We start from the raw sequence: 54,993 nt of genomic DNA on the forward strand, positions 1-54,993 counted from the left end.
GACCGAAAGAGCGCCGGCGCCGTACCGTCGCCGCTGCGCCGAAGAACTGCCGCCGACGGCGGCGTGCGGCTTGTCGAGAACGAAGGCATCGGCACAGGAGAACGGTCAAGAGCGGCCCGGCGCACCAGGGGCGTAGCGCTGGTCGGCAGGAGTCATCGGCGAATCGGTCCCGCCTCGTAAATGCGGCATCAGGGCGCATGAAGGCGTTTGCGAGGCGGGTGTGCCCCGTGGAAGCGCTTCGACGCGTGTTCACGCAACGCCGGCCGGCCGCCGCGCTTCGGCTCGGCCCGCTAAAATTGGCCAAGGCCTCCACATCATCGACGGGACCGCTCCGCTGCCCGCGCCGTCAGGCCAGACAGTCGCGAGAGCAGCCGCAACGGCTAGCGGTTCAGGGCTTTGCTCTGATGTTCCCACCGCGCCGTGTCCGGCGCGACCTGCCGAAACTGCCACTGGGGCGGAAGGCCCGGGCTGTGGCAGCTTCTGGCCTTGGCATCGGCCCGTAGTCTGGGGGCGGGCTGCCGCCGCTGCTCGCCAGGGCTCTTGCAGCCGGTGCGGAACTGTGGCGGCAGCGCCTCTTCGGCCCTTTCGCTGCTATCTGGAGGATGCCTCAGAAGGATGGCAGCGGGACGCCTCCATAAGGGGTGCGGCTCTCGAACGGCTCGCGAAGTCGGATCGGCATAGTTTTTCCAAGTTGGTCCGGCGCCGCGGATCCGCCTTCGGTTCGGCCGGCTTAGCTTGGCCGAGGCCTCCTCGTTATCGACGAGACCGTCCGGTGCCCACTCCGTCAGGCCAGGCGCCGCGCGAGCAGCCGCAACGGCTAGCGGTTCAGGGCTTTGCTCTGACGTTCCTACCGGGCCGTGTCGCCGCGACCTGCCGAAACTGCCACTGGGGCGGAAGGGCCCGGGGCTGTGGCAGCTTTCGGCCTTCGCATCGTCCCGTTGTCTGGAGGCGGGCTGCCGCCGCTGCTCGCCAGGGACTTATGCAGCCGGTGCGGAGCTGTGGCGACAGCGCCTCTCCGGGCCGTTCGCTGCTATCTGGGGGGTGCCTCAGAAGGATGGCAGCGGAACGCCTCGATCAGCGAATGCAGCTCGATGGCTTGCAAGACTGGGTCGGCGTAACTTTCAGGCGGATCTGGCGCCGCGGATCCGCCTTCGGTTCGGCCGGCTTAGCTTGGCCGAGGCTTCCACATCATCGACGGGACCGCTCCGGTGCTCACTTCGTCACGCCAGGCGCGGCGCGAGCGGCCGCAACGGCCACCGGTTCAGTGTTCGCTCCGACTTCCCACCGCGCCGTGTCCGCTTCGACCGCCACTGGTACGGAAGGGACTAGGGCTGCGGCAGCTTCTGGCTTTGGCATTGTCCATTGTCGAGAGACGGGCTGCCGCCGCTGCCCGCCAAGGCCCTGCAGCCGGTGCGGAACTGTGGCGACAGCCTCTCCGGCCCGTTGGCTGCTATCTGCACGGTGCCGGTGCCGCTGTGCGCGTGGTCCTCAGGCCTTCGTCGGCGCAGGGGTGAGGCGGCGGACGTGCAGCCCCTTGGCGGCGAGGGCGTCCTGAAGCGATCCGGGGCCGACGAGGTGGCCGGTGCCGACTGCCATGAAGACACGGCCCGGTCGCTCCATGCGCCGCGTGACCCAGTCTGCCCAGGCGGCGTTGCGGTCGGCGAGCACGCGCTGTTGCACGGCGTCCGAGGTCTGGCGCAGGTCGTGGGCGATGATCGCGGCGAGCGTGTCGGTATCGCCGCGGCTCCACGCCTCGGCCGTGCGGCGCATGAGATCGGCGGCGGCATCCTGGCCGTCGAGGACGCGCGTCAGCATCGCGATCTGCTCGGCCTCCGGCAGCTGGTCGAACATCGCGATCTGGTCGCGCTGCGTTTCGAGGCCCTCGATCGGCTTGCCCGCACGCCGTGCGGACGCGGTGAGCACGGCCTCCACGCCCGCTTCCCGGCTGTACCCGGTCCGGCGGAGCGGCAGGATCGAGAGCGAAGTCGCGGCCAGCCACGGGTCCATGCGGTCGAACGCCCCTTCCGGATAGCCGGCTGCGCGCGTCGCGGCGGCCAGCTTCTCCGCATAGCCGGGGGGCAGGCGCTGCGGGAGCGGAGGCGCATCGGCCGGGGGTGCCACGCGGCGGAGTGCCGCCTGCACCTCTCCCTCGGGCGGGGCGACCAGTTCGAGCACCAGCGTGTCGCTTTCCTCGAACGCGCGGCGTACCGGCCCCTGGAACCAAGCGAGGTCCGGGCGCAGCTCGTGCACCGATCCGAACAAATAGACGATGGTGTCGGCATCCCGCACCGCCCACAGCGCCGGCTGCGGCGGCGGCCCTGCCGGGCGCGCGGCAGGGCCGGCGAAGAACAGGACAAAGGCGGCCAGGAGCAGGCGGACGAGCGGCATGCCGGTGTTCTTAGAGGCTGGCGGGTGCGAGCAGAAGCGGGCCGATGTGCCGACCGCAGCATTGTCGCCGACGCGGTGCGAATTTCGCGCGGTTTGTGCTTAATCGACCGAAGGCCCCGGGGTCGTCGGCCTCGGGCTGCGCCAATCCAGCTTTTCCGGAAGAGGAAGCTCATGCACGGATGGTGAAGTCGGGCGGGAAGCGAACCGCAGCTTTTGGGCGGCAACGACGCGTAGCGGACATCCATCCGTTGCGGAACATAGAAGGCTCGGCCAAGAGCCGGCTGCTATCAATCGGGAGCGCTAGCATTGACGGTTCGCCAAGCCACCATTGCCGATCTGGACACTCTCGTTCCGTTGTTTGATGCGTACCGCCAGTTTTACGGACAGCCTTCAAATCCCGCTGCTGCACGAACATTCTTGAAGGACCGATTGGAGCACCAGCAGTCCGTGATCCTGCTTGCACGCGAGGACGGGCGCGACGTCGGCTTTGCGCAGCTTTATCCGAGCTTCTCGTCTGTCAGATTATCTCGAACCTTCATCCTCAATGACCTGTTTGTCACACCCGACGCGCGTGCGTCTGGCTTTGGCAGGATCCTGCTCGATGCTGCCTGCACCTATGGCCGGCAGATTGGCGCGGCACGGTTGTCGCTCTCAACCGCGGCCGACAACGCGAACGCTCAATCCTTATATGAGCGCGCTGGCTGGACGCGGGATACCGAATTCTATGCTTACGACTTCGCGCTGACCTGACGGCGGTTCATGTCTATGCGCCAAGGGCGGAATCGGGTTCATCGTCGATGCTCAATCCGCACTTCGGACAGGGATCTATCACCCACGGGGAGAAGACCGCGCCGCGCTGGTTGATGAGTCGTGGTGACATGGTCGCCGCCTGATGGAGCCACCCGGGCGCGGTCAGCGGGAAACCGCTGGAACGGGGGTTTGCGCCTCGCAGCCCTCGTTCCCCAGCCCGGTAGCTGGGCGACGGTATCGCCACCTGCCGACGCTCCCGGAGAGGCTCGATGCTTGACCCCTTTCAGGCCATGGGTCAAAGCGCCGCGGTGTCCGAGCCACTCAGCTTCCAGCGCATGATCCTCACGCTCCATGACTATTGGAGCGATCGGGGCTGTCTCATCCTCCAGCCGTACGACATGGAGATGGGCGCCGGCACCTTCCACACCGCCACGACGCTGCGCGCGCTGGGGCCGGAGCCGTGGAACGCCGCGTTCGTCCAGCCGTGCCGCCGCCCGACCGACGGGCGCTATGGCGAGAACCCGAACCGGCTCCAGCATTATTACCAGTATCAGGTGATCCTGAAGCCGAGCCCGGCGGATTTGCAGGAGCTGTACCTGGGCTCGCTGGCCGCAATCGGCATCGACTTCACCCGCCACGACATCCGCTTCGTGGAGGACGATTGGGAGTCGCCGACGCTGGGCGCCTGGGGCCTGGGCTGGGAAGTCTGGTGCGACGGGATGGAAGTCACCCAGTTCACCTATTTCCAGCAGATGGGCGGGTTCGACTGCAAGCCGGTCGCGGGCGAGCTGACCTACGGCCTGGAGCGGCTGGCCATGTACATCCAGAACAAGGATTCGGTGTACGACCTGGCGTTCAACGACGCGGGCGTCACCTATGGCGACGTGTTCCACGAGAACGAGGTCCAGATGTCGACCTGGAACTTCGAGGTCGCCGACACCGACACGCTGTTCGACCAGTTCCGCAAGGCCGCGGCCGAGTGCGAGCGCTGCCTTGCCGCGGGCCTGCCGATCCCGGCCTATGAACAGGCGATCAAGGCCAGCCACACGTTCAACCTGCTGCAGGCGCGCGGCGTGATCTCGGTCGCGGAGCGCCAGGCCTATATCGGCCGTGTCCGGGACCTGGCGAAGGGTGCATGTGCCAAGTGGATCGAGAAGAAGACGCCCGAATGGCAGGCGCGCTTTCCGGGGTGGACGGCATGATGCATGACGGGAAGATCCTCTCCTGGAAGGAGAGGGGGACCAGCGCAGCTGGTGGAGAGGTACTTTCCACCCGCGATGCGGTCGCCTGCGGCCGATACCCCTCCACCATGCTTTGCATGGTCCCCCTCCCCTTGCAGGGGAGGAACTGAAATGTCTGACTTTCTTCTCGAACTCCGCTCGGAGGAAATCCCGGCGCGCATGCAGGAGCGGGCGCGCGAGGACCTGGCCAAGCTGTTCGCCGCCGAACTCGGCAGGGCAGGGCTGAAGGCGGCGGAAATCGTCACCTATGCGAGCCCGCGCCGGCTGGCGCTGATCGCGCGCGGGCTGCCGCTCGCGACCGAGGCGGTGCGCGAGGAAGTGAAGGGTCCGCGCGCCTCCGCGCCGCCGCAGGCGCTGGAGGGCTTCCTGCGCAAGACGGGCCTTGTCCGCGAGGACTTGGTGGAGCGCGACGGCGTGTTGTTCGCGGTGACCGACAAGCCCGGCCGCGCGACCGCCGAAGTGCTGGCCGAGGCGGTTCCGGCGGTCGTTCGCGCCTTTCCGTGGCCCAAGGCGATGCGCTGGGGCGCGCCCTCGGTATCGACCGAGAGCCCGCGCTGGGTGCGTCCGCTGCAGGGCATCGTCGCACTGCTCGACGACACGGTGGTGCCGTTCGAGGTATTCGGCGTCACCTCCGGCGCGGCGACGCTCGGCCATCGCTTCCACCATCCCGGTGCCATCACCATCGGATCGGCGCACGACTATGTCGAAAAGCTGCGCGCCTGCCACGTCATCGTCGACGGAGCGGAGCGCCGCGCGAGCATCGCGGTGGGCGCCAAGCTCGCCGCGCAGGGCGCGGGGCTGACCCTGGTCGAGGACGAGGGGCTGCTGTTCGAGAACGCCGGCCTCACCGAATTCCCGATGCCGCTGCTCGGCCGCTTCGACGCAAGCTACCTGTCGGTGCCGCCCGAGGTGATCCAGCTCACCGCGCGCGTGAACCAGAAGTATTTCGTCTGCCGCGACGCCGAGGGCAAGCTCGCGAGCGCGTTCGTCTGCACCGCCAACATCGATCCCGAGGATGGCGGCGACAAGATCGTCGAGGGCAACCGCAAGGTGCTGGCTGCACGGCTGTCGGACGCCAAGTTCTTTTATGAGACGGACCTGAAGACGCGGCTGGAGGACCTGTCCCCCAAGCTGGAAAAGATCGTCTTTCACGAAAAGCTCGGCACGGTCGCCGACAAGGTCGATCGGGTGGCGAAGCTCGCCCGCTGGCTGGTGCAGCAGGGCATCGTCGGTGCGAGCGAGGCGCCTGCAAAGGTCGAACTGCCGCTCGATCCGTCGTCTTCGCCGATCGACGCGCGCGACATCGCCGCGGGCACGGTGAGCGCGGATCGCGCGCGGCTGGCCGACTTGGCCGAACGCGCGGCGCGGCTCGCCAAGGCGGATCTCGTCACGGGCATGGTCGGCGAATTCCCGGAGCTGCAGGGCCTGATGGGCGGCTATTACGCCGCCGCGCAGGGCGAGCCGGCGGAAGTCGCCGAGGCGATCCGCGACCATTACAAGCCGGTCGGGCAGGGCGACGACGTGCCGACCGCGCCGGTGACGGTGGCAGTGGCGCTGGCGGACAAGCTCGACAGCATCACGCAATTCTTTGGCGTGGACCTGAAGCCAAGCGGCTCCAAGGATCCGTTCGCGCTGCGGCGCTCGGCGCTTGGCGTCATCGCCCTGCTGCTCGACAACGAGCTGCGGCTGCCTCTGTCGCAGGTCGCAGGCGAGGACGTGCTCGACTTCTTCGCCGATCGCCTCAAGGTGCAGCAGCGCGAGGCAGGCGTCCGCCACGACCTGATCGACGCGGTGTTTGCGCTGGGCGGTGAGGACGATCTCGTCCGGCTGCTGGCGCGGGTGCATGCGTTGCAGGGGTTCGTGACGACTGAGGACGGCACCAACCTGCTCGCCGGCTACAAGCGTGCGGCCAACATCCTGAAGAAGGAAGGCTACACCACCCCCGACCACCCGCGTACCCCAGCGGAGGCCGGGGCCCAGGCCCGCACTCTCCCGGATCACGCCGCGCGTGCGTCCCTGGACCCCGGCCTTCGCCGGGGTGCGGAAGAAGAAGGGACGGCGGAAGCCCCTGCGGCCGCGCTGGGCCAGCGCCGCAGCGTTGCCGCCAATGCGCCGGACGCGACCGACGCCTCGGTTCCGACCGGCAGCACCGGCACGCCCGGCAACCTGCGCCACCAGGACGAGGAGGCCAACCAGGCGGTCGACCGGCAGGGCACGACCGAGCACGACGGCACGGCGCACCCCTTTGCCGGCGGCCAGCCCGACGGCATTCCCCAGACCGGCGAGGAAGACCCGCTGGTCGAGGTGGAGCAGGGCGAATTCACCGGCTCCGTCGCGGCGTTTGCGCGCAGCGAGCGTGCGCAGTCGCTCTCCTACGAGCCCGAGCCGGCCGAGGACGCGCTGATGGCGGCCCTCGACGTCGCCGAGCCGCGCGCGGCCAAGGCGATCGCCGACGAGGATTTCGAGGGCGCGATGGCAGCGCTCGCGTCGCTGCGTGCGCCGATCGATGCCTTCTTCGACAAGGTGACCGTCAACGACGCCGATCCCGCCAAGCGCACGGCACGGCTCGCGTTGCTGGCGCGGGTTCGGGCGGCGGTGCATCGCGTGGCCGATTTCTCCCGAATCGAAGGATAGCGGACAGCCCGATGCGCTGATGCTATCCTTCGCCCGAAGGTCTGGTTTGTGATCCTCCTCCCCAGGGAACGCACTCCAACCCACGCAAGGAACCACGATGACGCAGTATGTGTACCGTTTTGGCGGCGGAGTTTCGGACGGGGGCTCCGGCGACAAGACGCTGCTCGGCGGCAAGGGCGCCAACCTCGCGGAAATGGCGTCGATCGGCCTGCCGGTGCCGCCGGGGTTCACCATCTCCACTCAGATGTGCACGCGCTATTATGAGGAGGGGCAGAGCTTCCCCGATTCCCTGCGCCAGGAAGTGGCCGAGGGGATCGCGCACATCGAGGGCGTGACCGGCAAGCGCTTCGGCGACGCCGCCGATCCGCTGCTGGTGTCGGTGCGCTCGGGCGCGCGCGTGTCGATGCCGGGCATGATGGACACGGTGCTGAACCTGGGCCTCAACGACCAGACGGTCGAGGGGCTGGCGACGGCGTCGGGCGACGCGCGCTTCGCGTGGGACAGCTATCGCCGCTTCATCCAGATGTATTCGGACGTCGTCCTGGAGCTCGATCACGGCCGCTTCGAGGAAGCGCTGGAGATCGCCAAGGAGGACAATGGCTACAACCTCGACACCGAGCTGACGGCCGAGGACTGGCAGAAGCTGGTCGCCGAATACAAGGCGCTGGTCGAGGAACTGTGGGGCAAGCCGTTCCCGCAGGACGTGCACGACCAGCTGTGGGGCGCGATCGGCGCGGTGTTCGGATCGTGGCAGGCGGAGCGCGCCAAGGTCTATCGCCGGCTGAACAACATCCCGGGTGACTGGGGCACCGCCGTCAACGTGCAGGCGATGGTGTTCGGCAACATGGGCGACACCTCGGCCACCGGGGTCGCCTTCACGCGCAACCCGGCGACCGGCGAAAACGCCTATTACGGCGAGTTCCTGATCAACGCGCAGGGCGAGGACGTGGTCGCAGGCATCCGCACGCCGCAGTATCTCACCAAGGCGGCACGCGAAGGCGCGGGCGCCAAGCCGCTGTCGATGGAAGAGGCGATGCCGGACGCCTATGGCGAGCTGGCGGCGGTGTTCGACCGGCTGGAGCGGCATTACCGCGACATGCAGGACATCGAGTTCACGGTGCAGCAGGGCAAGCTCTGGATGCTCCAGACGCGCTCGGGCAAGCGCACCGCCAAGGCCGCGCTCAAGATCGCGGTCGACATGGCCGAAGAGGCGCTGATCACCCGCGAGGAAGCCGTCGCGCGCGTCGATCCGGCGGCACTCGACCAGCTGCTCCACCCGACGCTCGATCCGGATGCGCCGCGCGACGTGCTGACCAAGGGCCTGCCGGCATCGCCGGGCGCCGCATCGGGCGTGGCCGTGTTCGACAGCGACACCGCCGAGCGCCGTTCCGCCACGGGCGAGCCGGTGATCCTGGTGCGCGTCGAGACCAGCCCCGAGGACATCCACGGCATGCATGCGGCCAAGGGCATCCTGACGGCGCGCGGCGGCATGACCAGCCACGCGGCGGTGGTCGCCCGTGGCATGGGCCGCCCGTGCGTGTCGGGTGCCGGGTCGCTTGCCATCGACAGCCGTGCGCGCGTGATGCGGATCGGCACGCGGGAGATCCGTGAGGGCGACACGCTCACCATCGACGGCTCGACCGGCGAGGTGATGGCGGGTTCGGTGCCGACCGTGCAGCCCGAGCTTGCCGGCGACTTCGGCACGCTGATGGAATGGGCCGACTGCGTCCGCCGCCTGAAGGTGCGTGCCAATGCCGAGACGCCGCTCGACTGCCGCACCGCGCGCGACTTCGGCGCCGAGGGCATCGGCCTTTGCCGCACCGAGCACATGTTCTTCGAGGGCAGCCGCATCACGGCCGTGCGCCAGATGATCCTGGCGGAGGACGAGAAGGGTCGCCGCGCGGCACTCGACAAGCTGCTGCCGGAGCAGCGCCGCGACTTCATCGAGATCTTTGAGGTGATGGCGGGGCTGCCCTGCACCATCCGCCTGCTCGATCCCCCGTTGCACGAGTTCCTGCCGCACCAGGAGGCGGAGTTCGCCGAAGTGGCATCGGCCGCGGGCGTGGGCGTCGAGCAGCTCAAGCGCCGGGCTGCAGAACTCCACGAGTTCAATCCGATGCTCGGCCATCGCGGCTGCCGGCTGGGCGTGACCTACCCTGAAATCTACGAGATGCAGGCGCGCGCCATCTTTGAGGCGGCGTGCGAGGTTGCGGAGAAATCGGGCGAGGCGCCGATCCCGGAGGTGATGATCCCGCTGGTCGGCACGCGCAAGGAACTGGAGCTGATGAAGGCGGTGGTCGACAAGGCGGCTGAGGCCGTGTTTGCCGAGAAGGGCCGCACAATCGAGTATCTGGTCGGTACCATGATCGAGCTGCCGCGCGCCGCGCTCAAGGCGGGCGAGATCGCCGAGGTGGGCGAGTTCTTCTCCTTCGGTACCAACGACCTGACGCAGACGACGCTGGGCGTCAGCCGCGACGATGCCGCGCGCTTCCTGGGCGTCTATGTCGACAAGGGCATCTATGCGCGCGATCCGTTCGTGAGCCTGGACGTGGAAGGCGTGGGCGAGCTGATCGAGATCGCGGCGGAGCGCGGGCGCAAGACGCGGCCCGACATCAAGCTCGGCATCTGCGGCGAGCATGGCGGCGATCCGGCCTCGATCGCCTTCTGCGAAAAGGCCGGGCTCGATTACGTCTCGGCGTCGCCGTACCGCGTGCCGATCGCGCGGCTGGCGGCGGCACAAGCCGCGCTGAAGGCCCAGGCATGAGCATGCGCCGCCCGGGCGAGGGGCAGAAGCTGACGCGGGATGGGTTCGACCGGATCGGGCCCTTCCACCCCTATGTCGTCTGGGCGGCGATCCTGCTGTTCGACCTGCTGGTGGTGCTGGCGATCCTGGCGGCACTCACCATGGCCGGCGACCGGATCGAGGACCAGCTCTGGCCCGGCGGCACGGAGTGGGTGACGATCTAGGACGGCACCCGGTCGCCTTCTTCAACTGTACCCCGGCGTAGGCGGGGGCCCAGCTTCGATGGGATCGGGTTGAATCGCCAACGCCTGCTTTCCCAACTGGGCCCCGGCCTTCGCCGGGGTACCGTTGTGTGTAGAGGCGAGATTACCGCCCCCATCGCTGCCAAGCGATTGTCGGGAGGACGTTCTTACCCCCAGCGGCGGACGTGTTCGTCGTCGCGGCCCTCGCGGATCATCGCTGCCTGCTCGCGCCAGCCTTCGCGGGCGATGGTGCCGGGGGCGAGGCGGAGCTGGACTTCGAGGGTCTGCTCGTCCTCGGCGGTCATCGTCTCGATGCCCTTGAAGGTCTTGATGCCGCGGTCGTTGAGCTCGCGTTCACGGACTTCGTCGATGCCGCGGATGCGCGACAGATTGTCGCGACCCCAGCCGAACCAGCCGCCCAGACCCTCGTGATGGCGATGCGAGTCATGCGTGTGCGACGTCGCCGCAGCGGCCGCAGTGGTGGCCGCGACCGGAACCGCGGTGCCGGCAACGGTGCCGGTGGTGCCCACGGGTGCGGCACGCAGCGCACGATCGCGCTCGGCCTCCAGCTCGCGGATGCGGGTATCGCGCGCCTTCAGCTCGGCCACCGTCTCATCCCGGTAGCGGCGGTGCTCGATCTCCTCGGCATGGTGCCGCTCGCGCCACTTGCGGCCTCCCGAACTGGAGGCGAGGCCGAACAGCCAGCCTGCGACCAGACAGAGCACGAGGACGAGATATTGAGTCGGCGTGTGGAACAGCATGGCGGCCTCCGGATCGATTCGGAGCGTCAACGACGCGGGCGAGCCCTGCGTTCCTTGGGGATGCCTACTGCGGGCTCAACGCGTCGGAGATCGAGCAGGCGGCGGGACCCAGGATCACCACGAACAGCGTCGGCAGGATGAACAGGATCAGCGGCACCGTCATGATCGCCGGCAGCCGCGCGGCCTTCTCCTCGGCACGCATCATGCGCTCGTTGCGAAACTCGGCGGACAGCACGCGCAGGGCCGAGGCGAGGGGCGTGCCGTATTTCTCCGTCTGGATCATGGTGGTGGCGACGCTGCGGATCGCATCCAGGTCGATGCGCTGGGTCAGGTTCTCGAATGCCTGGCGCCGCTCGGTCAGGAAGCCGAGCTCGATCGCGGTGAGCGAGAACTCCTCGCCGAGCTCGGGATAGGCGCGTCCGAGCTCACGCGCGACCCGGCCGAAGGCGGCATCGACGGTCAGGCCCGCCTCTGCGCAGATCACCAGCAGGTCGAGCGCGTCGGGAAGGCCCTTGCGGATGGCGTCCGAGCGCTTGGTGATGCGGTTCTTGAGGTAGATGTCGGGGGCCTTGTAGCTCGCGACCAGCGCGACCGCGACGACCAGATAGGATTTGAGCGGCCCCCAGGTGGCGAAGGTGTCGGTGCCATACACGACGAACGCCACGGGGCCGCCGATGAGGATCGGCAGGACCAGCCGCCCGAAGATCACCGCCACCGCCCATTCGCGCGAACGGATGCCGGCCTGGAGCAGCTTGGTCTGGGCGGCCTTGAGCTGTTCGTCCTGCAGCACCTTCAGGGACGACAGGGTGGCGCGCATCCAGTCGGTCGTCTCGTTCTTCTTGACGAGTTGTGCCCGGCGCCGGGACACCGGCGCGACGATGCCGGCCTTGAGCTGCTCGCGCCGCTCGTGGAGCGCCTTGACGCGCTTGGACATGGGATCGCGTACGGACAAGGCGGCATAGATCGCGATCAGCACGGCGAACGCGGCGACGCCGGCGAGCAGCGTCGCCACCATCAATACGTCCACGCCCATGATAGTCGGACCTTCGGGGTTGCTCAGCATCGCGTCAGATCTCGAAACTGACCATCTTGGCCATGATGAAGCCGCCGATCGCCATCCAGATGAAGCCGCCGACACCGATGACCATCAGCCGCTGGTCCACGAAGAACTTGGCGAGATAGTCGCTGTTGACGAACCAGATGAGGCCGAACACCACGAAGGGCAGCGAGCCGACGATATAGGCGGATGCCTTGGATTCGGACGACATCGCCTTGATCTTGAGCTTCATCTGCGATCGCTTGCGCAGCACGTCGGCAAGGTTGCTCAGCGTTTCCGACAGGTTGCCGCCGGTCTCGCGCTGGATGGCGATGGTGATCAGGAAGAACTGGAACTCCGGGGTGCCGATGCGATCGGCCGTTTCCTGAAGCGCCGCGTCCAGGGTGCGGCCGATGCGCATGCGGTCCGATACGGCGCGGAACTCCTCGCCCACAGGACCGGGCACTTCCTGGCCGACGACGCCCATGGTCTCGGTAATCGGCAGGCCCGAGCGCAGGCCGCGGACCAGCAGCTCGATCGCGTCGGGGAACTTGGCGGTGAACTTGTTGATCCGGCGATTGATCGCCATGCCGACCACCTTGTGTGGAATGCCTGCCCCCAGAAACAGGCCCACGAACAGACTGAGCAGCAACGGCATGCCCCGGCTCCACAGCAGGATCGTCGCCGCGATGGCAATGCCGAGCGTCGCCATGCCGTACTGGCCGACGGTCCAGCTCTTGCCCGTCATCGACAGCCGCTTCTGGAGCTGGGCAGGGTTGGGCAGCAGACGCCCCGCGGCCACGTCCATGCGCGTGGCGCGCGCAGTCGTGATCCGGCGGATCTGTGCTTCCATGCTCGTGCCGGAGGCTGCCGCCTGGTGCCGCTCGCGGACCGCGGCAAGCCGGCGCGCGCGGGCCTTTCCCGCGGACGGGCCCATGAAGGCGAACGCCAGCAGCAGCAGAACCAGCGCCGATCCCAGGATCATCAGCAGGAACGGCATCGGGTTCATGCCCGCCGTCCCCTGATCTGCCTCGTGCCCCGCATCCGGCCGCGCCTATCGCTTCGCCGGCTTCGCAGCGAAGCGTGAACGGAACTGCCCCAGGCGGCCGAGCAGCGACGGTGCCCCCGCGCCCGGTGCGGCCGGGCGACCCGCGCCGCCCTCGCCGAGTGCGTCCGCGACCGCCACGACCTGCGCTGCCAGATCGACCAGCGGCGCGATCGTCTTGGACCCCTTGCCCACGTCTGCCATCGGCTTGCCGAGCTTCGCGGCCTGGGCTGCGAGCTTCTGGTCGAACGGCAGCTGATAATCGACCGGGCGCTCGATCGAATTCTCGAAGTCCTTGCGGCTGATCTCCAGCTGCTGCGCCGGGTGCACCCGGTTCGCGACCACGAAGACCGTTGCCTCCGGCGCGTTGCTCTTGAGCCAGGAGAGGATGCGGATCGCGTCGCGCGCGGCGGCGAGCGTATATTCGGTCACCACCACGACCACCGGCATCTCCTGCGCCAGTTGCGGATGGTTGACCAGGATCGAGCGCGGCAGATCGACCACCGTGCATTCATAGGCGCTGCGCATCTCCTCACGCAGGCGGCGGAAGACGCTGCCGTCGGTCAGCACGGGGCTGCTGATCGGCGCTTCGGCAGAGAGGACGGCCAGCCGGTCCGAGGCGCGCACCATCGCGCGCTCGATGAACAGCCCGTCGATGCGGCTTGGATTGTCGATCGCATCGGTGAGGCCGCGCCCGGGCTCCAGATCGAGCGCGAGCGCATCGGTGCCGAAGTGCACGTCGAGGTCGAGGAGGGCGGTGCTGCGCCCGGCGCGCTCGCTCACCAGCCAGGCGATCGAGGTCGCGATCGTCGAGGCGCCCGCCCCGCCGCGCGTGCCGATCACCGCGACGGCACAATGGGGGCGCTGCACCGCGGCTGCGGCCGCCTCGCTCGCCTTGGGGGCGGCCAGCGTCGCCTGCGCCTGGGTAAAGGCGTCGCGCACCGCGTCCGGATTGAGCGGCTTCAGCAGATAGTCCTGGATGCCGCTGGCGATCAGGTCCCGGTAGAGCCGGACGTCGTTGACCTGGCCGGTCGCGATTACCGCCGTACCCGGCTCGCACACCTCCGCCAGCGCGTTGATGTCGTTGATCGGATCGCTGGATTCCGAAAGGTCGACGAACAGCACGGTCGGGCTGGAGGCGACGGAGAGCGCCTGCACGGCACTGCGCAAATTGCCGCGCTGCACCCTGTCGGCCGACCAGCCGAAGGAATGGACGATCGGGCGCAGCGTGTCGGCAGAGGCTTCGTCGGTGACGAAGCCGGCGAAGGGATCGCGATTGGCGGGACGGCTGGCCATCAGTTGCCCGCCGATCCGGTGGTGCCGGCGCCAATGCTGCCGCCAAGGCCTCCGCCGGCGCCGCCGGTCGTGTTGCCGCCGCCGGTGCCCTGGTTGCTCGAGCCGCCTGCGCCGCTGGGTGCGGCACCGCGATAGGCCTGGATCGCACGCGTGGCGTTGACCGGATCCGTGATGCCGGTGCCCGACTGGCCGTGGATCAGATCCTCGGGTTGCGCGACCATGGCAGCGAGATTGGAGTTCACGGCGCACCCGTGATTGGGACTGGTGTGCGAATCGAGGGTGAAGGCATTTGCGGGATCGGCCCGCGGGCAGGTCGGCACGCTGGCGGACGCGCGGGTCAGGACGACGCGCACCGTGCCTGCCGGAACCCCGCCTGGCGCTGGCGAGGCGGTGTCGGCAAGCAGCAGGCCGTAGCGTGCGGCCTCGGCCGCCACCTGCGCGCGGGCACCGGTGGCGCCGGCGGGATCCTCGACGGCGATCCGATCGCCATAGCCGGGCTTCAGCGCGGCCATCCAGCCGGCCAGCCGCCCAGCCTCTCCCTCGCTCAGGCCATAAGGAGTGGTCGCCAGTTCGACCGCATAGTCGCTGCGCGTGACGACCGGCTGGTTTACGGATTCCAGGCCGCGGTGGGCGTTGGGATCGCAGGCGGCGAGGAGGAGGGCGGGGGCGCAGAGCGCCAGGGCCGCGAGACGCGAGTACATGTTCTTCTCCATCGGCGGCGTCATTGGTTGCTGAAGCCCGGCGCGGCGGGCCGCTTCTTGCGCTTGCCCGAGCGCTCCTCGGCGAGCACCGGCAGGCCGGGACCGGCCGGCAGCGGCGCGCCGACTACCGGCGCGCCGACCACGGGCGAGGGCGCCATGGTGGGCACCGGCCGCGGCCCGCCGGAGGTCGAGCTGGTGGCATTGCCGAGCAGCACGCGATCCGCGTCGTCGGGCGCGCGATAGGCATCGGTGGGTAGCACGATGCGGTCCGCGTCGATCGGCTTCACCAGATAGGGCGTGATCACGATCACCAGCTCCGTCTCGTTGCGCTGGAACGCGTTGGAACGGAACAGCGACCCGATGATCGGCAGGTTGGCGAGGAACGGCGCCTGGTTCACCGAATTGTCGTGGGTGTTCGACAGCAGCCCGGCGATCATGAAGCTCTGGCCGGAGCCGAGTTCCACCGTCGTCTCCGCACGGCGCGTGGTGAGCGCGGGGATCGTGATGTCGTTGAGCTCCACCGAACCGGTGCTGGTGATCTGCGACACCTCCGGGCGGACGCGCAGGGAGATGCGGCCATCCGTGAGGACCGTCGGCGTATAGGCGAGGCTGACGCCATATTGCTTGTATTCGACCGAGATGCTCCCGAGCCCACCCTGGCTGATCGGGATGGGGATCTCGCCGCCTGCCAGGAAGGTGCCCGTCTCGCCCGAGACCGCGGTCAGGTTGGGGTTGGCGAGCGTCGTCACCTGGCCATTGCGTTCCCCCAGGTCGAGCGAGGCGAGCAGATCGAGCCCCAGCAGCCGACCGGCAGCGCCGATCGTGGTCCCGATCTCGGGAACGCCGGGAGCGGTGAAGCCGGTCCCTCCGGAGGGCAGGGTCTCGATGGTGCCCTGGCGACCCTGGCCGATGTTGAACAGGAACCCGCCCGTGCTGTCGCGCGAGGTCAGGTTGACGCCGATGTTCTTGACGTAGCTGCGGCTGACCTCGGCGATGCGGACCTGCAAGTTCACCTGCAACGGCGTGGCCGTCTTCAACCGGCTGAGCACGCGCGTGTTCTCGCCTACGAATGCCTGCGCGAGGGACTGCGCCTCTGCCACGTCCTCGGGAGAGCGGACGGTGCCGGTCAGCAGCACCATGTTGTTCATGGGCGTGGCGACGATCTGCGCCTCGGGCATGGCGAGCGCGAGCATCTCACCGAGCGTCGTGATGTTGTTCCCCACGCGGACGGTCGCCGCATAGACGGTCGCCCCGCTGCGGGAGACGGCGTGGACGGTGGTCTCGCCCGGGGACTTGCCGAACACATAGAGCTGCCGGGCCGAGCGGACCTGCACGTCGGCGATGCGATCGTCGGCGACGAACACGTCCGTCATGCCCGCAGGCAGGTTGATCAGCTGGCCCCGGCCGGAGTTCATCTGAACCACCGGCGGCGAGGGTGCGGCCGTCTGTGCGGCGAGCGGGGCGGGCGCGCCCATTCCGGTCGCCAGGGCGGCGATCAGTGCGAGCGGCGTGCCCAGCAGCCTTGCCTGGATACGCATGTCAGTTCCTCCCCCCGACCGGGACAACGGAAACCGCGCTGCCACGCGCGATGCGGACGCTCGGCCCGGTGACGGCCATGGCGCTGCCGGCGGCACCCGGCATGGTCGGGAAGACCGCCGGTGGCGCCCGGTCCGTGTTCTGGGGCTTGCCGGGCACCGAGCTGCGCTGGAAGCGCGAGACGTCCGCGCCGGTCGACACGGTGCTGCCACCCTCGACCGGACGCGCGGCGAGGCGCGCGAGGGCGGCCCGTTCCGCGTTGGGATCGTCGCTGTCGGGAAGACCGGCGTCTTCGCCGCTTGCGATCGCTTCCTCGAGTTCGGTGCCGCTGTCGGCCAGCGAGCGGAGCGAAAGGGAGATCTGGCCCACCGCCTGGGCCACGGAGATCTTCTCGGCGATGCGCGGGGTCGCCTCCAGCGTCACGGTCGAGAAGGTGTTGACGACCGTGTTCCCCTTTTCATCGACCTGCTTGTCGGTCCGTTGGTCGGTGGCGAGCACGCGCAGGTTGCGCAGCATCGTCTCCGACGCCTTCAACGGCGGGCCGTCGCCGCCACCCTCGATGTTCTGGGTCAGGATCAGGTCGACGCGGTCGCCCGGGAAGACGAAGCCTCCGACCGCTCCCTGCGCGGAGACCGGCACCGTCACCGCCCGCATGCCCGGGCCAAGCGCCGCCGCCAGGAAGCCGCGGTCGCCCGGCTTCACCAGCGCGCCCTGCGTAATCGGCTGGCCGGCGGGAATCGGATAGCGGACCACCGTTCCGACCAGCTTCGTCGCGTCGGGCGACCCTTCGGTGTAATAGGCGTCGGTGACGAGGTCCTGCGGCCACGGCTGAAAGGCGAGCGCGCCGGCATCGATGATCGTGCCCACCGGGAGCGCGCGCTTGGCGACCAGCACCTTGGGGCCTGCGACCACCGTCGGTTCGCCCGCTGCGGTGGCGGTCGGGGTCGATGCGCCCTGCATCAGGCTGCGCGCCATGAAGGCCGTGATGGCCGCCACGAACAAGGCGCCTACCAGCAGCAGGACTTTACGAGAATCCATGACGTCGAGACCTTTCCGTCCCTGGGCAGCGATGTTGCGGCATTAGGCAGTCACCGGAACTGGTTAAGAATGGGTTCGCGGATCACGAGGAGCGCCGCCATCGCGATCGCAACCCCATAGGGTATCTCAGGAAGTTGTTTCTTTTTTCTCAACAGCTTGTCGGCGACCATCAGCAGGGTGAGGGCGCCACCCAGAAGCGACATCAGCACCAGCATCCACAGCAGCGGCTGCGGCGGCAGCCATAGCGCCAGCGCGCCGATCAGCTTCACGTCGCCGCCACCCATCTGCCCGAGCCAGAAAGCCCCGACGAACAGGCCGAAGACCGCCACCGCCACCGCCAGCTGGATCGCGACGCCCGGCCACAGGCTGAGCCCGCTCGCCATCCACCACCCTGGTGCGAGCAGCGCGATCAGCGCGTTCTTCCAGTTCGCGATCTCGCGCGTGCGGACGTCCTCGATGCCTGCGGACAGCAGAAGGACCACCAGCGCGAGCAGCAGAAACGAGGCAAGGGACAGCGGCATCGTCCAAGGGCCTAGACGCAGCCGCTTACGAAACCGTAACCGGGGGCATGGCTGCCCACGCCCTGTATCGCCGCGCGATTCCCGCCGCGGCGCGGATTACCCGATGGCATGCACCCGACGGGTGGGTGCATCGCCGGTTCGACTGGCCGGCGGCAGAGGGTGCCCGCCAGCGCGGCGCCATGCTGTTCCAGGTCGGGCGCGGCGACATATTCGAGAAATATCTGGAGAGCTTCGCCCACTGGCGTGCGTGCGGTTGGTCGATCACGAGCTTCGACTGGCGCGGGCAGGCGGGCTCCGGCCGGCTGACCGACGATCCCCACTGCGGCCACATCGATTCGTTCGACACCTATGTCGACGACCTCGCGGCCTTTGCCGCCGCCTGGCGGAAGGAGCGGGCGGGGCCGCACGTGATGGTCGGCCATTCGATGGGCGGGCACCTGGTGCTGCGCGCGCTGGCAGAGGGCCGGGTGACGGCGGATGCCGCAGTGCTGGTCGCGCCGATGCTGGGATTGAAGGCACCGTTCGGCCCGCGTTTCGGTGAGCGCGCGGCGCGGCTGCTGGCCGGGCTCGGCCGCAGCAGCCGCCGGGCGTGGCGTGCCAACGAGCGACCCTTCACCCGCGCCGCGCGCCAGACGCTGCTCACCTCCGACCGGGCGCGCTATGAGGACGAGCTTTGGTGGATGGAGGCGAACCCCGCCCACCGCACCGGGCCGCCGAGTTGGGCCTGGGTGCTGGAGGCGTTCCGGTCGACCCGCACGTTGAACGCGAGCCCTGCGCTCGCCACGCTGGACGTACCGGTCCAGCTGCTGGTGGCGGAGGGGGATGCGCTGGTCGATCCCAAGGCGGCGCTGGCGGTGGCGGCGCGGCTCAAGCGGGGAACCCTGGTCCGGTTCGGACCGGAGGCCCGCCACGAACTGCTGCGCGAGAGCGATGCGATCCGCGATCGCGCGATCGGCGAGATCGACCGCTTCCTGGCCGAAGTTCTGGTACCGGCGTGACTCGCCGGATCGCCATCGTGGGCGCAGGCATGGCCGGCGCCAGCCTTGCCGCGAGCATCGCCGGTAGCGACTCGGTCGTGCTGCTGGAGGCGGAGGCGCATCCGGGCTTCCACGCCACGGGCCGCTCGGCGGCCTTCTGGTCGGAGACCTATGGCGGCCCGGGGGTGCAGCCGCTCACCAGCGCGTCGGGGCCGTTCCTCCACCAGCCCCCGCCGGAGTTCGGCGGCGAGCCGTTCCTGGCCGAGCGGGGCGAACTGATGATCGCGCCCGCAACAGAGCCGGCGGCACTGGACGCGTTCGAAGCGCGGTTCGCCGGATCGGGAATCGCGATGTTGCGCGAGGACGCGGCGGGGCGGGTGCCGGGCCTGAGAGGCGAATGGCAGGGCCTGTGGATGCCGAGCTGCGCGGACATCGACGTAGCGCGATTGCACGGGGCGTTTCTGGCCCGCGCGCGCCGGCTTGGCGCCACCCTGCGCTGCGACGCGATGCTGGTGGAGGCGCGGCGCGAGGCGGGAAGCTGGCGGCTTCGGCTGGGCGACGGCGGGATGGTGGAGGCCGACGTGCTCGTCGACGCGGCCGGCGCCTGGGCGGACCGGGTGGCGGCGCTCGCGGGTGCGCGGCCGGTCGGCATCCAGCCCTATCGCCGCACCATGGTGCAGCTGCGCGTCGATCCGCCCGCGCCGCAGTCGCTGCCGGTGGTGATGGACGCGGCGGGTGGTTTCTACTTCAAGCCCGAGCCTGGCGGGCGGGTGTGGCTGACGCCGCATGACGAGACGCCGGCCGAGCCGGGCGACGTTGCGGCGGAGGAGATCGACGTGGCGCTCGCGATCGATCGCATGCAGCGCGTCGTCGACTGGCGGGTCGAGGCGGTCGAGCGGCGCTGGGCCGGCTTGCGCAGCTTCGCGCCGGATCGGCTGCCGGTCTATGGCTGGGACCCGCGGGTCGAGGGATTGTTCTGGTGCGCCGGGCAGGGGGGCTTCGGCATCCAGACCGCGCCCGCGGGCGCCGCCCTGTGCGCGGCGCTGATGGGACGGGGGACCGTGCCGTCGGGCGTGGACGCCGCTCTCTACCGCCCGGAACGCTTCGGCTGACGCCTCAGGCCGCGGCGCTCCGGCTGCCCACCGCCATCGCCGCGTCACTCGCGAGCTTGTCGGCGCGCTCGTTCTCCGGATGGCCGGCGTGGCCCTTCACCCAGACCCACTTGATCTGGTGCGGCTTGGCGGCGGCGAGCAGCGCCTGCCAGAGTTCGGCGTTCTTCACGGGCTTGCGATCGGCGGTCTTCCAGCCGTTCTTCTGCCAGCCGTGGATCCACTTGGTGAGCCCGTCCATCACGTAGCGGCTGTCGGTCGACAGCGTCACCTGGCACGGCCGCTTGAGGGCGTTCAACCCCTCGATCGCGGCCATCAGTTCCATGCGGTTGTTGGTGGTATGCGCCTCGCCGCCCGACATCTCACGCTCGTGCTCGCCGGAGCGGATCACCACGCCCCAGCCGCCGCGGCCGGGATTGCCCTTGCACGCGCCGTCGGTGAAGATTTCGACGGGGGTCAGTTCGGTCATGCAAACGCGTTCCTGTTGTTCTCGTACCAATCGAGCCGCCGCAGATAGGCGAGCGGGTCCTTGCGCGTCACCAGCGCATCGGCGGGGGTGTTGATCCAGTCCCATGCGCGCGTCAGCAGGAAGCGGATGCACGCCCCCTCCGCCAGCACGGGCAGCGCCGCACGTTCCTCGGCCGAGAGGCCGAAGCCGGCGTCATAGCCTTCCAGCAAGGCGCGTCCGACGGCGGGGTCGAGCGGCGTGCCGGTGCCATCGAAGCTCCACGCGGAGTGCATCACGGCCAGGTCGTAGGCGCGCACGTCGGTGCAGGCGAAGTAGAAGTCGATGAGGCCGGTGACTTCGTCGCCCAGCATCAGCACATTGTCGGGGAACAGGTCGGCGTGGATGGCGCCGACCGGCAGCTGGCGCGGCCAGGCGGCGAGGATGCGGTCGAGTGCGCTGTCCACCCGATCCCGCAGGCCGGCCTGGATGCTGTCGAGCCCGGACGCGCATTGCTCGAACAGCTGCGGCCAGGCCTCGACACCCATGGAGTTGGGGCGGACCGGTGCGAACTCGGTGAGCGCCGCGTGCATTCTGGCCATCGCCGCACCCCCGGCGCGGGCCTGCGCCGGCGTTGGCTGGCTGAGCGATACGCCGGACAGGAACTCGATCAGGCAGGCGGGGCGGCCTTCCAGCGTCTGGATCACCGTGCCGGTGCGGTCGGGCAGCGCCCGCGGCACCGGATTGCCGGCTTCGGCCAGCCGGTCGATCATCGCGAAGAAAAAGGGCAGGTCGCCCGCATCCACGCGCTTCTCGTAGAGCGTCAGGATGAAGCGGCCGCGGGTGGTGTCGACCAGATAGTTGGAGTTCTCGACCCCTTCGGCGATCCCCTTGGCCGAGACAAGCGCGCCCACGTCATAGCGGGCGAGGAAGGCGCCGAGCGCCTCCGCCGAAACCTGCGTATAGACGGCCACCGGTCAGGCGGCGGCGGCTTCGAGGCCGCGGGGCAGCTTGAAGGTAAGGGTCTCGCGGGTCATCTCGACCTCGCGCTCGTGGATCTCGAAGCGCTCGGCGAGGCGGTCGACCACCTCGCGCACCAGCATCTCCGGAGCAGACGCCCCGGCGGTGAGGCCGAGCGAGCCGACACCCTCCAGCCAGGCGAAGTCGATCTCGCTGCCGCGCTGGATCAGATGGGCGGGCGTGCCCTCGCGCTCGGCGACCTCGACCAGCCGCAGCGAGTTGGAGGAGTTGGGGGCGCCGATCACCAGCACCAGGTCCACGGACGACGCGATCGCCTTCACCGCGGCCTGGCGGTTGGAGGTCGCGTAGCAGATGTCGTCCGCCTTGGGCGCGACGATCGCGGGGAAGCGGCGCTGCAGCGTCGCCATGATGTCGGCAGTGTCGTCGACCGACAGCGTGGTCTGGGTGAGGAAGGCGAGGTTGTTCGGGTCGATCGGCATCACCGCCTCGGCATCCGCCACCGTCTCGATCAGCGTCATCTGGCCCTGCGGCACCTGGCCGAAGGTGCCGATCACTTCCGGGTGGCCGGCGTGGCCCACGAACAGGATGTGGTGGCCGGTGGTCACCAGCCGCTCGGCCTGGCGGTGTACCTTCGAGACCAGCGGGCAGGTGGCGTCGAGATATTCGAGGCCGCGATCTTCCGCCTCGGCCGGCACCGACTTGGGCACGCCATGGGCGGAGAACACCACCGGCACGCCGGCGGGCACCTCGTCCAGTTCCTCGACGAATACCGCGCCCTTGGCGCGCAGGCTGTCGACCACGAACTTGTTGTGGACGATTTCGTGCCGGACGTAGACGGGCGCGCCGTGCTTCTCGATCGCGAGCTCGACGATGCGGATCGCGCGGTCGACCCCGGCGCAGAAACCGCGGGGCGCCGCGATCAGCAGCTCGAGGACGGGCTTGGCAGCGGGCGGCGTGGCGGGATCGGTCATCACCCCCGCGCATCTACGCGATTGCTTGCGCGCTTGAAAGGCGCTTCCTATGCTGGCGGCGGTCCGGGTCGGCGCTGCATGCGACGGCCCGTTCGTCGTGAAAGGTGTACTCCCCTGTGATCGTCCGAACGCTCGCTGTTTCCGCTGTCGCGCTCCTCGCCCTCGCGGGGTGCAGCCGTAAAGGCGAGATCGACGTGACCCGTGGCGTCGGCATCACCACGGTCCGCTCCGCCTGTCCGGCGGCGGGCGTGCCCGCCGGCACCGGCGACATCACCCTGTTCGATCCGGCCGGCACCCAGCTGGCGAGCGCGATCGACGTGACTGCGACGATCACCAACGTGCGCGCCACCTGCAACGAGACGGGCGAGGACATCGTCTCCACCGTCACCTTCGACATTCAGGCGCGCCGCACCCGCACCGACGGCGCTCGACAGGTCGACCTGCCGTACTTCCTGACGGTGGTGCGCGGCGGATCGCAGGTGGTGGCCAAGCGCATCAACCATGCCGTGCTCGACTTCGCCCCCGGCGAGGCGCGCGCCCAGGCGACCGGCAGCGCGACCGCGGTCGTGCAGCGTTCGGCGGCGACGCTCCCGGACGAGATCCGCCAGCAGATCACCCGCCCGCGCAAGGCCGGCGCAGAGGATGCTGCGGTCGACCCGCTGTCGACTCCGGAAGTGCGCCAGGCCGTGCTCAACGCCTCGTTCGAGGCGCTGGTCGGCTTCCAGCTGACCCAGGACCAGCTGCGCTACAACGCCACGCGCTGATCGGACGCCGGTCTAATCGACGCTCACCGCGCGAGGCCGATTGACTCGGCCCCGCGGTCGAGCCAGAGCGGGCGCGTCGATGGCCGGGAACGGCCATGGGCACGCGCGGGAGAGCGCCGCCGGCCTTGGAGGCCGCATGCGGCCGCCGAAGGAGCAACCGCCCCGGAATCTCTCAGGCTAAAGGGACCGCGCGCGCCAACGACACTCTGGAAAGCGCGCCGTTATTTCGGCGCCACCGAAGGGGTAAGCGCGGAACTCTCGCGCGAAAGCTCTCAGGTTCCGTGACAGAGGGGGCGGCGGGGATGCGGGGAGGCCTGTGTCTGCGTCGTGCCAGACCTGCCGGAGACTGCGCGAATGAGCGACCCGATTTCCTCTTCCGATGCGGACGGCTTCGAGCCGATCGCGCCCTCGCTGCTGCCGCTCGACGCCTGGCATCGCGCCAAGGGCGGTCGCATGGTGCCCTTCGCCGGCTATGAGATGCCGGTGCAGTATGAAGGCATCATGGCCGAGCACCTGTGGACCCGTAGCCACGCCGGCCTGTTCGACGTCAGCCACATGGGCCAGCTGCTGTTCACGGGCGAGGGCGTTGCCCAGGCCCTCGAGGCGCTGCTGCCGGGCGACCTCCAGGTGCTGGCACCCAACCGCATGCGCTATTCGCTGCTGCTCGCCGACAATGGCGGCATCCTCGACGACCTGATGGTGACCCGCCTGCCGGAAACGCATCCGTTCGGCGAGGCGGGTGAGCCGGCGCCTGCGGGCGAGGCCTTCTACATGGTCGTGAACGGCGCCACCAAATACGACGACCTCGGCCATCTGCGTGAGGCGCTGCCCGACTCGATCACCATCAACCATCTGGAAGAGCGCGCGCTGCTCGCGCTCCAAGGGCCTGAGGCGGTCGCCACGCTCGCGCGGCTGGTGCCGGGCGTCGACGCGCTGCGCTTCATGACGGCGGGTGCGTTCGAGTGGGCCGGCCACGCGCTGTGGATCAGCCGGTCGGGCTACACCGGCGAGGACGGCTGCGAGATCTCGCTGCCGGCCGAGGCTGCCGAGGCCTTTGCCGACGCGCTCACTGCCCAGGCGGAGGTGAAGCCGATTGGTCTCGGCGCGCGTGATTCGCTGCGCCTCGAAGCGGGCTTGCCGCTCTACGGCCACGACCTGGACGAGGAGACCACGCCGGTCGCCGCCGACCTTGGCTTTGCGCTGTCGAAGCGCCGCCGTGAGGAGGGGGGCTTCCCCGGTGCCGAGCGCATCCTGGCCGAGCGTGCCGAGGGTTCGGCGACCAAGCGCGTCGGCCTGCGCGTCGACGGGCGCCAGCCGGTGCGCGAGGGCGCGACCGTCGTCGACCAGGCCGGCAAGACCATCGGCCGCGTGACCTCGGGCGGCTTTGCCCCCAGCGTCGGCGCGCCGATCGCCATGGCCTATGTGCCCGCCGCGCTCGCGGTGCCCGGCACCGAGATCACCCTGTCCCAGCGCGGCAAGGCCCATACCGCCGAGGTCGTGCCGATGCCGTTCATTTCCCACCGTTACGTCCGCTAAGGAGCGCCGTCGATGAGCCGTTATTTCACCGAAGAACATGAGTGGGTCGAAGTCGACGGCGACGTCGCGACCGTCGGCATCACCGAATATGCCCAGAGCCAGCTGGGCGACATCGTGTTCGTCGAAGTTCCCGAGGAAGGCCGCGAGCTGACCAAGGGCGACGAGGCCGCGGTGGTCGAATCGGTCAAGGCCGCTTCCGACGTCTACACGCCGGCATCGGGCACCGTGGTCGAGGGCAATGCCGAGCTCGAGGCGAGCCCGGCCCTCGTCAACGAGGATCCGGAAGGCGACGGCTGGTTCTTCCGCCTGACCCTGTCCGACCCGTCCGAGCTCGAAGGGCTGATGGACGCGGACAAGTACGCGGCGTTCGTCGCCAAGCTCTGAACCCCAAGTCCGCCAGCTTTAGGCTGGCATCTCGGGCGGCGGGCGTGGCTCTTGTGGAGTGAGCCCGCCGCATGAGAAACCGGCGGTCGCCGGACCTTTGCAAGAGGCGCAACAGGCGTCCAGACACTCCCGTATCCCTGCGCAGGCAGGGATCCAGGGCCAAGCAGAGCAACGGCTCGCGGCGCTTGAAACCCTGGGCTCCTGCCTTCGCAGGAGCACGAGACAGCGCTTTGCAAAGGTCTTGGCCAGCCGGGCTCCCGTCCCGAAGGATTGCCATGCGCTACCTGCCCCTGACCCAGCCTGACCGTGAGGCGATGCTCGCCGCGGTGGGCGCGTCCTCCGTCGACGCGCTGTTTGCCGATGTGCCGGAGGCCGCGCGCCTCGACGGCCCCGTGCCCGGCCTGCCCAACCACGCCAGCGAACTCGCCGTCGAGCGCCACCTGTCGGCGCTTGCCGCCAAGAACCTCGCCGCCGGCACGGCGCCGTTCTTTCTCGGCTGCGGCGCCTATCGCCACCATGTGCCGGCGAGCGTCGACCATCTGATCCAGCGCGGCGAGTATCTCACCGCCTACACGCCCTATCAGCCGGAAATCGCGCAGGGCACGCTGCAGATGCTGTTCGAGTTCCAGACGCAGGTCGCGCAGCTGTTCGGCTGCGACGTGGCGAACGCGTCGATGTACGACGGCTCCACCGCCTGCTGGGAAGCGATCACTATGGCGCGCCGGGTCACCCGCCGCGGCAAGGCGATCCTCTCGTCGGGGCTCCACCCGCACTATGTCTCGGTCGCCAACACCATGGCGAAGTTCACCGGCGACCTGCTGGAGACCTCCGCGCCGACGCTGACCGCCGACACCGATGCCGAGGCGCTGATCGCCGCGATCGACGGGGATACGTCGTGCGTGGTCGTCCAGTATCCGGACATCCTCGGCCGCATCCCGGACCTGCGCCCGATCGCCGAGGCGGCACACGCCAACAAGGCGCTGCTGATCGCCGTCGTCACCGAGCCGGTGGCGCTGGGCGCGATCGCCTCGCCGGGCGAGCTGGGCGCCGACATCGTCGTCGGCGAAGGCCAGTCGCTGGGCGTCGGCCTGCAGTTCGGCGGGCCGTACGTCGGCCTGTTCGCCTGCTCCGACAAGCTGGTCCGCCAGATGCCGGGCCGCCTGTGCGGCGAGACCGTGGATGCCGAGGGCAAGCGCGGCTTCGTGCTGACGCTGTCGACCCGCGAGCAGCACATTCGCCGCGAAAAGGCGACGTCGAACATCTGCACCAACTCGGGGCTGTGCGCGCTCGCCTTCTCGATCCACATGACGCTCTTGGGCGAGAAGGGCCTGCGCCAGCTGGCCGCGAGCAACCACGCCCGCGCTGTGGCGGCCGCCGACCGGCTGGCGAAGGTGCCGGGCATCGAGCTGGTCAACACCAGCTTCTTCAACGAGTTCACGCTCAAGCTGTCGAAGGAAGCACGGCCGGTCGTCCGGACGTTGGCCGACAGGGGGGTGCTCGCGGGCGTCTCGCTCGGCCGGCTCTATCCGGGCGAGGCGGAGCTTGCGAACGGCCTGGTGGTGGCGGTGACCGAGACGGTGACCGCAGAAGATATCGAGACGCTCGCAACCGAGCTCGAAGAGGTGCTGGCATGACGATCAACCAGAGCGGCTGGCGCCCCGAGATGGGCGGCGGCGACGAGGCCACCCAGGCGACCTTCACCGGCAACCGCGCGCTGATGCTCGAAGAGCCGCTGCTGTTCGAGATCGGCTCGGCCGACGTGACCGGCGTCGACTTCGACGAAGCGCCCGAGGCGCCGTCGCGGCTCGGCGGCATGGAGCGGAAGGACCCGATCGGCCTGCCCGGCCTGTCGGAGCCGGAAGCGGTGCGTCACTACACGCGCCTCAGCCGTCAAAACTATGCGATCGACCTGGGCCTGTTCCCGCTCGGCTCATGCACGATGAAGCACAACCCGCGCCTCAACGAACGCATGGCGCGCCTGCCGGGCTTTGCCGACGTGCACCCGCTGCAGCCGGTCGACACGGTGCAGGGCGCGCTGGAGGTGATCCACCAGCTCGCGCACTGGCTGGTGACGCTGACGGGCATGGACTCGGTTGCGATGAGCCCCAAGGCGGGCGCGCATGGCGAGCTGTGCGGCATTCTCGCGATCCGCGCGGCGCTGGAAGCCAAGGGCGAGGGCCACCGCAAGGTGATCCTGGTGCCCGAGAGCGCGCACGGCACCAACCCCGCGACCGCGGCCTTTGCCGGCTTCAAGGTCGAGGACATCCCCGCGACCGCCGAGGGCCGCGTCGACCTGGAGGCGCTGAAGGCGCGGCTGGGGCCCGACGTCGCGGGCGTGATGATCACCAACCCGAACACCTGCGGCCTGTTCGAGCGCGACATGCGCGCGATCAGCGATGCGGTGCATGACGCGGGCGGCTATGTCTATTGCGACGGCGCCAACTTCAACGCGATCGTCGGGCGCGTGCGTCCGGGCGACCTCGGCGTCGATGCGATGCACATCAACCTGCACAAGACCTTCTCGACGCCGCACGGCGGCGGCGGGCCGGGTTCGGGGCCGGTGGTGTTCTCGGCGGCGCTCACGCCGTTCGCACCGCTGCCCTTCGTCGAGAAGCAGGGCGACCGCTTCGCGCTGATCGAGGAAGAGACCGCGGGCGAGCACCACGCCGGCAGCTTCGGCCGCATGGTCGCCTTCCACGGTCAGATGGGCATGTTCACCCGTGCGCTCAGCTACATCCTCAGCCACGGCGCCGATGGCCTCTACCAGGTGTCGGGCGATGCGGTGCTCAACGCCAACTATGTCCTGCGCCAGCTGGAAGACGTGCTCGACGCGCCGTTCGGCGGCAGCGGCCCGTGCATGCACGAGGCGCTGTTCTCGGACGCAGGCCTGGCAGAGGGCTTCACCACGCTGGACGTGGCCAAGGGGCTCATCGACGAGGGCTATCACCCGATGACGATGTACTTCCCGCTGGTCGTCCACGGCGCGATGCTGATCGAGCCGACTGAAACCGAGTCGAAGGCCGCGCTCGACCAGTTCATCGGCGCGCTGCGGTCGGTGGCGGAACGCGCCAAGGCCGGCGACCAGGCACTGAAGGGCGCACCGCACTTCGCGCCGCGCCGTCGCCTGGACGAGACCCAGGCGGCCCGCAAGCCGGTGCTGCGCTGGAAGGCGCCGCAGCCGGCGGCGCAAGCGGCCGAGTAACCGCACAGCCTCCTCCCGGGCCCGCGTCCGGGAGGAGAGGCTGCCGATACTTGCGCGTGGGCGTCGCTCGTGGAGACGACGCCGGAACCGTCCAAGTATCGCCCACGTTGTTCCGAATAGTTCACGCTCCGTTCAACCGCGTTCTGCGACCGATGCGGACATTCCTATTCGGGAGAATTCCCATGTTTCTGAAGCGCATCCGTACTCTCGCGCTGATCGCGGCAGCGGGCCTGGGCGTCAGCGCCTGCACCTATGGCGACGGCGGCTATGGCTATAGCGGCGTATCCGTCGGCTATGGCTCCGCCGGTTACTATGATCCCTATTATGACGGCTATGGCGCCGGCTACTACGGCAGCGGCTTCGGCTCGCCCTATTGGGGCTGGCAGGGCAATTACTATTATCCGGGCACCGGCTACTACGTTTACGACCGCTATCGCCGCCCGCACCGCTGGACCGACAGCCAGCGCCGCTATTGGGAGCAGCGCCGGCACAACTGGCGCGGCGATGGCCGTCCGGGCAACAACTGGAACGACTTCCGCCCCGGCGACGGTCGTCCGGGCGTGCGTCCCGGCCGTCCGGGTGACGGACGCCCCGGTCGTCCCGGCTATGGCCGTCCGGACGACGGCCGCCCGGGTGTTCGCCCGGGGCAAGGCGGCGAGTACCGTCCCGGCGTCCGTCCTGGTCGGCCTGGTTCCTGGGTCCCCAGTTCGCGTCCGGGCCAGGGCGGCGCGGGTGCCCAGCGCCCGGATCGCCCCGGCGGCAGCGACGCGCGGCCGGGCGGCCGTCCGAGCCCGAGCTGGGGAGATCGCGGCGGCCGGTCGAGCCCGCGTTGGGGTGGCCAGAGCGGCCGCTCCAGCCCGCGCTGGGGCGGGCAGGGTGGCCGTTCGGGCGGCCCGCGCTCCAGCGGCCGGGGCGGATCGCGTCCGAACTGACCCTGGGGGGCGGCGGGCTCCGGGCTGAACCCGGGGCCCGCGCCGCCCGAGCGCGTTACTGCGCCTTGAGGGCGCCGCGGAACGGCGCGTCCGTGCCGTCGACCCCTTGGGCGGGCGGCAGGCCGATCAGGTCGCGCAGCAGCGGGTAGACGTCGACGTTATCGAAGTCCGGCAGCGTGCGCCCGCTCGCAAAGGCGGGGCCGTTGGCGATGAACAGCGCCGTCATGTCCGGCGCCATGTTGTCGAAGCCATGGCTGCCGCCGGCCTGCGGCTGTGTCGGCGTGGTCGGCAGCACCTGCCAGCCGTCCTCCGCCAGGCACAGGATCGCCGGCACGCGCGGGTTGCGGCCATAGTGGAAGCGGGCCGGGATATCCCCCTTGCGCCAGCACTCCATGTGCGCATGCGGCTTCAACAGCGCCTTTTCGACCGCCGCTTCCTTGCCCGGCGTCGGCGTCAGCGCGGCGTAAGGGCCTGCCTCCACGACGTGGTAGAGCGACGGGTCGGCGAGCTTGTCGAGGGCCACGACCCGCTCGCTGGTGGTGGCGGCCATGCCGTGATCGGCGACGATCACCAGGTTTGCAGGCTGGCCCATCGCGGCGAGACCATCGACGAGCGCACCGACGGCTGCGTCCACATCGGCAGCGGCCTCGTTCACTTCGCGTGAGTCCGGGCCGAACTGATGGCCGGCACTGTCCACCGCCTCGAAATAGAGGGTGAGCAGGCGCGGGCGGATGTCGGCCGGGCGGCGTAGCCAGTCGAGCACGCCGTTGACGCGCTGAGTCGGGCTGATCGCCTGGTTGTACTGCTGCCAGTCGGACGGGCGGGTGCCGCCCTGCGTCTTGTGCGGCCATTCGGCGGCACGGGTGGCGCCGATCGGAACGTTCGAGCCGGGCCAGAACTGGGTGGCCGTACGGATGCCGGCCTTCTCGGCCGCTACCCAGATCGGCTCGGCGCCGTTCCACCAGCTCGGATCGTCCGTCGCCATGGTGAAGACGTTCTTGGGATCCGCGGGATCCTCCATGCGATTGGCGACGATGCCGTGCCGGTCGGGCCGCACGCCGGTCACCAGCGTCCAGTGATTGGGGAAGGTCTTGGACGGGAAGGAGGGGTGCATCGGCCCGGTCACGCCGGTTGCGGCGAGGCGGGAGAGCACCGGCGTGACGCCGCGCTGCAGATAATCGGGGCGGAAGCCGTCGATCGAGACGAGGATGGTGACGGGCGCTCTTGCCTCAGTCGCGGGAGCCGCCGGGGCAGTGCCGGCGACCCTGTCCGGAGCAGGTAGGGTCTGGGTGCAGGCGGCGAGCGAAGCGACGGCCAGGAACGCGGCGGAGAGGGGCTTGAGCATGGCCCGCCCTTCGCGCGCGTCCGCGGCAGGAATATGACAGTTGGCCCCTTGGCCGGCCTTTCGACCGGCAAAGGATCAGACGTTGAAGCGGAACAGCATCACGTCGCCGTCGTGGACGACATATTCCTTGCCCTCCTGGCGCAGCTTGCCCGCCTCCCGCGCGCCGGCTTCGCCGTTGCAGGCGACATAGTCGTCATAGGCGATGGTCTCGGCGCGGATGAAGCCGCGCTCGAAGTCGGTGTGGATCTCGCCCGCGGCCTGCGGCGCCTTGGCACCGGCTTCCACTGTCCAGGCGCGCGCTTCCTTGGGGCCGACCGTGAAGAAGGTCAGCAGGTTGAGCAGCTTGTAGCCGGCGCGGATCACGCGGGCGAGGCCGGTCTCGGTCAGGCCCAGGTCGCTCAGGAACTCCTGGCGGTCGGCAGGCTCCATGGTCGCGATCTCGGCCTCGATCGCGGCGGAGACGACGACGGCCTGTGCGCCCTCGGCCGCAGCCTTCTCGAACACCTTGGCGGAGAGCGCATTGCCCTCGGCCGCGTCTTCCTCGTTCACGTTGCAGACGTAGAGCACCGGCTTGGCGGTAAGCAGCTGCGCCTGGGCGAACACGCGCGCTTCCTCGTCGTCCTTGGGCTGGGTCAGCCGCGCCGGCTTGCCCTCACGCAGCAGCTCCAGTGCCTGGCCGAGCACGGAGGCGCCGATCTTGGCCTCCTTGTCGCCCTGCTGGCCCTTCTTGACGAGGTTGGGGACGCGCTTTTCCAGGCTCTCCAGGTCGGAGAGCATCAGCTCGGTCTCGACCGTCTCGGCGTCGGCGATCGGATCGACCTTGTTGTCGACGTGCTGGATGTCGTCGTTCTCGAAGCAGCGCAGGACGTGGACGATCGCGTCCACCTCACGAATGTTGCCCAGGAACTGGTTGCCCAGGCCCTCGCCCTTGGACGCGCCGCGCACGAGCCCCGCGATGTCCACGAAGCCGAGCTGGGTCTCGATGATCTTCTGCGAGCCGGCGATGGCGGCCAGCTTCTCCAGCCGCTCGTCGGGGACGGCGACGTTCCCGACGTTGGGCTCGATGGTGCAGAACGGATAGTTCGCCGCCTGCGCCGCTGCCGTCTGGGTCAGCGCGTTGAAAAGAGTGGACTTGCCGACGTTCGGAAGCCCGACGATGCCGCAGCGGAAACCCATGTCCGGTTCTTCGATCCCGATGGTGAAGGTGAAGCCCGCCGCATAGGCGTTTCGGGCTCCCTTTACCAGACGGGTGCTGCGGCACCGCCGCGAAGGCTATGCTTTCTTGGTCGTCTTCTTGCGCTTGGCCTTGGCCTTGGCCTTCGGCGCCTCGCTGTCGCGGGAAAGCAGCAGCACGGCACCGATCGCGAGCGCGCCGAGGCCGACGCCGGCAAGCGTCGCCAGCGTCACGCTGCGCGTCCGCTCGCGATCCGCGTCATCCTGCGCGCGGCGGGCGGCGGCGCGCGCCGCCGTCTCTGCAATTGCGGGCGATGGCGGGGGCGGTGCCTGGCGAGGGTAGGGGGCCTGGTTCGCGTCAGGAACGGGCGGGGTATGGCTCATGGGCGATCTTCCGGTCTGCTGGGGATGGGCGAGGGCGGCTTATTGATAGCCGCCTTCTTCCTCGCGCTCCTCGGCGGCCTCGGCCTGGGCTTCTTCCAGTTCGTCTTCGTTCTGGTTCTCGGTGGACTGGTCGTTGGGGTTCGGATCCTGGATCATCGGGACGGTCCTTTCTGGCTGGGTCTCCCCTTCAACCGTCCAGCCCGCCCCGGCGTTCCCCCTTACCAGCGGTAGTTGAAGCTCACGCTGATCCGTTCGCCCTTGCCGGCGTGGGGCATGACCTCGTGCCGAAGCCAGCTTTCCCACAAGAGGATGGTGCCGGGTTCCGGGTTCACCTCCACGAAGGTGGCGAGGCTTTCGGGCGCGTCCGGCCGGCGTGGCGGGGCCGCCATGAACCGTGCGAGGCGCGGGTCCTCCAGCTTGAGGCCGCCGGCACCCTCGGGCACGGCGACATAGACGGTGCCGGAGACGACGCTGTGCGGATGGATGTGGCCGGAGTGGCCGCCGCTGGGCTTCAGCAGGTTGACCCACAGGCTGTCGAGCTTCAGCCGGCGCCCGCCCAGGTCCATCGCGCAGGCTTCCGCAAAGCGCGCGACGTGCCGGTCGAGCAGGCGCTTCAGGTCGGCGAACACCGGGTCGCGGATCGGCAGGTCGTCGAGCGAGGCATAGCTGGTGTAGCCGCGGTAGCGATGCTCGCGCGACCAGCGCTTGCCGGCAAGGTCGTCCTCGGCCAGCGCGCGGACGCTTTCCTCGAGTTCCGCGATCAGCTCGGGCTGGCCGATCTGCTCCTGGTAGAGCGGGGTGGTGAAGAGGTGGCGGACGGGCATGGGGGCTCCTTAGTCCCGCTGCAGCCGCAGCGCGACCTCGTTCATGAAGCGGACGTCGTCGCCGCGCGCCAGCCACTCGGCTTCCGCCGCGACCGCGCCCAGCATGTCGGACAGGTCGTCGATCTCGGCCTTGGCATAATTGCCGAGCACATAGCCGGTCACCCGGTCCTTGTGCCCCGGATGACCGATGCCGAGCCGGACGCGGCGATAGTCGTTGCCGATGTGCTGATCGGTGGAGCGCAGGCCGTTGTGGCCGGCAGCGCCGCCGCCGGTCTTCACCTTCACCTTGAAGGGGACCAAGTCGAGCTCGTCGTGGAACAGCGTCACGTCGGCCGGCGTCAGCTTGTAGAAGCGCATCGCCTCGCCGACCGAGCGGCCGCTCTCGTTCATGTAGGTGCCGGGCTTCAGGAGCAGCAGCTTCTCGCTGCCGATGCGTCCTTCCTGCACCCAGCCCTGGAACGCCTTTTTCGGCGGGGAGAAACCGTGCACCTCGCCGATCGCATCGACGGCCATGAAGCCGACGTTGTGGCGCTGCATCGCATGTTGCGGGCCCGGATTGCCCAGGCCGACCCAGAGCTGCATGGCTGTCCCCGTGCTTGGGTGTTCCAAAAGAACATCGCCCCCGCAACAGGTTGCGGAGGCGATGCTGTCTTTACCGATGTCGGAAAAGGGAAGGGCTCAGGCGCCCGCACCCTCGACTTCGGTCTGCGTGTCGCCTTCGCTCGACTTGAGCGCGGACGGCGCCACGATCGTCGCGATGGTGAAGTCGCGGTCTTCGATCGCCGGCTGCGCGCCCTGGGGCAGCGTCACCGCAGAGATGTGGATCGAGTCACCGACTTCGGCGCCCTTGAGCGAAACCTCGACCTGGTCGGGGATGTTCGCTGCGTCGACCACCAGCTCCAGCTCGTGACGGACGACGTTCAGAACGCCGCCGCGCTTGATGCCGGGAGCCTCTTCCTCGTCGGTGAACACGACGGGCACCTGGACGGTGACGGTCGAGTGCTCGCCGATGCGCAGGAAGTCCACGTGCACCGGCAGGTCGGTGACGGGATCGAAAGCCACGTCCTTGGGCAGCGTGCGGATCGAGGAACCGCCGGCGTCGATCATCACGACCGAGTTCATGAAGTGGCCGGTCATCAGCAGGCGCATCAGTTCGCGACCGTTGACGTGGATCGGGGTCGGTTCTTCGTTGTTGCCGTAGATCACGGCGGGCACGCGGCCTTCACGACGAAGCGAACGGGAGGCTCCCTTGCCAACCCGATCGCGCGTCTCGGCCGACAGCGTAAGCTGGTCGCTCATCACAGTCTCCGTATTGCGCTTGGTTCCATGTTCGCCGACCGGGCCTCCAGGGATGACCCCGGCACGACAAGGGCGCGCGCTTACGCGAACGCGCGCCGGAACGCAAGCGAACCGCCGCCCAGAGTGGCCGCCGCTACTTCTTGAGCACGTCCAGCGCTGCTGCCGTCAGCGCCTCGGTCGCGGTGCCGATCACGGCCTCCGCATCCGGTGCCCAGCCGGCGCTGTGGAGCGAGGGCAGCTCCGCGAGCCCGTCCTGCGCCTTCGCCCATTTGTCGGCGGGCACCCCGCCGACCCAGAAGATCATGCTCTGGATCGACTTGTCCGCCAGATAATAGCGGCTGAAGTCCTCCCCGCCCATCGTCGCTGGCACCTCCTTGACCCGCGCTTCGCCGAACCGGCCGGTGAACAGCGTGCGCAGCTCGCCCGACAAGGGCTCGGTGTTGAAGGTGGCGGGCGTGTAGGTCTGCTCGACCTGGACGGTCGGCATGCGATCGTCGGGGATGCCGGCGGCGATCGCCTCGCCGCGCGCGATCCGGGCGATGCCGTCGAGCAGCTGCTTGCGCGACTCGTCGGTGTAGCTGCGCACGGTCAGGAGCAGCTTCGCCTCGTCGGGGATGATGTTGTGCTTGGCGCCGGCATGGAAGCTGCCGACCGTCACCACGCCCGGCGTCTGCGGATCGAGCTCGCGCGAGACCAAGGTCTGGAGCGCGCCCACGATACGGGAGGCAAGCACGATCGGGTCCTTGGTGGTGTTGGGATAGGCGCCATGGCCGCCGACGCCGCGGACCACCACGTCGACCGAGTCGACGTTGGCGAAGGTGTAGCCCGAATGGACGCCGAGGACGCCTGCCTGCAGCCCGGCGCTGTCGTGGAAGGCGATGGCATGGGTGGGCTTGGGAAAGCGCGTGTAGAGGCCGTCCGCCAGCATCGCCTGCGCGCCGAGCCCCACTTCTTCCGCCGGCTGCGCGATCATCACCAGCGTGCCGGACCATTGGCCTTTCATCGCCGACAGGTTGCGCAGCGTGCCGACCCAGCTCGCCATGTGCGTGTCGTGGCCGCAGGCGTGCATCACCCCCGTCTCGACGCCATCGGCGGTGGTGGCGCGGACCTTGGAGGCGAAGGGGAGGCCCGTCGCCTCCGTCACTGGCAAGCCGTCCATGTCGGTCCGGATCAGCAGCGTGGGGCCGGGGCCGTTGCGCAGCACCGCGACGACGCCGGTGCCGCCGACCTTCTCGGTCACGGTGAAGCCCGCTTTGCGCGCCTCGGCCGCCATGCGTGCCGCGCTCTTCACCTCCTGCCGGCTGAGCTCGGGAGCGGCGTGCAACTCGCGGTAGAGCGCGGTCAGATGCGGAAGCGCTGCCATGGTCGCGTCGCGCACCGGTTCGGCAGCGGCGGGCGAGGCCGCGGCGGAGAGGGCGGTGGCGAGCAAAGTGGCGGCGAACATTGGACGCATGGCGAATTCCCCCTGAAGTCGGCGCCAGCGTGCGACGGCCTCCCGCCCTTGGCAAGCGTCGCTCAGCCGGCGGGAACCAGCTCGATCACGTCCAGGGTGGATTCGAAGCGCGGATAGGGAAGGGCGATGCGCCAGCGGCCCTCCGCCACGCGCTCGACCCGGCCGGCCATGTCGCGGGTGGTGTCGCGGCCATAGTCCAGGGGGGCGGTCTCGTCGCTGAGCATCAGCGTGCCCAGGAAGATGCCGCGCACCTCGCTGTCCGGCAGGATGAGCCCGACCGGACGCTGTGAGCCGGTGCGCTTGTAGAAGCTCAGCACATCCCCCTCCTGCTCGATGCGGCAGTCGAAGAAGGGATAGGCGACGTAGCCGGGGGTGGCGGCACGACCGGTGCCGAGCTTGAAGACGCGGCAGCGATAGTCGCCGGGTGGTGGCGGCGAGCCGGGCAGCGCCAGGTCGGGATCGAACAACTCGCCCTGCGCGGCGACCCCCTTCGGACTAACCACCCGGGCCGCCGCCAGTGCCGCCATCCAGGCGGTGCGCCAGTTGCGCAGCCGGTCGCGATCGGCTGCGGTCGCCATCGAGCGCCAGTCGGGCGTGGCGCTCGGCGTGGCGGCAACGTCGGAACGCTCGGCTCCGCCATGGGCACAGCCGCTCGCGAGCAGTGCCGCCGCCAACACCGTCCAACACCCGCCAATTCGCATCCGCACCATCCCCCCGATCCGATTTCGTTTTGTCGAACGACCAAGCTCGCCGCTTCGATCCGCAAGCGCAAGCGCAAGCGCCGTCAGGCGGCGGTCCAGCCGCCATCCATCGAGAGGTTGGCGCCGGTGATCGCCTTGGCCTCTTCCCGGCAGAGGTACAGCGCGAAGGCGGCGACCTGCTCGGAAGTCACGAATTCCTTGGTCGGCTGGGCGGCGAGCAGCACGTCGTTCATCACCTGCTCGCGGGTCATCCCACGCGATTTCATCGTGTCGGGGATCTGCTGCTCCACCAGCGGCGTCCAGACATAGCCGGGCGAGATGCAGTTGACGGTGATGCCATGGGTCGCCGTTTCCAGCGCGATCGTCTTGGTGAGGCCGGCGATGCCGTGCTTGGCCATGACATAGGCCGACTTGTTGGGGCTCGCGACCAGCGAATGGGCCGAGGCGGTGGAGATGATCCGGCCCCAGCCCTGCCGCTTCATGTGCGGCACCGCGGCGCGCATCATGTGCCAGGCAGACGATAGGTTGATGGCGATGATGGCGTCGAACTTCTCGATCGGGAATTCCTCGATCGGGGCGACATGCTGGATGCCGGCATTGTTGACGATGATGTCGACCGAGCCGAATTCCACCGCGGAGCCATCGACCATCGCCGCGATCTCGTCCGGCTTGGTCATGTCGGCGGCATTGTAGCGCGCCTCACCCCCGCTCAGCGCCGCCAAGCCAGCGCGCTCACGCTCGATCGCTTCCGCATCGCCGAAGCCGTTGATGACCAGCGTCGCGCCCTCGGCAGCCAGCGCCTTGGCGATCGCCAGGCCGATGCCGGAGGTGGAGCCGGTGACGATCGCAGTCTTGCCCTTCAGGAACATGGCGGAGTCCTTTTGCTGGATCAGCGCGGCGCCGGGGGGAGCGGCGGCGTGCGGGTGAGGTCGTAGGCGGCGGTCTTGCCGTTGAGGAGGTCGGCGGCGACCACCTGTGCGTTCGCCATGGTCTCGGCGACGGCGGCACGGCCGGCGGCCCAATGCTCGTGCATGGTGCGCGCCGAAAATTCGAAGTCGCGCGATCCGCCCTCCCAGGCGTTCGCGCGGTAGATCAGCTGGACGAGGCTCACCGGCAGCTCGGCCGCCATCGTCGCGAGTGTCTGCACGTCCGGATCCGCCGACATCTCGTCAGGGAGTTTGGCGAGGACCTTGCGGATCGCCTCCCGCTCCTGGCGCAGCTTCATGCGCTCGTCGCTGACCTGGCGGGTGCGGCTGGAGAAGCGGATCTCCTTTTCGCGCGCCAGCACGTCGGTGAGGGTGCGGGGGCGATCGGCGGCCGCGGCGAAGAGATCGACCTGGAACACCAGCATCGCCGCGTCCTGATGATCGAGCACATGAGTGAGCGGCGTGTTGGAGACGAGGCCGCCGTCCCAATACCATTGCCCGTCGATCTCCACCGGCGGCAGGCCCGGCGGCAACGCGCCCGACGCCATGATGTGGCGCGCGTCGATGCGGCGCTCGCGCGTGTCGAAATAGGCGAAGTTGCCGCTCTCCAGGTTCACGGCGCCGACCGAGAGGCGCACCGGACCGTCGTTGAGCAGGTCCCAGTCGACCAGTGCGTCGAGCGTCTCGCGCAAAGGCTCGGTGTCGTAGAAGCTCAGCGCCTCGCGCGTGCCGGGCAGGGCGAGGGCAGGGGGCCAGAGCCGCGGGCGGAAGAAGCCGGGGACGCCTTGGCCGAGCACAAAGGCGGCGGACCATTCGTGCACCGCCTCGCGCACGCGGTCGTCGGGATAGAGCGGAAACCGCGGCAGCGCGCTGCTCGCCTGATCCCAGAAGGCGCGAAGCCGCTCGATCCGGCGCTCGGGCGGATTGCCGGCGATGATGGCGGCGTTGACGGCACCGATGGAGATGCCCGCCACCCAGTCGATCTCGATGCCGGCGCCTTCCAGCGCCTCGACCACGCCGGCCTGATAGCTGCCGAGGGCGCCGCCGCCCTGCAGCACCAGGGCCACGCAGTCGGGCAGCGGAAGGACATCGCGGCTGCGGCGCGTGCGGCGCAGGCTGGGATCGGCATCGGCCATCGGGAGCGACCATGGACCGGAAGCGCCGCGGCTTCAACGGGATGCGCACATTCGGCGGCGGGGCGTGCAACGTCCCGGCTCGCCGCGCATTTTGGTTGCGGACCTTCAACGAACGGGGATGGCGCGATGCGTCTCGACGATCTCGATCCGACACGGAACGCACGCGACCTGGGAAGCGGCGGCGGCGGGGGCGGCGGCTTCGGCCTGCTCGGCCTGTTGCCGCTGTTGCTCGGCCGAGGGCGGATGGGCTGCGGCAGCTTCGCGATCCTGGCGGTCGTGGTCGTCGGCTATCTGTTGATGAGCGGCGGCGGCGGCATCCTGGGCGGCGGCGGTGGCCAAAGCGTGCAGCAGGGCCGGGTCGCCAGCAGCGGCAACGGGAACGTCGCCTGCGATACCGAGGCCGAGCTGTTCTCGTGCCGGGTGATGACCTCCACCGAGCAGACCTGGGCCCGGATCTTCCAGGAACAGGGCGCCACCTATCGCCCCGCCACGATCAACTTCTACCAGGGTGGCGCCCAGTCGGGCTGTGGCGCGGCCCAGTCCGCGATGGGGCCCTTCTACTGCCCGCCAGACCAGGGCGTGTACCTCGACACCAGCTTCTTCCAGGAGCTCAGCCAGCGCTTCGGCGCGGCGGGCGACTTCGCCCAGGCCTATGTCATCGCGCATGAGGTCGGCCACCATATCCAGAACCTGACCGGTACGGCCGAGAAGGTGACGGCGATCCAGCAGCGTTCGAGCCAGGCGGAGGGCAATGCCGCCTCGGTCCGGCTGGAACTGCAGGCGGACTGCTATGCGGGCGTCTGGGCTGCGCGCAACCGCGACCGCATCGAGCCGGGCGACGTCGAGGAAGGCATGCGCGCGGCGCAGGCGATCGGCGACGACACGCTCCAGCAGCAGTCGCAGGGCCGCGTCGTGCCGGAAAGCTTCACCCACGGGACCTCTGCCCAGCGGATGAAGTGGTTGCGCACCGGACTGGAATCGGGTGATCCGGCCAAATGCGATACTTTTTCCGAAGCGATCTGACCCGATGAGCGTGGCCTTTCGACGTGAGGACGACGACGAGCACAAGGAGCCGAAGTTCGAGCTGCCGCTGCCGCCCGGCGAGAACCTGGTGACCCGCCGCGGCCTGGCAAAGATCGAGGCGGAGGTCGCCCGACTGGAGGCGGCGGTCGCCGCCGAGGCCGACGACGAGAAGCGCGCCACGCTGAAGCGCGACCTGCGCTACTGGCGCGCGCGCTTTTCCACGGCGAACATCGCGCCGCCGCCGCCCGAGGGCGAGGTCGCGTTCGGCTCTTGCGTGACCTTTCGCCTGAACGGCCAGACCCGCACCGTGTCGCTGGTCGGCAGTGACGAGGCGGGCCCCGCGGCTGGGCTGATCCCGTTCACCGCGCCGCTTGCGGTGGCGATGACGGGCGCGGAAGTGGGCGACCTGGTCGATTTCGGCGGGCGCCCGGCGGCCATCGAGGTGCTCGATACCCGTCCGATCGTGGAGCAGGCAGGCTGAGCGCGCCGCTTCGCGTCCTGGTCGATGCCGATGCCTGCCCGGTCAAGGACGAGGTGTATCGCGTCGCCGAGCGCCACGGCGCGCAGGTCACGATCGTCAGCAACGCCTGGCTGCGGGTGCCCCCGGGCGTCGAGCGGGTGGTGGTCGACAGCGGCTTCGACGCGGCCGACGACTGGATCGCCGAGCATGCCGACGCGCGATCCGTGGTGGTCACCGCCGACATCCTGCTCGCGGACCGGGCGCTGAAGGCGGGAGCGAGCGTGGTCGCACCCAGCGGCAAGCCGTTCACCACCGCCTCGATCGGCAGCGCCATCGCGGTGCGCGCGATCATGGCGGACCTGCGTGCCGGGGGCGAGCAGATCGGCGGACCACCGCCCTTTTCCAAGGCGGATCGATCGCGCTTCCTGCAGGCGCTCGACACGCTGCTGGTGCGGCTGGCGCGGACGGGGTAGCGCAGGGCTTCCCAAGGAGAACCATCATGGCCGAACGTTTCGAGCGCCATCGCCAGCCCTGGCGCCCCGACGAGATCCAGAAGCTGCACACGCTCGCCAAGAAGGGCATGGCCCTGAAGGCGATCGCCAAGGCGCTCACCCGCAGCGAGGAATCGGTGAAGCAGCGCGCCAAGGAAGACGGGCTGCCGATCGCCAAGCTGCACTGATCGCGCGGGCGGGAGACCCGCGCCGTCGCCTGCGTTGTGCCTGCGTCCCGAACAGGAGATGCAGAAGATGAAGGCGATGACAGTAGCCGCCCCGGGCGGCCTGGACCGGCTGCGGCTGGAGGAGCGGCCCGAGCCGGGCGATCCCGGCCCCGGCGAGATCCGCGTTGCGCTGCACGGAAGCTCGCTCAACTATCACGATTATGGCGTTGTGACCGGCGGCATGCCCACCGAGGACGGGCGGGTGCCGATGGCCGACGGCGGCGGAACGGTGGAGGCGGTCGGCGAGGGCGTCAGCGAATTCGCCGTCGGTGACTCGGTGGTGTCCTGCTTCTTCCCGGATTGGCTCGCCGGGCCCGCCAGGATCGGCGACTTCAGCCGGACGCCCGGCGACGGCATCGACGGCTTTGCGCAGGAGCGGGTGGTGTTGCCCGCCACCGCCTTTACGCGCGCGCCCAAGGGCTATGACGCGGTGGAAGCGGCGACGATCACCACCGCTGGCCTCACCGCGTGGCGCGCGCTGGTGGTCGACGGAAACCTCAAGGCCGGCGACACGGTGCTGCTGCTGGGCACCGGCGGCGTCTCGATCTGGGCATTGCAGATCGCCAAGGCGATGGGCGCGCGGGTGGCGATCACCTCTTCGTCCGACGAGAAGCTGGAGCGTGCCCGCGCGCTCGGCGCGGACTTCACGCTCAACTACCGGTCCGAAGCCGAGTGGGGCCGCCGGGTGCGCGACTGGAGCGGCGTGGGCGTCGATCATGTCGTGGAAGTCGGCGGACCGGGTACGCTCGCCCAGTCGATCGAGGCGGTGCGGGTCGGCGGGCACATCTCGCTGATCGGCGTGCTGACCGGGCGCGGCGGCGAGGTGCCAACCGCGGCGCTGATGGCCAAGCAGGCACGGCTGCAGGGGCTGATCGTCGGCAGCCGCGCGGACCAGCAGGCGTTCGTCACCGCCCTGGAGGCGACCGGCATCCGCCCGGTCGTGGACCGGCGCTTCGCACTCGAAGACCTTGCCGATGCCTTCCGCTACGAGGAAAGCGGCAGCCACTTCGGCAAGATCGGCGTCGAGTGGTAGGAGGCCCCTGAGCTTCGTCTCCATACAAAAAGGGCCCGGACCGAAGTCCGGGCCCTTGCCGTAGGTGCTGCCAGGCAGGGGGGAAGCCTGGCAGCGCTCGGGCGCTCAGCGGAAGGTTGAGCCGCCCTGAGGGGTGGTTCCGCCGGTCGTGCTCGACCCCGCGGCAGTACCCGTTCCCGACGTACCGCCGGTATTGGCGGTGGCGCCCACCGTGCTCAGCGTGCCGGTGGTGCTGGTCGTGCCGGTGGTGTTGGTGGTGCTGGAGCCGGTCGTGCCCGTGCTGCCGACGCCGCGGCCCGCGCCCGACCCGCCCTGCGCATCGTCACCGAACATCGCCTGGCTGTGCTCCTCGTCGCGCCAGTGGCGCTTCGCCTCGTCCGCGGTCTTGCGGATCTTCACCTTGTCGTCGACCGTCTCGATCCAGCGCGACGGGATCGAGTGGTGGCGGCCGTGGGCGTCGGCATCATTCTTGGTCAGGAGGATGCGGTCGCCACGCACCTTGTCGACGGTGCCGACGTGCTGACCGTCCGAGCCGACCACTTCCATATGCTCCTGGACGCGGTTCAGCGAGGTGCGCTGGCCCTGCCGCTCGGTGCGCCAGCTGCTGAACTCGTTGTGGAACTTGCTCGCATTCTCCTGGCGATATTCGTCATAGTCGCGATCGAACTCGGCAAGCTGGTTGCTGCGCCAGTTGCTGTAGTGGGGATCGTGGCCATAGCGGTCGTCGCGACGCTCGCGCTGCTCGTCATAGCGCTGGTCCAGCTCGCGGCGGCGTTCCGCCTCTTCGTCGCCGAACCAGGAGCGGACCTCGTCGCCGGCGCGTTCCAGGAAGCCGCGCTCGTCATGGTCATAGCCCTGCGGCCGTCCGCCGAAGCGCCGCTCGTCGCGGTCGTCCCGGTCGCGGTAGCGGTTCTGCGCGCCATAGCCGCGATGATGATCGCGTTCGCCATGGCTGCGCTCGCCAAAGCTCCGCTCGCCATAGCCGCGTTCGCCGTGGCTGCGATCGACGAAGCCGCGCTCGCCATAGCCGGAGGATGCGCCATAGCCGCGAGGGCGCTGGTCGCGGTCGCTCAGATACCGGCCGCCGGAGTTGCGGTCGCCGCCGTAGCGGTTGTCGCGATCCCAGCTGCTGCCTTCGTCCTGGTTGTCGACGTCGGTGAAGCGGTGGCCGTCGCTCGCATAGCTGCCGCGGTAGGGCTGGCTCGACCCGCGGTCGCGATAGCGCCCGCCGCCGTATCCGCCCGAACCTTCGCCGCCGAAGTTGCGCGCGCCATAGTCCCGGTTACCAAAGTCCCGGTTGCCGTAGTCGCGGCCGCCATAGTCACGCTCGCCATAGCCACGACCCTCGTCACGCCGGTAGCCGCCGCGGCCGCGATCCTCGTCATAGCCGGCCGCCGCATAGTCGCGCGCGCTGGAATAGGTATAGTCGCGGCCCGAGCCGAAATCTTGGCCATAGTCACCCGCGGTACCGCGCCCGCGGGGGTAGCGTTCATACGCCATGGATCGTCTCCTGAAACGTCATCCTGCGGTGCCGCGTCTCGTGGCGCAGCTTCCGGAAATTATAACAGGTTAAGGATGAGCCGGTTCCGCGCGCTGGACGCACGGCGGGTGCCGTTCGGCGCACGATGCGGGGGTGGTTTCGGAAGAAGGCGACGGTTGCATCGCCCGAAAAGCCCGGCTAAGGGAGCGGCCCCGGCTTTGCCGGGGACGGGGCGGGGCTGTAGCTCAGATGGGAGAGCGCTGCAATCGCACTGCAGAGGTCAGGGGTTCGATTCCCCTCAGCTCCACCACCCCGAAAGCCCAGCATTTCCCCCTGTTTTGTGTTGCTGGCCTCTCCGAGCTTCTGACAATCTGACGCTGCTGGGACCGCACTGGGACCGCAGGCCTCGGCTGGATTACGATCGCGAGAGTCTCAAGGAGCGGCCTGTAGGGTTGTGAGGCAAAACTCGGCGGGGACGAAACCCGAGTAGCGTCAGGTCGTTGGATATCGACACGCCGGCCCGGAGGCCCTGCCGATGCCAAGGTACTTTATCAACCTTCGGACCGGATCTCATGTCGCCAGCTCCACGGAGGTGAAGCGTGAGGATCTGACGAAACTTCGGTTGGAACTGGCAAAATTCGTCGGGGAGGTCCTGAAGGATCATGCCGAGCAGATCTGGTCGGATGAGTTGTGGCAGATCGAGGCGACTGATGAATCGGGGCTGATCCTTTTGATGATGCACGTTTCCGCATCTGGCACACCAGCGACGCGCTTGGTTCCAGCCGCACCAGCGGGCGTGTAAACTACATAGCCGCGGATGATCTGGGTCGCAGATGTACCGTGGTGTACCGCTTCATCTCCGACCAGTAGTCCTCGACCGCCTCAATCAGCGCGGCCAGATAGTCGGGCCGCAGGTGCCGGTAATTCCGCTTGTTCGTACCCTCCCCGATGTGCCCGGCGGCTGCCTCGATCTGTGCCTCCGGCACGCCGCGCGCGTGCATCTCCGTGATGATGGTGTGGCGTAGCGTGTTCGGTGTTCCGCGCCCCCGCAGCTTCGGCCGCGGCTCAGTCTCGCCCAGCTTCCGACGCGGCGGCAGCATGGCTGGCTTGCCGTTCAAGTCCAGCACCGGCCGGCTGATCCCAGCCTCCACGAGACAAGCATCGAAGGCGTTGCCCAGGTCGTAGCAATCCCGCTCGAAGAACTCCGGCACGCCCGGATCGGCCCACTTCGCCTGCGCCAGCTCTGCGCGGTACTTGATGACCTTGCCGCTGACACCTTCCAGCCACGGCGCCAGCGTCGGCGCGATCGGCACGATGGAACGGCGCTTGGACGTCTGGTCGCGATCCGGATCCAGGAAGAAGATCAGGCCGCGGTCGATCTGGTGATCGTGCAGGTCGAGGATTGCTTCGCTCCGGCCGCAGGTGCTCAGCGCGATTAGAGAGTAGAGGAACACGTGATACCGCTCGGGCCGGCTCCAAGCAGCTTCCAGCAGCGCGGCGACCTGCTCCATTGAATAGGTGAGGTCGCGCGGCTTCGCCTTCTCCTTCGCGTCTACGTCCTTCACGAACGGCGCGGCCTCGATGAGCTCCTCACGCCATGCCCAGTTCAGCGCGCCGCGGAGGGCAGCCAGGTCGCGGCTGATCGTGTGGCCGCCGACGTCTTCACCCTTCCGGAAGGCGATGAAGCGGTCGACGAACGTCTTGTTGACGTCCGCGACTGTCACGCCGCCGACGACGCGGCCCAGGCGCTGCTCTCGATCGAAGAAGCGCAACAGGTGCTGCACCGAAATGGCGTAGCGCGCGCTGTCGGCCTTCGTCGCGACATGATCCCGCATCCAACCGGTCAGCAGCTCCGGCACCATCGCCTGCGCCTTCGGCTGGGGCTCGGCCGGCTTGCTCGCCTCCAGGTAGTGGCGTGCTAGCGCTTCCCGCGCTGCCTCGGGCGGCTCAGCGCTGCCGCCTCCTCCAATGCCTGTCTTGCGGCGGCGCCGTGTACGAGCTGCGGGATCGTACCAGCAGATGCTCCAGTCGTCTCGCTCGGCTCGGTATTCGAGCCAGTAGGAGCCGAGTTGGACGCGCTCAGCGCCTTGGGCCTTCTGTCGCGCCATGTGGCGACGAGCTCCTTTCTGCGTTCGTCGGTGAGAATGGAATAGGCGGCGGACTCGACCAGCGCGCGCACGACATCCGGCGCCAGATGAGCCCTGGTCCCGTTCCGCGCCGCGCGCTCCAGTTGGTCGGTGAGTTCGTGGAAGGGCAGGGTCACGCTGCGCCTCCCGGGTAGTCCGCTGCCAGGAACAGGGCGCGCCACTCGTCCCAGAGCCGTGCCACCTCCTGCGCAGCCCTCATGCGCGCGGTGCGCTCCAGTGGCGACATCGCGCTCGATCGGCGAGCGTCCGCGGCGTATCGGCGGTGAAGCGCCAGGGCTGCTTCGTCAAAGGCTCGCCAGGCGAGGTCGGTGGGCGAGTTCTCCACAGCGAGCCGGATCATGCTGCCGGCTCCTCTGCGGAGGTCACAGCTTCGTTGCTGCGGACCTCCCGCACATAGGAGAGCAGCTCCTCGGTGTTGTCGAACCAGGCGCAGCTTGCCCACGACGAGCAGGAGACAATCTTGCCGTTCGGCATCGCCACGAAGTTGCCGATGTCATTCGGCTCGCTGACGCTGTCATTGATGCCAGAGGCGGTAACAGGGCGGACTTCGCCGTCGATGCAGAGGGCCCAGCCGATCAGCGGCACGGCTTCGACAGACCACTCGGCCGGATCGTCGTCACCCGTGAACACGTGCAGGAAGCTGGTCCCGGGTTCCGACGGGATCAGCTGAACGGGCCTCTGGCCGAACCCCTCCCACGTCATCAACCCCGTGTTCGTGGTGCCGTCCGCCTGCCGAAGCTTGAGCATTTCCACGCCGTGCCGGTTCTCGACCGCCGAGGCGCTGACGATTTGGTGCATCGGGATGAAGCACGAGTGATGATAGACGCCAGTCATGAGCGGAGCTCCGAATTGATGGTCTCGAAGGGAGACGGCGACCGCTGAGCGGCGGCGATCAGGCGCTGGAGCTTACGGGCCAGTTTGTCGCACAACGCCCGCGTCTTTGCCGGTGTCTTGGTCTCGACGCTGGTTGAGCTGAGCAGAGCGATCATCGACAGCATGGCGTCGATGACCTCGCCGCTGCGCACGAAGGCCGCGCGCGGTTGGCCGGGCTCGTCGACGATCGACACCGTCATGATCGCCTGCATGAGCGCCTCGGTGAAGCGTGCCTGATAGGCGTGGTCGACCTCGCTCATGCTGCTGCAATCCACGGCCGGGCCGGTTCGGCAAGACCGAGGCCACGAGCCTCCGCCAGCACCTTCGCCGCCAGTTCCTGGTTACACTCGAACCCCTCCTCGACGATCTGGGCGATTAGCAGCAGCTTCGTCATCACATCGTTGGACGTAGCCGACGGCGTGTCGAACAGCCGCTCCTCAAGCTCGTACATGTGACGGCAGATCGCCTTGCCCTCGTCGTCCGAGAGGTCCGCCTTATCCAGTCCGCTCAGGGCCGCGTTTCGCTCCTGGAGGATGTTGTGGAGACCCGCGGAATCGTCCGCAGCGGGCTGGGCAGGACCTGACTTGCGCGGCTCGACTGCTGCCGGTGCAGCCTGCTCAGCGTTCTTCGGGCGGTCGTCCGCGCCCATCGCGGCCAGATCGACACCGCCAAGCTTCGCGAGATCGTCGATCGCGCCCCACAGCTGGCGAGTCTTGCTGTCAGCTTCTCGAAGCCCCGCCAAGAAGTCCGGGTGCCGGGGATCGACCATGGCGTGGTCCGACCACGCATCGCCTGCGACGGCAGGGAACAGCTGCCGCAGCTTGGCCAGCACCCCCTCGATCGTCGTCGCGCGCGTGGTGAGGATGACCTCTCTCGCCGCCTCGCTGCGCGCATCCGCCGCGATGTTCCACGGATTTCCCTCCAGATCAGGGCCGAACGCGAACCAGTGCTCCTCGTCGCTCCGCAACTCCGCGAACGCGGCGAGAAGATCAGCATCACTTTGGATGAAGGCGCCCAACCGGCCGAACCGCCGCGCGTCGATGGCGAGGTGCGTCATGACCTCGGCGACGCGGGCGAGATCCCAGTCTCGCTCTTCCTCGATCAGCTTCAGCTTGACGGCCATCTCTGCCGGGGAGGGGGCCGGCGTCAGATAGAGGCGGATGCGGCTGTCGTCATAGGAGGCGACGCGCACGTCAAACTCCTTCTCGGCAGCCAGGAGCGTGGCGTCTGCTGCCTCGCGATCGTCCTCCGCCGCGGCCTCGAAGCGCTGGTGAGCAGCCGCGAGTGTGCCGTCCCTGTAAGCCCGCATCTCCCGCTGGTCTTCGATGACGTTGTCGTAGAGGCGCTGCCAATGCGCGAGCAGGCCACCCATGTAGGGAGCTGGGGCGGCAGCGCTCTCGAGCAGGTCGCCGGCGTGGCGCTTGATCGCGTCGACCACTGCCTCTCCGTCGCCCGCAATCGGGTCCACCACGTCGAGCCTCGCCGTCTCGCACAGCAGACGGATGGCCAGGATGAGACCGTTAGGAGAGGGAGGAGCGAGCTTGGCGAGTTCCACCGCTGCATCGGCCGCCACTCTGCTGAGCGGGAGGTAAGCCTGCCAGTTTGGCTCCGTACGAAGCTCTACCCCAGCATCGGCGAGAAGGGGCTCGATTTGCTCGTCCCAGTGAGCGTCACGGGCGGCGATCGCAGCTTCCGCCTTCGCGAGCGCGGCGTCCCAGGCTGCGAGATCTAGCGGCTGGGGCTGGTCCGCTACCTCGTCGAGTGTCTGCTCCGGCGTGCCGCCGAAGGCCTGATTGATCGCAACCAGAGCCGCGGCCGGCGCGCGCGAGGGTGCCTGCGCGGCCGGGAAGTCGATGTGCTTGAATTGCGTTGCCACTTTGGCCTCCATTTGAAGCGCCGCGGACCGGGCAAGGTCTGTGCGGCAATGGAAGCAGTGTGCATTAGGTGCACATATCCGTCAACAAAGATTGTGCACTAGATGCACTTTCAGTCCGGCCACTCCTCGTCCGGGTACCAGTCAGGCTCGGGATCAGCCTCTTGCGTCCCCGGCTTAGGTTGCGGCTCTCGCGTGGGTGGGAGTACGGGCACCTCGCCGTCAAAGGCCGCACGGATCACACCGCCGTAGTCGGTGAGCTCCTGGAAGATGCACTGCACCTCGTGGCCGGCCTTCATCAGGCCTCCGATGAAGGGAGCGCGTTCGGCGGTCAGATAACCCAACTGAATACCGCGGCAGCTGAACACTGCGATGGCATTCTCGTCCTTCGGGTTCTTCGGTTCGGGGACGAGTTCGACCGGCTCGCCTGGCCGGCAGATCTGAAGCTCGAAACGTCGCGTCGGGCCGCGCTTGTTCGGGTGCGCAGCGCCGACAACGGCTAGGCTAAGGGCGCGCAATCAGTGGCGCGCCCACGCAGTGAAATGGGAATCCGCCTGCGAGAACCGAATCAGGTGGCCCACTTCCTCAAGAAGAAGGGCGTCACCGGTGGGAAGGCCGCGGTCGTCCTGTACGGCAACCCGCTCCACATGCTTGTAAAGCGGATTGCGGGAGAGGTCGTAGAACTCCTTGAATCGACGCGCGACAGCCTCTCGGTCGGCTACGGGCTCGACAAACGCGATGGGGCTGCGTTCCGCCTCGTCCAACACGACGGCGCTAACCCTGTAGTGGCTGCCAAGGTGTCCTGAAACCTGCTCGTTAGTCCGCACCCTTCGGGCGCCGACGGTATCAACAACCTTGCCAAGCAGCGAAGCTTTGAAATCATGCAACGGCGCCTGATTGGTTGCGAGCGCTTTGTCCGCGATGAGCCGCGAAGCGCAGCCAACCAGCGTCAGCGCAACGCCCAGGTCATCATCGTCTGAGCAGCGGCGAAAAACCCGCAAGCCGTCGAGTTCGCAGCCGTACGACGCGACTTCATTACGGACAGCATCGGCCAAGCGGCGGCCAGTTTGAATGCCGAGGTTAGCCAGCAGCATAGCTGCATAGCTGTTGTCATGTACCGTGTAACCGTACTGCTCAGAACGCACTATTACTGCGACATTGTGACCGCTGTGATAGATCTGAGGAAGATAAACCTCGTACCCCTGATTGGTTGCTTCCACATCGACCATCGCGCAAATGGCCGAGCGGATACCTTCCGCTGTTATCTGGCGCTCACTCATCGTAGTACATGTTCAGCTGCTCGGACATGTAAGGTGGCCTTTCATACTTGCCCAAAAACTGCGTGTTAGTTCTTGCCAAAAACTCGGTGAACCACTGAACATGGACCATATCTCTTGAGTCTTGCTCCGCGATTTCGCAGGGCCATGTCGTCCAGTGTGACGACGTGACGATGCGCCTTGCACTCTTGTTATTGTGTGCCCTCGCGGGGTTCACGTCCAACGCAAAAATTCGCTCACCGTAGACCAGCAGAAAACCGCACTTTCGAGGTAGGCGCCGGGTGTGAGCCGTCATCATGAGCCGCACTCTCGCGCGTGTCTCTGAAGGAACGATGACGCGAAGATCGCTGCTGGCATAATCTCCGTGGACGTTGTCACGCCAGACCACGGAGTCATAAATGACTTTGGGCTCGGATAGGATGCGAGCGACCGTCTGATGGAACGTCGGCGTTGTCAGGCGGAAACCTCCATCACAACTCCCCCGCGCGCCAGATCACGCGGCGTTCGGAAGGCGCCGGCCCATTCACAAACGCTTCCCTACAAACACCACACGCGCGACGATATTCACGAAATCGATCGGCTCCTCGTCAGGCGCTACGGCGGGATTGTCCGAGAAGATCTGGTATCGGTCGCCTTTCACCCGCAGGCGTTTAATCGCGGCGATGTCGCCGATCGTGTAGGCCCAGAGAGCGTCCTGCTCCTTCACCTCCCGCTGGGATCGGTCCAGCAGCACCAGGTCGCCGTCGTCGATGGTCGGCAGCATCGAGTCACCTCGGCCGCGTGTCCAAGTCAGCAGTTCCGCAGGTGACAGCGTGATCGTCTGCACCCACTCTTGCGGGAACTGGAGCACCTGCACCTCGACCGGGCTGTCAGCGAACGTCGCGCCAAGGCCGAAAGCTAGGTCGATGTGTTGAATGCCAACAGTCTTGATGTCATCATTCTCAGGCACCTGCAGGACCGCAGGGGTTTTGGGAGAAGGCTGCTCCGCAGAAATCCCGAAGCGGAAGAGTACCTCGTCCCGAGAAACGCCAAGCGCCTTAGCCACTGCATCAGCGCGCCGGGCGTTGAGAGCCACCTTCCCGTTTGCGATTTTATTTGCGACTGAGCGCTCGACTCCCATCGGTAGGGCGAGATCGCCGTCCTTCAGGCCAAGCTCCGCCTTCTTCGATTTGAGCCACTCCACGTCCATGTGCCTATCATGCACAGCGGAGCGAACGCTGTCGTGCGCATAGGATGCACAGTCCAGGCTTGACCGGTGTGCAATATATGCACATGATGGAGCCATGAGCACAGCCCTAGACACCTATCTAAATCGCGAGCGGATAAAGGACGCAGAATTTGCGCCTCGCATCGGACGCGACCGCTCAATGGTCAGCAAACTACGCCGCGGGGTTGTGCGTCCAACGCTCGACCTTGCTGATCGGATTGAACAGGAGACAAACGGGGAAGTGCCCATGCGATCTTGGCTGGAAGCGCCGGCGACGGAGCAGGCGGTCGCATGACCCTGCCACCGTAAGCGTGGGCAGCAGACCGCCTTGCTATTGAGTGCGGCTCTTTTGGTAGGCGAGTTTGCCGGCGTGGCGGCGGATGGCGATGGCGGCGACGGCGCGGCGGGTGAAGCGTTCGTCGATGTCGTCGGCGTTGTAGGGGCCGCCATACCATTCACGTAAGCGGTCGTGTTCTTCGTGGCCGGGGTCGGCCATGGCATCGAGGAACATCTCGAACCCGGGCAAGCCGCCGACATCTTCGGGCGGGCAGCGCCGTTCCCCGTCGACGAAGCACGGATATTTGACGTCGGGTTCGCCGGGGCCGACCGTCTCGACGGTGATGGTGTGCCGCCAGTCGTCGCCCATGTCGTAGGTATAGACGAACTCCCGCACGCCCCGGTTGATGAGCGTCGCGAGCTTCACGTTCTTTGCAGCGGTTATGCCGCTCTCCGGCCACATTGGGTCGGGGATGCCGTAGCGCCGATCGGCGGCCTCGAAATGCCACAGATGATAGTCCTCCCAACCCATCGCAGCCTGGACGATGTCGTGGAGCATCTTGAGGCTGGCGGTGGCCGGCACGTCGACCCGGCGCCAGATGGCGGGTTCGATGTCGTTGAGGATGATATGCAGGCGGGCGATGGTCTCGACGCTCATGCCGCCAGTCTGGCAGGTTCGGGGGACCAGTTCCACGGCATGAGTTCGTCCCAGCGGCTGGCTGGCCAGTCACCGGCCACCTTGGCGATGACATCGGCGATATACGCCGGTGGGTCGACGCCGTTCGCCTTGCACGTCTGGATGATGGTGTAGATGGCCGCGGCCCGCTCGCCGCCTGCGCGCGAACCGGCGAACAGCCAGTTGCGGCGTCCGACCGCGACACCGCGCAGCGCACGCTCCGCGATATTGTTGTCGATCTCCAGGCGACCATCACCCAGGAAGCGCGACAGCGCTAGCCAGCGTTTCGTGCCATAGGCGATGGCCCTTGCCATGTCGGACCTCGACGACAGGCGGCGCAAGCTGGCGTCGAGCACCTCGCGCAAGGCGTCGACCAGCGGTCGACTTTTCTCCTGTCGGGCTCGCCATCGCACGTCGGGTGGTTGGCCACGGACCTCGGCCTCGACAGCGTAAAGCGTGCCGATCCGCTCGAGGATATCGGTGGTCAGCGGTGTAGGCGACCGTTCGTGCAGGTCGAAGACCTTGCGCCGGAAATGTGCCCAGCATGCCACCTCGGTGACGCCACCCCGATACAGTCCGTCATAACCGGCATAGGCATCCGCCTGCAGGAAGTTGCGGAAGCCGGCGAGATGAGACAGCGGGTGCGCGGCGGTGCGGTCTGGCGTGAAGCGATACCAGGTCGCGCGCGGCGCCGTGCTGCCGGATGCCTGGTCGTCGGCCGCGTACACCCATAACCGGCCAGTCGCGGTCTTGCCCCGGCCGGGGTCGAGCACCGGCACCGGCGTGTCGTCGGCATGGATCTTGTCGGCCTTGAGCACCTCGTCGCGGATGCGGCTGACGATGGGGTCGAGAAGTGCTGCGGCCTGTCCGGTCCAGCTCGCCAATGTCGAGCGGTCGATGTCGATACCTTGCGCTGCCATCATTTCGGCCTGGCGGTAGAGCGGCAGATGGTGGTCGAACTTGGAGACGACGACGTGCGCCAGCGTCGCGAAGGTCGCCTTGCCTCTGGCCACAGCGCTCACCGGTGCGGGTGCCTGGACAATCTTCTCGCATACCCGGCAACTGTATTTGGGGCGGACGTTGCGCACGACGCGCCAGCGCACCGGCACAATGTCGAGCATCTCGTGTGTGTCCAAGCCGAGCGCGCGCAACGCACCGCCACAGTCCGGGCAGGTGCAGGCACCCGACGCCGGCTCGTGGACGACCTCCTCGCGCGGCAGATGTCCGGGCAGACTGCGGACGGGCACCGGCCGAACCGCCACGCCAGGGTCAACCATCTCAGGCCCAGGCGCATCGCGCTCGGTCTCGAGTTCCTCCAGCGCCAGTTCGAGTTGCTCAATCTCGCGCCCCAGCTTTTCGGACGACGCGCCGAACTGCATTCGCCGCAGCCGCGCGATCTGTCCGCGCAGCGTATCGATGAGCAGGTCGCGGGCGGCAAGCGCGGCATTGGCCCGGGCGAGCGAAGCCTCCAGCGCGGCGATCCGCGCGGTCGCATCAGCAGGGGAAACAGGCGCTTCCGACACTCCGTTTCCATAGCAGATTGCAGGTCGGCGAGCGAGAGAAAGTGGCGCAAAACCGCCGTTCCTACCCTGCCAGCGTCGGCGTGAACGTCCGCTCGGGGCGCCGCCAGTCGATGCCTTCCAGCAGCATCGACAATTGCGCTGGCGTCAGCGTCACCGTGCCGGTCGCTGTCACTGGCCAGACGAAACGGCCACGGTCGAGCCTCTTGGAAAACAGGCAAAGCCCCTGGCCGTCGAACCACAGCAGCTTGACCAGATGCCCCCGCTTGCCACGGAACGCGAACAAGCCACCCGAATGCGGGTTCTGCGCCAGCACCTGCTGCACCAGCACCGCCAAGCCATCGAACCCCTTGCGCATGTCGGTCACGCCGCACGCCAGGAACACCCGCGTCGGCAACGGCACTGGCACCGGGCTCATCGCAGCACCGACAAAACCCGTGCAAGCACATCTGCATCCACGCCTGCGTCGACACTCACCCGCACGCCGCCCGGCAACTCGATCTGGATGAGCCCCGATGGATATGGCGCCGGCTGTGGCGCTGGCGGCGTCAGTTCCGCCACCTGTACCTCGGCAAATACCGGCAGCGACGGCATCGCCCCGGCCAACTTGCCTTCGCGCAGCTGCTTGCGCCACGTGTAGATCAGGCTGCTCGATACCTCGCGATGCGCGATGACATCGCAGACCCGACCCCCCGGTCGGAACGCCTCCGCCAGGATCTCCAGCTTCTCCGTGTCCGACCATCGGCGCCGGCCTGACACCCGGCCAACCACCTCCATCCGACCAGTCATACGAGTGCTCGTATGACTGGTCGTAGAACCCAAAACTTCCCGCACCGCCGCGCCCTCGTCAAAGGCGACAAGCATCCCTGCTACCGGCGCTACCGCAAGACGGCCTGCTGACCACGCTTACCTGCCACCGGCCTGCCCAGGAGAGCATGATGTCGCCACAGTGCGAATGGTCACAGGCAGCCATTGCCGCCGTCCTCGTTCTTCACAGCTCTTGGCTTGGGCGAAGCGTGAGCCGTTTAGAGCGCAATGTTCGCGCACTGGACGATATGATGATCGTCACCCGTGCCGGTTCCTTCGCACCTTCGACCGACAGCGACAGCTTACCCGATCCCCTCGGATCGATCGTGAGTCCAACCTCGCGGGGCGAGGGATATCGCTGGGCGGTGTGCCCAGCGATAGACCCTCCGCTGTCCAGTATCGGGGTGGTCTCGACAAACTCGGTCGCACACTCGGCCCGCTCAATGATCAAATCTTCGTCGAGGCGGTTCGCCAGGTCCAGTTTGCAGGAAAACCCCTTCGTCCCACGGTGCCAGTCGGCTCGGATGATGGGCAGCGCGGCTCGGGCGCCCTGAAGGCGCCGCTCGATATAGGAGCCGGCCGCTCCACCCATTCCGAGAGCAGTCAGCACGACTGCTGCCCATTCAGCTGTAATCTGCATGATGCAGGATTCCGTGCCGCTAGGGCGTTGTCCAGCGGTGCGTTGCCCACGTCCTCAGTCATTCACCGGCACCGTGCACCGAACGACGTCGACGATGTCGTCGAGGATGTACAGCGCCGGCCCTTGCAGCGTCATGCTGTTCAGATCCTGCAGGCGATCCAGGAAATAGTGGGCGACATCGTTGCCCAGGTCCTCCCGCAGCATCGTGTCCACCAGCGCGGCAACCATGTTGCCGATCGCGAGCGCTGTGACCCGGCTGTCCCGTCGAGCTTTTCGATCCTTCACCATGCACACGGAGCTACGGCATGAACGCGCCGCACTTCCACGCACCGCGCCGCACGTTTTCCGCGTCTCGCGCGGTTGAGGTGCAAGGCTCCGTGCTGACCGACATCAAAACCGAGGACGGCGCCACCTGGAAGGACATCGGGGAGGTGCTCGGCAAGTCTGAGGATCGCGGCGCGGTGTACGGCGCCGGTACCTCGCCGATGGACCTGCCGACCTTCCTGCGC

At 68.2% G+C, this 54,993-nt stretch carries 57 protein-coding genes, 1 tRNA gene and 1 riboswitch (1 of these 59 only partly in view); of the genes, 21 read left to right on the top strand and 37 right to left on the bottom strand.

Features of this window, described 5'->3' with window-relative positions; all coding sequences use genetic code 11:
* Positions 1-1,488: 1,488 nt before the first annotated feature.
* Positions 1,489-2,388 (bottom strand): TraB/GumN family protein, encoded by a 900-nt coding sequence (locus MHZ35_RS07965; protein ID WP_239435124.1) that lies wholly within the window; start codon positions 2,386-2,388, stop codon positions 1,489-1,491.
* Positions 2,389-2,694: 306 nt separating this feature from the next.
* Here MHZ35_RS07965 and MHZ35_RS07970 point away from each other — a divergent pair, with 306 nt between their 5' ends.
* The 5 genes from MHZ35_RS07970 to MHZ35_RS07990 all read left to right on the top strand — a co-directional run bounded on the left by MHZ35_RS07970 (position 2,695) and on the right by MHZ35_RS07990 (position 9,980).
* Positions 2,695-3,138 carry a GNAT family N-acetyltransferase gene (locus MHZ35_RS07970; protein ID WP_239435125.1) on the top strand — a complete coding sequence of 148 codons (444 nt, stop codon included), beginning with the start codon at positions 2,695-2,697 and terminating at the stop codon, positions 3,136-3,138.
* Positions 3,139-3,473: 335 nt separating this feature from the next.
* Entirely contained in the window at positions 3,474-4,340 is an 867-nt protein-coding gene (locus MHZ35_RS07975) for a glycine--tRNA ligase subunit alpha (RefSeq protein ID WP_342453510.1), read from the top strand.
* Positions 4,341-4,490: 150 nt separating this feature from the next.
* Positions 4,491-7,013 (top strand): glycine--tRNA ligase subunit beta, encoded by a 2,523-nt coding sequence (gene glyS / locus MHZ35_RS07980; protein ID WP_239435126.1) that lies wholly within the window; start codon positions 4,491-4,493, stop codon positions 7,011-7,013.
* A gap of 97 nt (positions 7,014-7,110) precedes the next feature.
* A complete protein-coding gene (ppdK, locus tag MHZ35_RS07985) occupies positions 7,111-9,777 on the top strand; it encodes a pyruvate, phosphate dikinase (RefSeq protein ID WP_239435127.1) in 2,667 nt (888 codons plus the stop codon).
* A complete protein-coding gene (locus MHZ35_RS07990) occupies positions 9,774-9,980 on the top strand; it encodes a hypothetical protein (protein ID WP_239435128.1) in 207 nt (68 codons plus the stop codon). The genes ppdK and MHZ35_RS07990 overlap by 4 nt, the downstream gene beginning before the upstream one ends.
* 185 nt (positions 9,981-10,165) lie before the next feature.
* Here MHZ35_RS07990 and MHZ35_RS07995 read toward each other — a convergent pair whose 3' ends face one another.
* Genes MHZ35_RS07995 through MHZ35_RS08030 form a run of 8 tightly spaced genes read right to left on the bottom strand, consistent with a single transcriptional unit; the run spans position 10,166 to position 17,932 of the window.
* Positions 10,166-10,789 carry a hypothetical protein gene (locus MHZ35_RS07995; RefSeq protein WP_132882543.1) on the bottom strand — a complete coding sequence of 208 codons (624 nt, stop codon included), beginning with the start codon at positions 10,787-10,789 and terminating at the stop codon, positions 10,166-10,168.
* 34 nt (positions 10,790-10,823) lie between these two features.
* Positions 10,824-11,792, bottom strand: a complete 969-nt coding sequence (locus MHZ35_RS08000; protein WP_132882656.1) for a type II secretion system F family protein — start codon at positions 11,790-11,792, stop codon at positions 10,824-10,826.
* 34 nt (positions 11,793-11,826) lie between these two features.
* On the bottom strand, positions 11,827-12,804 hold the full coding sequence (locus MHZ35_RS08005) for a type II secretion system F family protein (RefSeq protein WP_239435129.1): 978 nt from the start codon (positions 12,802-12,804) through the stop codon (positions 11,827-11,829).
* Positions 12,805-12,849: 45 nt separating this feature from the next.
* Positions 12,850-14,136: a nucleotide-binding protein gene (locus tag MHZ35_RS08010; protein WP_239435130.1), complete on the bottom strand. Its 1,287-nt coding sequence runs from the start codon at positions 14,134-14,136 to the stop codon at positions 12,850-12,852.
* Positions 14,136-14,861 (bottom strand): CpaD family pilus assembly lipoprotein, encoded by a 726-nt coding sequence (locus tag MHZ35_RS08015; protein ID WP_239435131.1) that lies wholly within the window; start codon positions 14,859-14,861, stop codon positions 14,136-14,138. The genes MHZ35_RS08010 and MHZ35_RS08015 overlap by 1 nt, the downstream gene beginning before the upstream one ends.
* Positions 14,858-16,375 (bottom strand): type II and III secretion system protein family protein, encoded by a 1,518-nt coding sequence (locus MHZ35_RS08020; protein WP_446741029.1) that lies wholly within the window; start codon positions 16,373-16,375, stop codon positions 14,858-14,860. The genes MHZ35_RS08015 and MHZ35_RS08020 overlap by 4 nt, the downstream gene beginning before the upstream one ends.
* A 1-nt stretch (position 16,376) precedes the next feature.
* Positions 16,377-17,411 (bottom strand): Flp pilus assembly protein CpaB, encoded by a 1,035-nt coding sequence (gene cpaB, locus MHZ35_RS08025; protein WP_125958959.1) that lies wholly within the window; start codon positions 17,409-17,411, stop codon positions 16,377-16,379.
* Between the two features lie 50 nt (positions 17,412-17,461).
* Positions 17,462-17,932, bottom strand: a complete 471-nt coding sequence (locus MHZ35_RS08030; protein ID WP_239435132.1) for an A24 family peptidase — start codon at positions 17,930-17,932, stop codon at positions 17,462-17,464.
* A 47-nt stretch (positions 17,933-17,979) separates the two neighbouring features.
* On the opposite strand from MHZ35_RS08030, the gene MHZ35_RS08035 reads away from it, so the two are divergent.
* Positions 17,980-18,930 (top strand): alpha/beta fold hydrolase, encoded by a 951-nt coding sequence (locus tag MHZ35_RS08035; RefSeq protein ID WP_239435133.1) that lies wholly within the window; start codon positions 17,980-17,982, stop codon positions 18,928-18,930.
* Entirely contained in the window at positions 18,927-20,021 is a 1,095-nt protein-coding gene (locus MHZ35_RS08040) for an NAD(P)/FAD-dependent oxidoreductase (RefSeq protein WP_239435134.1), read from the top strand. The genes MHZ35_RS08035 and MHZ35_RS08040 overlap by 4 nt, the downstream gene beginning before the upstream one ends.
* Before the next feature lie 4 nt (positions 20,022-20,025).
* On the opposite strand, the gene rnhA is transcribed toward MHZ35_RS08040, so the two are convergent.
* The 3 genes from rnhA to ispH are packed head-to-tail and all read right to left on the bottom strand — an operon-like array spanning position 20,026 to position 22,415.
* The gene (rnhA, locus tag MHZ35_RS08045; RefSeq protein WP_132882537.1) at positions 20,026-20,487 is read right to left on the bottom strand and encodes a ribonuclease HI; all 462 of its coding nucleotides are present in this window, start codon (positions 20,485-20,487) and stop codon (positions 20,026-20,028) included.
* The gene (gene thrB, locus MHZ35_RS08050; protein WP_239435135.1) at positions 20,484-21,437 is read right to left on the bottom strand and encodes a homoserine kinase; all 954 of its coding nucleotides are present in this window, start codon (positions 21,435-21,437) and stop codon (positions 20,484-20,486) included. The genes rnhA and thrB overlap by 4 nt, the downstream gene beginning before the upstream one ends.
* 3 nt (positions 21,438-21,440) lie before the next feature.
* Complete coding sequence (ispH, locus tag MHZ35_RS08055) at positions 21,441-22,415, bottom strand: 4-hydroxy-3-methylbut-2-enyl diphosphate reductase (RefSeq protein WP_239435136.1); 975 nt, start codon at positions 22,413-22,415, stop codon at positions 21,441-21,443.
* 116 nt (positions 22,416-22,531) lie between these two features.
* Here ispH and MHZ35_RS08060 point away from each other — a divergent pair, with 116 nt between their 5' ends.
* The 6 genes from MHZ35_RS08060 to MHZ35_RS08085 all read left to right on the top strand — a co-directional run bounded on the left by MHZ35_RS08060 (position 22,532) and on the right by MHZ35_RS08085 (position 29,233).
* On the top strand, positions 22,532-23,179 hold the full coding sequence (locus MHZ35_RS08060) for a hypothetical protein (RefSeq protein WP_132882534.1): 648 nt from the start codon (positions 22,532-22,534) through the stop codon (positions 23,177-23,179).
* A 96-nt stretch (positions 23,180-23,275) separates the two neighbouring features.
* Positions 23,276-23,378, top strand: a riboswitch (glycine riboswitch).
* 155 nt (positions 23,379-23,533) lie between these two features.
* Positions 23,534-24,715 (top strand): glycine cleavage system aminomethyltransferase GcvT, encoded by a 1,182-nt coding sequence (gcvT, locus tag MHZ35_RS08065; protein WP_239435137.1) that lies wholly within the window; start codon positions 23,534-23,536, stop codon positions 24,713-24,715.
* Between the two features lie 12 nt (positions 24,716-24,727).
* Positions 24,728-25,099, top strand: a complete 372-nt coding sequence (gcvH, locus tag MHZ35_RS08070; protein ID WP_125958950.1) for a glycine cleavage system protein GcvH — start codon at positions 24,728-24,730, stop codon at positions 25,097-25,099.
* 275 nt (positions 25,100-25,374) lie between these two features.
* Positions 25,375-26,733 (top strand): aminomethyl-transferring glycine dehydrogenase subunit GcvPA, encoded by a 1,359-nt coding sequence (gcvPA, locus tag MHZ35_RS08075; RefSeq protein ID WP_239435138.1) that lies wholly within the window; start codon positions 25,375-25,377, stop codon positions 26,731-26,733.
* On the top strand, positions 26,730-28,301 hold the full coding sequence (gcvPB, locus tag MHZ35_RS08080) for an aminomethyl-transferring glycine dehydrogenase subunit GcvPB (protein WP_239435139.1): 1,572 nt from the start codon (positions 26,730-26,732) through the stop codon (positions 28,299-28,301). The genes gcvPA and gcvPB overlap by 4 nt, the downstream gene beginning before the upstream one ends.
* 182 nt (positions 28,302-28,483) lie before the next feature.
* Positions 28,484-29,233 (top strand): hypothetical protein, encoded by a 750-nt coding sequence (locus tag MHZ35_RS08085; protein WP_239435140.1) that lies wholly within the window; start codon positions 28,484-28,486, stop codon positions 29,231-29,233.
* Positions 29,234-29,288: 55 nt separating this feature from the next.
* Here the strand turns inward: MHZ35_RS08085 and MHZ35_RS08090 are convergent, their stop codons facing one another.
* From MHZ35_RS08090 to MHZ35_RS08135, 10 genes are all read right to left on the bottom strand, one after another.
* Positions 29,289-30,578, bottom strand: a complete 1,290-nt coding sequence (locus MHZ35_RS08090) for an alkaline phosphatase family protein (RefSeq protein WP_239435141.1) — start codon at positions 30,576-30,578, stop codon at positions 29,289-29,291.
* Between the two features lie 75 nt (positions 30,579-30,653).
* Positions 30,654-31,754 (bottom strand): redox-regulated ATPase YchF, encoded by a 1,101-nt coding sequence (ychF, locus tag MHZ35_RS08095; protein ID WP_132882528.1) that lies wholly within the window; start codon positions 31,752-31,754, stop codon positions 30,654-30,656.
* A 96-nt stretch (positions 31,755-31,850) separates the two neighbouring features.
* Positions 31,851-32,135, bottom strand: coding sequence for a hypothetical protein (locus MHZ35_RS08100; protein ID WP_239435142.1), 285 nt, complete (start codon positions 32,133-32,135; stop codon positions 31,851-31,853).
* 218 nt (positions 32,136-32,353) lie between these two features.
* On the bottom strand, positions 32,354-32,959 hold the full coding sequence (locus MHZ35_RS08105; RefSeq protein WP_239435143.1) for a TIGR02466 family protein: 606 nt from the start codon (positions 32,957-32,959) through the stop codon (positions 32,354-32,356).
* Between the two features lie 9 nt (positions 32,960-32,968).
* The gene (gene pth / locus MHZ35_RS08110) at positions 32,969-33,541 is read right to left on the bottom strand and encodes an aminoacyl-tRNA hydrolase (protein WP_125962223.1); all 573 of its coding nucleotides are present in this window, start codon (positions 33,539-33,541) and stop codon (positions 32,969-32,971) included.
* A gap of 96 nt (positions 33,542-33,637) precedes the next feature.
* On the bottom strand, positions 33,638-34,258 hold the full coding sequence (locus MHZ35_RS08115) for a 50S ribosomal protein L25/general stress protein Ctc (RefSeq protein WP_125962222.1): 621 nt from the start codon (positions 34,256-34,258) through the stop codon (positions 33,638-33,640).
* A gap of 133 nt (positions 34,259-34,391) precedes the next feature.
* The gene (locus tag MHZ35_RS08120) at positions 34,392-35,702 is read right to left on the bottom strand and encodes an amidohydrolase (protein WP_446741031.1); all 1,311 of its coding nucleotides are present in this window, start codon (positions 35,700-35,702) and stop codon (positions 34,392-34,394) included.
* Between the two features lie 71 nt (positions 35,703-35,773).
* Positions 35,774-36,388: a DUF4893 domain-containing protein gene (locus MHZ35_RS08125; RefSeq protein ID WP_239435145.1), complete on the bottom strand. Its 615-nt coding sequence runs from the start codon at positions 36,386-36,388 to the stop codon at positions 35,774-35,776.
* A 107-nt stretch (positions 36,389-36,495) separates the two neighbouring features.
* Entirely contained in the window at positions 36,496-37,281 is a 786-nt protein-coding gene (locus MHZ35_RS08130) for a 3-hydroxybutyrate dehydrogenase (RefSeq protein WP_239435146.1), read from the bottom strand.
* Between the two features lie 20 nt (positions 37,282-37,301).
* Entirely contained in the window at positions 37,302-38,474 is a 1,173-nt protein-coding gene (locus tag MHZ35_RS08135; protein WP_239435147.1) for a patatin-like phospholipase family protein, read from the bottom strand.
* A gap of 126 nt (positions 38,475-38,600) precedes the next feature.
* Here MHZ35_RS08135 and ypfJ point away from each other — a divergent pair, with 126 nt between their 5' ends.
* The 5 genes from ypfJ (at position 38,601) to MHZ35_RS08160 (ending at position 41,708) form a co-directional block, all read left to right on the top strand.
* Positions 38,601-39,497 carry a KPN_02809 family neutral zinc metallopeptidase gene (ypfJ, locus tag MHZ35_RS08140; RefSeq protein ID WP_239435148.1) on the top strand — a complete coding sequence of 299 codons (897 nt, stop codon included), beginning with the start codon at positions 38,601-38,603 and terminating at the stop codon, positions 39,495-39,497.
* A gap of 4 nt (positions 39,498-39,501) precedes the next feature.
* On the top strand, positions 39,502-39,978 hold the full coding sequence (locus MHZ35_RS08145) for a GreA/GreB family elongation factor (protein ID WP_239435149.1): 477 nt from the start codon (positions 39,502-39,504) through the stop codon (positions 39,976-39,978).
* The gene (locus MHZ35_RS08150) at positions 39,975-40,430 is read left to right on the top strand and encodes a YaiI/YqxD family protein (protein WP_239435178.1); all 456 of its coding nucleotides are present in this window, start codon (positions 39,975-39,977) and stop codon (positions 40,428-40,430) included. Before MHZ35_RS08145 ends, MHZ35_RS08150 begins: the two co-directional genes overlap by 4 nt.
* A gap of 26 nt (positions 40,431-40,456) precedes the next feature.
* Complete coding sequence (locus MHZ35_RS08155) at positions 40,457-40,636, top strand: hypothetical protein (RefSeq protein WP_125962215.1); 180 nt, start codon at positions 40,457-40,459, stop codon at positions 40,634-40,636.
* 67 nt (positions 40,637-40,703) lie between these two features.
* Positions 40,704-41,708, top strand: a complete 1,005-nt coding sequence (locus tag MHZ35_RS08160; protein WP_239435150.1) for a zinc-dependent alcohol dehydrogenase family protein — start codon at positions 40,704-40,706, stop codon at positions 41,706-41,708.
* Positions 41,709-41,813: 105 nt separating this feature from the next.
* Here the strand turns inward: MHZ35_RS08160 and MHZ35_RS08165 are convergent, their stop codons facing one another.
* Positions 41,814-43,208: a DUF2171 domain-containing protein gene (locus tag MHZ35_RS08165; protein ID WP_239435151.1), complete on the bottom strand. Its 1,395-nt coding sequence runs from the start codon at positions 43,206-43,208 to the stop codon at positions 41,814-41,816.
* A 214-nt stretch (positions 43,209-43,422) separates the two neighbouring features.
* On the opposite strand from MHZ35_RS08165, the gene MHZ35_RS08170 reads away from it, so the two are divergent.
* Together MHZ35_RS08170 and MHZ35_RS08175 are read left to right on the top strand one after the other, a co-directional pair.
* Positions 43,423-43,498 (top strand) — tRNA-Ala (locus tag MHZ35_RS08170).
* 225 nt (positions 43,499-43,723) lie between these two features.
* A complete protein-coding gene (locus MHZ35_RS08175) occupies positions 43,724-43,990 on the top strand; it encodes a DUF6894 family protein (protein ID WP_446741030.1) in 267 nt (88 codons plus the stop codon).
* A gap of 1 nt (position 43,991) precedes the next feature.
* Here the strand turns inward: MHZ35_RS08175 and MHZ35_RS08180 are convergent, their stop codons facing one another.
* From MHZ35_RS08180 to MHZ35_RS08245, 14 genes are all read right to left on the bottom strand, one after another.
* A complete protein-coding gene (locus MHZ35_RS08180; protein WP_239435153.1) occupies positions 43,992-45,296 on the bottom strand; it encodes a tyrosine-type recombinase/integrase in 1,305 nt (434 codons plus the stop codon).
* A gap of 151 nt (positions 45,297-45,447) precedes the next feature.
* Positions 45,448-45,675 carry a hypothetical protein gene (locus tag MHZ35_RS08185; protein WP_239435154.1) on the bottom strand — a complete coding sequence of 76 codons (228 nt, stop codon included), beginning with the start codon at positions 45,673-45,675 and terminating at the stop codon, positions 45,448-45,450.
* Positions 45,672-46,133 carry a hypothetical protein gene (locus tag MHZ35_RS08190; protein WP_239435155.1) on the bottom strand — a complete coding sequence of 154 codons (462 nt, stop codon included), beginning with the start codon at positions 46,131-46,133 and terminating at the stop codon, positions 45,672-45,674. The genes MHZ35_RS08185 and MHZ35_RS08190 overlap by 4 nt, the downstream gene beginning before the upstream one ends.
* Positions 46,134-46,165: 32 nt before the next feature.
* Positions 46,166-46,468, bottom strand: coding sequence for a hypothetical protein (locus MHZ35_RS08195; RefSeq protein WP_239435156.1), 303 nt, complete (start codon positions 46,466-46,468; stop codon positions 46,166-46,168).
* Entirely contained in the window at positions 46,465-48,084 is a 1,620-nt protein-coding gene (locus MHZ35_RS08200) for a hypothetical protein (RefSeq protein ID WP_239435157.1), read from the bottom strand. The genes MHZ35_RS08195 and MHZ35_RS08200 overlap by 4 nt, the downstream gene beginning before the upstream one ends.
* A 110-nt stretch (positions 48,085-48,194) precedes the next feature.
* Positions 48,195-48,599 (bottom strand): HIRAN domain-containing protein, encoded by a 405-nt coding sequence (locus MHZ35_RS08205; RefSeq protein ID WP_239435158.1) that lies wholly within the window; start codon positions 48,597-48,599, stop codon positions 48,195-48,197.
* The gene (locus MHZ35_RS08210) at positions 48,600-49,361 is read right to left on the bottom strand and encodes a hypothetical protein (RefSeq protein WP_239435159.1); all 762 of its coding nucleotides are present in this window, start codon (positions 49,359-49,361) and stop codon (positions 48,600-48,602) included.
* Positions 49,362-49,881: 520 nt separating this feature from the next.
* Positions 49,882-50,547 (bottom strand): LexA family transcriptional regulator, encoded by a 666-nt coding sequence (locus MHZ35_RS08215; RefSeq protein ID WP_239435160.1) that lies wholly within the window; start codon positions 50,545-50,547, stop codon positions 49,882-49,884.
* Between the two features lie 349 nt (positions 50,548-50,896).
* Positions 50,897-51,499 (bottom strand): plasmid pRiA4b ORF-3 family protein, encoded by a 603-nt coding sequence (locus MHZ35_RS08220; RefSeq protein WP_239435161.1) that lies wholly within the window; start codon positions 51,497-51,499, stop codon positions 50,897-50,899.
* Positions 51,496-53,040 (bottom strand): IS66 family transposase, encoded by a 1,545-nt coding sequence (gene tnpC, locus MHZ35_RS08225; protein ID WP_037447087.1) that lies wholly within the window; start codon positions 53,038-53,040, stop codon positions 51,496-51,498. The genes MHZ35_RS08220 and tnpC overlap by 4 nt, the downstream gene beginning before the upstream one ends.
* 61 nt (positions 53,041-53,101) lie before the next feature.
* Entirely contained in the window at positions 53,102-53,455 is a 354-nt protein-coding gene (gene tnpB / locus MHZ35_RS08230; RefSeq protein WP_037447084.1) for an IS66 family insertion sequence element accessory protein TnpB, read from the bottom strand.
* Complete coding sequence (gene tnpA / locus MHZ35_RS08235; RefSeq protein ID WP_239435162.1) at positions 53,452-53,901, bottom strand: IS66-like element accessory protein TnpA; 450 nt, start codon at positions 53,899-53,901, stop codon at positions 53,452-53,454. The genes tnpB and tnpA overlap by 4 nt, the downstream gene beginning before the upstream one ends.
* A gap of 127 nt (positions 53,902-54,028) precedes the next feature.
* A complete protein-coding gene (locus tag MHZ35_RS08240) occupies positions 54,029-54,484 on the bottom strand; it encodes a hypothetical protein (RefSeq protein WP_239435163.1) in 456 nt (151 codons plus the stop codon).
* A gap of 54 nt (positions 54,485-54,538) precedes the next feature.
* The gene (locus tag MHZ35_RS08245; protein ID WP_239435164.1) at positions 54,539-54,772 is read right to left on the bottom strand and encodes a hypothetical protein; all 234 of its coding nucleotides are present in this window, start codon (positions 54,770-54,772) and stop codon (positions 54,539-54,541) included.
* 17 nt (positions 54,773-54,789) lie between these two features.
* Between MHZ35_RS08245 and MHZ35_RS08250 the strand changes: the two genes are divergently transcribed.
* Positions 54,790-54,993 carry the 5' portion of a hypothetical protein gene (locus MHZ35_RS08250; RefSeq protein ID WP_239435165.1) on the top strand. The gene runs 273 nt beyond the window's last position, so the window shows 204 of its 477 coding nt (coding positions 1-204); its start codon is at positions 54,790-54,792; its stop codon lies off the right edge, out of view.

This window comes from Sphingomonas sp. ACRSK (genome assembly GCF_022346685.1).
Taxonomy (GTDB): Bacteria; Pseudomonadota; Alphaproteobacteria; order Sphingomonadales; family Sphingomonadaceae; genus Sphingomonas; species Sphingomonas molluscorum.

Excerpts from the sequence above, each read along its gene's own strand:
- gcvT (WP_239435137.1), top strand. The coding sequence starts at position 23,534 with ATGAGCGACCCGATTTCCTCTTCCGATGCGGACGGCTTCGAGCCGATC.
- MHZ35_RS08135 (WP_239435147.1), bottom strand. The coding sequence starts at position 38,474 with ATGGCCGATGCCGATCCCAGCCTGCGCCGCACGCGCCGCAGCCGCGAT.
- MHZ35_RS08220 (WP_239435161.1), bottom strand. The coding sequence starts at position 51,499 with ATGAGCGTCGAGACCATCGCCCGCCTGCATATCATCCTCAACGACATC.
- MHZ35_RS08165 (WP_239435151.1), bottom strand. The coding sequence starts at position 43,208 with ATGGCGTATGAACGCTACCCCCGCGGGCGCGGTACCGCGGGTGACTAT.
- MHZ35_RS08215 (WP_239435160.1), bottom strand. The coding sequence starts at position 50,547 with ATGGACGTGGAGTGGCTCAAATCGAAGAAGGCGGAGCTTGGCCTGAAG.
- MHZ35_RS08120 (WP_446741031.1), bottom strand. The coding sequence starts at position 35,702 with ATGTTCGCCGCCACTTTGCTCGCCACCGCCCTCTCCGCCGCGGCCTCG.
- MHZ35_RS08160 (WP_239435150.1), top strand. The coding sequence starts at position 40,704 with ATGAAGGCGATGACAGTAGCCGCCCCGGGCGGCCTGGACCGGCTGCGG.
- tnpB (WP_037447084.1), bottom strand. The coding sequence starts at position 53,455 with ATGAGCCCGGTGCCAGTGCCGTTGCCGACGCGGGTGTTCCTGGCGTGC.
- cpaB (WP_125958959.1), bottom strand. The coding sequence starts at position 17,411 with ATGGATTCTCGTAAAGTCCTGCTGCTGGTAGGCGCCTTGTTCGTGGCG.
- MHZ35_RS08100 (WP_239435142.1), bottom strand. The coding sequence starts at position 32,135 with ATGAGCCATACCCCGCCCGTTCCTGACGCGAACCAGGCCCCCTACCCT.
- MHZ35_RS08175 (WP_446741030.1), top strand. The coding sequence starts at position 43,724 with ATGCCAAGGTACTTTATCAACCTTCGGACCGGATCTCATGTCGCCAGC.
- MHZ35_RS08155 (WP_125962215.1), top strand. The coding sequence starts at position 40,457 with ATGGCCGAACGTTTCGAGCGCCATCGCCAGCCCTGGCGCCCCGACGAG.
- MHZ35_RS08000 (WP_132882656.1), bottom strand. The coding sequence starts at position 11,792 with ATGGGCGTGGACGTATTGATGGTGGCGACGCTGCTCGCCGGCGTCGCC.
- MHZ35_RS07990 (WP_239435128.1), top strand. The coding sequence starts at position 9,774 with ATGAGCATGCGCCGCCCGGGCGAGGGGCAGAAGCTGACGCGGGATGGG.
- gcvPA (WP_239435138.1), top strand. The coding sequence starts at position 25,375 with ATGCGCTACCTGCCCCTGACCCAGCCTGACCGTGAGGCGATGCTCGCC.
- MHZ35_RS08020 (WP_446741029.1), bottom strand. The coding sequence starts at position 16,375 with ATGCGTATCCAGGCAAGGCTGCTGGGCACGCCGCTCGCACTGATCGCC.
- MHZ35_RS08190 (WP_239435155.1), bottom strand. The coding sequence starts at position 46,133 with ATGCACCAAATCGTCAGCGCCTCGGCGGTCGAGAACCGGCACGGCGTG.
- MHZ35_RS07975 (WP_342453510.1), top strand. The coding sequence starts at position 3,474 with ATGATCCTCACGCTCCATGACTATTGGAGCGATCGGGGCTGTCTCATC.
- MHZ35_RS08035 (WP_239435133.1), top strand. The coding sequence starts at position 17,980 with ATGGCTGCCCACGCCCTGTATCGCCGCGCGATTCCCGCCGCGGCGCGG.
- ychF (WP_132882528.1), bottom strand. The coding sequence starts at position 31,754 with ATGGGTTTCCGCTGCGGCATCGTCGGGCTTCCGAACGTCGGCAAGTCC.
- tnpA (WP_239435162.1), bottom strand. The coding sequence starts at position 53,901 with ATGCTTGTCGCCTTTGACGAGGGCGCGGCGGTGCGGGAAGTTTTGGGT.
- ypfJ (WP_239435148.1), top strand. The coding sequence starts at position 38,601 with ATGCGTCTCGACGATCTCGATCCGACACGGAACGCACGCGACCTGGGA.
- MHZ35_RS08240 (WP_239435163.1), bottom strand. The coding sequence starts at position 54,484 with ATGCAGATTACAGCTGAATGGGCAGCAGTCGTGCTGACTGCTCTCGGA.
- MHZ35_RS08130 (WP_239435146.1), bottom strand. The coding sequence starts at position 37,281 with ATGTTCCTGAAGGGCAAGACTGCGATCGTCACCGGCTCCACCTCCGGC.
- MHZ35_RS08145 (WP_239435149.1), top strand. The coding sequence starts at position 39,502 with ATGAGCGTGGCCTTTCGACGTGAGGACGACGACGAGCACAAGGAGCCG.
- gcvPB (WP_239435139.1), top strand. The coding sequence starts at position 26,730 with ATGACGATCAACCAGAGCGGCTGGCGCCCCGAGATGGGCGGCGGCGAC.
- MHZ35_RS08105 (WP_239435143.1), bottom strand. The coding sequence starts at position 32,959 with ATGCCCGTCCGCCACCTCTTCACCACCCCGCTCTACCAGGAGCAGATC.
- MHZ35_RS08015 (WP_239435131.1), bottom strand. The coding sequence starts at position 14,861 with ATGACGCCGCCGATGGAGAAGAACATGTACTCGCGTCTCGCGGCCCTG.
- MHZ35_RS08210 (WP_239435159.1), bottom strand. The coding sequence starts at position 49,361 with ATGAGTGAGCGCCAGATAACAGCGGAAGGTATCCGCTCGGCCATTTGC.
- MHZ35_RS07965 (WP_239435124.1), bottom strand. The coding sequence starts at position 2,388 with ATGCCGCTCGTCCGCCTGCTCCTGGCCGCCTTTGTCCTGTTCTTCGCC.
- ispH (WP_239435136.1), bottom strand. The coding sequence starts at position 22,415 with ATGACCGATCCCGCCACGCCGCCCGCTGCCAAGCCCGTCCTCGAGCTG.
- gcvH (WP_125958950.1), top strand. The coding sequence starts at position 24,728 with ATGAGCCGTTATTTCACCGAAGAACATGAGTGGGTCGAAGTCGACGGC.
- rnhA (WP_132882537.1), bottom strand. The coding sequence starts at position 20,487 with ATGACCGAACTGACCCCCGTCGAAATCTTCACCGACGGCGCGTGCAAG.
- pth (WP_125962223.1), bottom strand. The coding sequence starts at position 33,541 with ATGCAGCTCTGGGTCGGCCTGGGCAATCCGGGCCCGCAACATGCGATG.
- MHZ35_RS08085 (WP_239435140.1), top strand. The coding sequence starts at position 28,484 with ATGTTTCTGAAGCGCATCCGTACTCTCGCGCTGATCGCGGCAGCGGGC.
- MHZ35_RS08010 (WP_239435130.1), bottom strand. The coding sequence starts at position 14,136 with ATGGCCAGCCGTCCCGCCAATCGCGATCCCTTCGCCGGCTTCGTCACC.
- MHZ35_RS08090 (WP_239435141.1), bottom strand. The coding sequence starts at position 30,578 with ATGCTCAAGCCCCTCTCCGCCGCGTTCCTGGCCGTCGCTTCGCTCGCC.
- MHZ35_RS08030 (WP_239435132.1), bottom strand. The coding sequence starts at position 17,932 with ATGCCGCTGTCCCTTGCCTCGTTTCTGCTGCTCGCGCTGGTGGTCCTT.
- MHZ35_RS08005 (WP_239435129.1), bottom strand. The coding sequence starts at position 12,804 with ATGAACCCGATGCCGTTCCTGCTGATGATCCTGGGATCGGCGCTGGTT.
- MHZ35_RS08115 (WP_125962222.1), bottom strand. The coding sequence starts at position 34,258 with ATGAGCGACCAGCTTACGCTGTCGGCCGAGACGCGCGATCGGGTTGGC.
- MHZ35_RS08195 (WP_239435156.1), bottom strand. The coding sequence starts at position 46,468 with ATGAGCGAGGTCGACCACGCCTATCAGGCACGCTTCACCGAGGCGCTC.
- MHZ35_RS08185 (WP_239435154.1), bottom strand. The coding sequence starts at position 45,675 with ATGATCCGGCTCGCTGTGGAGAACTCGCCCACCGACCTCGCCTGGCGA.
- ppdK (WP_239435127.1), top strand. The coding sequence starts at position 7,111 with ATGACGCAGTATGTGTACCGTTTTGGCGGCGGAGTTTCGGACGGGGGC.
- glyS (WP_239435126.1), top strand. The coding sequence starts at position 4,491 with ATGTCTGACTTTCTTCTCGAACTCCGCTCGGAGGAAATCCCGGCGCGC.
- MHZ35_RS08180 (WP_239435153.1), bottom strand. The coding sequence starts at position 45,296 with ATGGCGCGACAGAAGGCCCAAGGCGCTGAGCGCGTCCAACTCGGCTCC.
- MHZ35_RS08245 (WP_239435164.1), bottom strand. The coding sequence starts at position 54,772 with ATGGTGAAGGATCGAAAAGCTCGACGGGACAGCCGGGTCACAGCGCTC.